Origin of the sequence: Gluconacetobacter tumulicola (assembly GCF_014174215.1) — a bacterium.
Taxonomy (GTDB): Bacteria; Pseudomonadota; Alphaproteobacteria; order Acetobacterales; family Acetobacteraceae; genus Gluconacetobacter; species Gluconacetobacter tumulicola.
In genome coordinates, this window is record NZ_JABEQL010000024.1 from 1 (window position 1) to 57,671 (window position 57,671).

Sequence of the window (57,671 nt, forward strand, 5' to 3'; positions counted from 1 at the left end):
CTCCTGCCGCATCCTCACCTCCCAAACAACGTCAATAACGACGTCGTTAACGACGTGAACTTACCAATCACCCAATCCGATCATAAGGCGGCCATGAGCGGCCGGTTACGACATACCAGAGGGCCACCGGCCGCGCGTGCTGCATATCCAGGCACTGGTTCCGCTGAAAATTGATGGTACGCACACGATCATCGATGACTGGATCACGCAGGCCGGGGGGGGCGGAATGCGGCTGATATTCCAGGCAACATGCATCCGGTTTCGGTGGAACAGATTGCCGCTTGGGACCCTGACATCATCATTCTGGGCGGCGATGCGGGGGTGTTCGATCCTGCTGCAGTCCAATGGGCGGGGCTGCGTGCCGTGCGCGCGGGGCGGATCTATCGCAATCCGGCGGGCGTGTTTCCGTGGGACCGGTATGGGATCGAATATCCGCTCCAGCTTCTGTGGACGGCGCAGATACTGTATCCGGACCGCTTCGCGAGGGTCGACATGAAAGAGGAAACAATAAGGTTTTATAAGGATTTTTTCGAATATGATCTGTCTGCCTCCGATGCCGCGCGCATCCTGGCGGCCAAGGGGCCCGGTGGCGCGCCATGACTGCGTGGCGCGAGCGCGCGCTGTGGGCCGTGGCGCTGGGAGGCCTGCTGCTCCTGATGGTGGTGTCACTTGGGCTTGGCTGGTATCGGGTGCCGCTCGGGGATCTGGTGGGGGTGCTGGTGGGGCGTGACGGGGGGATGCCTGAGGGACGACGTGCCCTGCTGCATTCCATTGTGCTGGGCACGCGCCTACCGCGCATTGCCGGTGCGGTGGTTGTAGGGGGGGCGCTGTCGGTTTCGGGGGCTGGCTTCCAGGCCGTGTTCCGCAATCCGCTGGTGTCGCCCGGATTACTGGGGGTGTTGGCCGGTGCCGGGTTCGGTGCCGCGCTGGGGATCGTGGCCGGGGCGTCGCCTATGGGCATGCATCTTCTGTCCTTTGCGGGCGGGGCAGTTGCGGTGGCAGTGGCGGTCGGTGTGGCGCGGCTGTTCGATGCGGCGTCGATGCTGATGCTGGTCTTCAGTGGGCTGGTCAGCACCGCCCTGTTCACCGCGCTGCTGTCGCTATTGAAATATGTGGCCGATCCCGATCGGCAATTGCCCGATATCGTCTTCTGGCTGCTGGGCAGCCTGACGCAGGTGACGGGGGGCGATCTGGGCATGATGGTGGCCCCGGTGGCAATCGGGATTGTGGCGCTGACGCTTTGTGGGCGCATGTTGGATGCGCTGGCGATGGGCGATGACGAGGCGCGGACGCTGGGCGTGCCGGTTGGCGTGCTGCGTTATGGGGTGATTGCGGTCGCGACCGTGCTGTCGGCGGTGACGGTTTCCGTGGCGGGGATGATCGGCTGGATCGGGTTGATCGTGCCGCATGTCGCGCGGCTGCTGGCGGGGCCGTGCAATGCGCGGGTGCTGCCGCTGAGTGCCTGTCTGGGTGGGGCGTTCCTGCTGGTTTGCGACGATCTGGCGCGGTGCGTGTCGGTTGAGGAAATTCCTGTCGGGTTGATTGCGGATCTGCTGGGGGTTGTCATCTTTCTGGGCGTGTTGCGGCTGATCCGGCGCGGGTGGGCGGAATGACCGGGCTGGTGGTCGATTCCCTGTCGTTCGCGCGGGGCGGCAGGACGGTGCTGGACGGGGTGTCGTTCGGGATGCAGGCGGGCGAAATGGTCGCGCTGCTGGGGCCGAACGGGGCAGGCAAGACGACGCTGCTGCGGTTGGTGCTGCGGCTGTTGCGGCCCCGGTCGGGGCGGGTGCTGCTCGACGGGCGGGCGATCGCGGGCATGACGCGGCGCGTGCTGGCGACCCATCTGGCCTATGTGCCGCAGGGGCATGGGGTGGTCTTTCCCTATCGGGTGCGCGACGTGGTGGCGCTGGGGCGGCTGGCCGGAGGGGCGATGCTGGCGCCTGTCGTGCCGGCGGCCGATCGCGACGCCGCCGAGCAGGCGATGGCGCGGCTTGCGATCGGTCATCTGGCGGACCGGTCCTATGCCGCGCTGTCGGGGGGCGAGCGGCAGGCGGTCCTGATCGCGCGGGCGCTGGCCCAGGGAGCGCGGCTGCTGGTGCTGGACGAGCCGGAGACGGGGCTGGATTACGGCCAGCAACAGCGCCTGTCCGGCCTGCTGCGTGGGCTGGCCGGTGAAGGATATGGCATATTGGCCACGACGCATGACCCGCTGCGTGCCGCGCGGATTTTCAGCCGCGCGATTTTGATGCGCGAGGGCCGGCTCGTTGCTGACGGGCCGGCCGCCGAAATGCTGTCGGCGCAGGCGATTGCCGATCTTTACGGATTTATGGCCGTTTCGGCTCCGCCTGCATGACGAAGCGCAGTTCGCCGCCGTTGAGGATGTCCTGCTGTCGCAGGTGCAGCAGGTCCTGCGGCTTGCCGTTGAGGGTCACGGCCGCGACATAGGGATGGGCGGCATCCAGATGGTCGGCCACCATGGTGAAGGTCCGGCCATTGGGCAGGTGGATCGCGGCCCTGGGCACGAACGGGCGGCCGATCGTGTAGTCGTTGCTGCCGGGTGCGACGGGATAGAAGCCCAGCGCGGTGAACAGGTACCACGCCGATGTCTGCCCCAGATCGTCATTGCCGGCCAGCCCGTCGGGACGGCCGCTATATTGGCTGTCCATGATCTGTTTCAGGCGCTGCTGCGTCTTCCACGGGGCGCCGGCATAGTCGTAGAGATAGGCGATATGGTGGCTGGGTTCGTTGCCGTGGGCGTACCAGCCGATCAGGCCGCTGATATCCTCCACATTCTTGAACTGCGCGGGATCGACCCTGGTATCGAACAGGGTGTCGAGCCTGGCGATAAAGGGCGCATCGCCGCCCATCGCCTCGATCAGGCCGGGGACGTCCTGCGGCACGAACCATAGATATTGCCAGGCATTGCCCTCGGTATAATCGCTGCCATAGGCCGCGGCGGTGGGATCGAAGGGCGTGTGGAATTGGCCGGTGCTGAGGCGCGCGCGCATGAAGCCGGTTTGCGGGTCCCATTCATTGCGCCAGTTGCCGGCGCGTTTTTCGAATTGCTCCGCGATGCGTGTCCGGCCCATCGCGCGCGCCATCCGTGCCAGGGACCAGTCGTCATAGGCGTATTCCAGCGTCTTGGAGCCGGCCTCGGCTTCCTTGTCGATCGGGACATAGCCGAGCCTGATGTAATCCGTCAGGTCGCCATAGACGGGCGAGGTGGCGGAGGCGACCATCGCGTTCAGCGCCGCGTCCGCGTCAAAGCCGCGCACGCCCGCGAGATAGGCGTCCGCGATGATCGGCACGGCGTGATAGCCGGTCATGCACCATGTCTCCAGCCCCTGGTAGGACCAGACTGGCAGCACGCCCACCGGGCTGGCCTGCTGTGCCGCGATCAGCGACCGCACGAATTGCGTGCTCATGTCCGGGCGCAGGAGTGCCATCAGCGGCTGCTGGGCGCGATAGACATCCCATGTGGACCAGGTGGAGTAGAAGCCGAAGCCCTGCGCCTTGTGTATTTCCTGATCCGGGCCGCGATACTCGCCATTGGTATCCATGCTCAGGGTCGGGGCCAGCATCGCGTGATAGAGGGCGGTATAGAATTGCGTCCTCTGGTCCGGCGTGCCGGCGGCGTCGATCACCGACAGGGCCCGGTTCCACATGGCTGTGGCCTCGGCGCGGCGGGCATCGAAATCCCAGCCCGGGCCTTCCTTGTCGAGATTGGCGATGGCGTTCGTCTCGCTGACGGGGGAGATCGCGACCTTTACCCCCAGCGGGCCGTCCAGCATGCCGAAATCGAATACTGCCTGTACCGCGCGGCCGTTTTGTACATTCTGGTCCACCGGTGCGTTGCCGGGTCCGCGAAAGCCGCGATAGAGGACATTGGTTTCCCGGTTGTACAGCGTGCGTGCGGTCATCGGGCGGGAGAAGCGCATTGCGAAGCAGAGTGTGCGCCCTGGAGCCCAGCCGCGCGTGGTGCGGCAGCCTGTGACCGTGCCGTCCTCGCGCACCCGCAGGCGCGTCCAGAGTACCTTGCCCGGATAGTCGTAGATGCTGGGCCGCAGATCCAGCAGCACATGGGCGGGCTTGTCCGCGGGGAAGGTGTAGCGGTGCCAGCCTACGCGCAGCCCGGCCGTGAGTTCGGCGCGGACGGCGTAATCATCCAGCGTGACGGCGTAATAGCCGGGATGTTCGACCTCGGTTGCGTGACTGAAGCGCGATCGGTAGCCGCTTTGCGGTTTGGTGGGGTCGCCGGGTTCCATCCGGACATCGCCGGAGATGGGCATCAGCAGCACATCGCCGAGGTCGGAATGTCCGGCGCCGGAGAAATGCGTGTGCGAAAACCCCATGATGGTGGGGTCGTTGTACTGATAGCCGCCGGCCCAGTCATAGGCGTGGTGGAATTCCGGCATTGCGGTGTCGGGGGAGGGCTGGATCATGCCGAACGGCACCGTCGCCCCCGGAAATGTATGCCCCGGTCCGCCGGTGCCGATGCGCGGGTCCACCATGGCGGCCGGGCCCCCGGTCGTATCCATTGAGGCATGCGCGGGGCCGGGGGGTAGGGCGATTGCGAGCGCCAGTGTGGCGGACAGGCAGTACAGGGGTGGGCGACGCGTCATGAAGGGACCTTGGTTCCGGCGATGGTTCGTTCTGGCGGCGGAGTGTCGCACATCGTGCGGCGTTTCCTAGACCCCCAGCGTCCGGCGCTCGGTCTCGTCGATCCAGCCGAGATCGGACATGTCCTGCGTGATCCATTCGAAATCGGGTTGTGTGACGTCTTCCGCGATGAAGGTGACGGGTTCGGGCGTCGTCTTTTCGTCCAGGGTTGCGAGGGTCGCGCGGGAGGGCAGGGCGAGGCCGCCTTTCTCGGGTGGGCGGGCGAGGTCCTGGGCGATGGCGTGCCGGTTGTCCGGTGCCTGGCAGTAGGACACGGCGTCGCGCAGGGCGGCCTTGAGGGGGGCGGCGCTGTCGGCGATCGTGTCCGAAATGACCAGGAGTTTTTCGAGGTGGGACGGCATGACGGTGGATGAGCCGCCGACCAGGAAGCCGAGGCCGCGCAGGCAGGCCTCGGTGCCCCATGAGGGGCCGACGCAGCCGCCATCGATGGCGCGATCGGCCAATGCGGTGATCATGTCGGCGGGGGGCATGACGACGAGTTCGATCCCGCTGTCCATATCCACGCCGATCATCCCGAGGAAGCGGCGGAGGATGAGCAGGTGGGTGGAATACATATGGACCACTGCGAGGCGCGGACGGCGGCCCAGCGTGTGCCGCCACGCGTCGAAGGCCTGCCGCCCCGCCGCGCCGGGCGGCCAGGCCGTGTCGAGCGGGTTGGTGCCGCGCAGGACCAGCGTGTTGCCGCCGCGACTGAGCGTGCAGAGGGGACGCAGGGCGGCGGCATGGCCGCGCCGCCCGAGTGCGGTCATGATGGCAAGAGGCGGAAAGATGATGGCGGCGTCGAGCGTTTTCCAGGCCAGGCCGTCGGCGATGTTGGACCAGGAAGGGGAGACCACGACCTCCGGCGTGAGGCCGTATTGCGCGAACAGGCCGTGATTGCGGGCGATGATGACCGGTGCACTGTCGGTAAGGCGCAGCAGGCCGATACGCAGGGGGCGGGTCATGGTGCGTCAGCCCGGGCATGGGCCGCAACGTAATCGGCGGCGACGGCGGCGATGCGCTGGGAGGTCTGCATGGCGCGGCGGCGGAACCAGCGATAGGCCTGATCTTCGGTTGTGTTCTCGTTTTTCATGAAGAGTCTCTTCGCCTGGTCGATGATCTTCTGTTCCGCCAGCTTGCGCTGGGCTTCGGTGAGTTCGCCGCGGGTGCGCTGGAAGCGGGTGTAGAGGGCGATCGCGGCGCGCAGCAGGGGTTTGACGTCGTCGGGCGGGGCATCCAGGACATTGTAGGAACAGATGCCGATATCGAAGGCGGTTTCCATCAGTTCGACATCGTCCCGGTCGACGAACAGGGCCACGGGGCGTTCGAGCGCGGGCTGGGACAGGGCGCGGATACTGTCCAGCGCGTCGCGGTCGGCGCGGCCCATATCGACCAGCACGACGTCCGGCTGATATTGGCGCACGGCGTCGATCAGGGCGGTGCCGGCGGGGATGGAGAGCACACACAGCGATGGATCGGCCCGCAGATCGTCCGACAGGGCCCGGGCGCGGCGGGTGTTTTCGTCGGCGACGAGGACGGTCATCGGCGGGCGGGCCGGGCGGCCGGGGCCGTTGGTGGCGTCATCGATCGGCGTCATCAATACACATCGCGCAGATAGCGGTTCTCCCGCGTCAGTCCGGTCATGAAATCGGCGGCGTCCGAGGCCGACAGGCCGCCATGACGGGCGATGATCCTGTGCAGGGCGGCATCGACATCCCGTGCCATGCGGGCGGCGTCTCCACAGACATACACGAAGGCGCCCGCGCGCAGCCAGTCCCAGAGTTCGGCCCCGGCCTGTTCCATGCGGTCCTGCACATAGAGGCGCGCGGGCTGGTCGCGCGAGAAGGCGGTGTCGAGGCGGGTCAGGCAGCCTTCGGCGCGGAAGGCTTCGAGCTCCTGCCGGTAATAGAAGCCCTGTTCGGCGTGGCGTTCGCCGAAGAACAGCCAGTTGCGGCCGGTTGCCTTGCGGGCTGCGCGTTCCTGCAGGAAGGCGCGGAAGGGGGCGATGCCGGTGCCGGGACCGATCATGATGATCGGTGCCGCGTCATCGTGCGGCAGGTGGAAATGGGAGGTCGGCTGGATGAAGACCGGGACTTCCTCGCCGTCTGCCAGGGCGGCGAGCCAGTTGGAGCAGAGGCCGGGCCAGGGTTCGCGATTGACGCCCATGGTCAGTTCCACGACGCGGCCCGAGATGCGGGGTGACGACGCGATGGAATAGAGGCGGGGTTGCATGCGCCGGAACAGGGGCGGGATGTCCTGTGCCGTGACGCGCAGCGCCGCGTCGCGGAGCAGGTCGGGGAGGAAGCCGCCCTCCGTCCGGCCCAGGGCGGCGAGCAGGGCGGGGTTGGGGCGGGACAGGTCGAGATGGCGGCGCAGGGCCTCGCGCAGCCCGACCGGGCCGTGGCCGCGCAGGACGATGGGCGTGTGCTCGGGCAGGCGAAGCGCGGCGAGGGCGGTTTCGACATGGGCCGGTGGATTGCAGGGCCAGATGCCCAGCGCGTCGCCCGGTTGCCAGGTGAGGTCGGTGGCGCCGAGGTCGAGGCCGATGCGGCGGGTGTCCTTGTCCGATCCGGGGCCGCACAGGCTCTGGTTGAGGACCAGGCGGGCGATGGAAGGCGTGTCCCGGGTGCCGATGGCGGGCGCCGGTCGGGGGGCGGGTGGTTCGGCGGCCGTCTGCGGGCCGGCGTGGGGGGCGAGCGCGGTCAGCAGGGTGCCGCGCCAGGTCTCGACCGTGTCGTCGAAATCCGGTTCGCAATCCGTGCGGTCCAGCAGCATGGTGGCGCCGAGCGTACGCAGGCGGTCGTCCAGCGCGCGGCCGAAGCCGCAGAAGCTGGCATAGGAGGAATCGCCCAGGGCGAGGACGGCGCAGGTGAGGTCCGGCAATGGGGCCTGGCGCGCGCGCAGGGTGTTCCAGAACGGGGCGGCGCAGTCTGGCGGGTCGCCGTCGCCGAAGGTGGAGACGATGAAGATGGCCCGGCCGGGGCCCGGATCGGCGGATTCGCAGGTGTCGAGGCAGGCGAGGGTGACAGTGTGGCCGGCCTCGCGCAGCCAGGTGGCGATGGTGGCGGCCAGGGCCTCGGCGCGGCCGGTCTGCGAGGCCCACCAGACGCGGACGGCAGGGGCAGAGGGGGCCGGGACGGGGGCGGGCGTTTCCCGGCTGTAGAGGCCGGCCAGCAGGCCGCCGACATGAGCGCGGACCAGCGGGGCGAGCGGTGCGTGGGCAGGGATCAGCGGCACGGTGCCGGGTTCGGGCGGGGCGAGGCGCAGCGCTTCCAGAAAGCCGGACAGCCACGCTTTGGCGTCTTCATCGAGCGCAGGCGGTTCGGGTGTGGCCAGGCCGAGATGCCGGGCGATCTGTCCGGGGGGCATGTCGTTCTGTCCTTCGGGCTGGGGAGCGGACGCCGGGATGCGCTCCAGCGCGACGGCGCAGAGTTTGAAGCCGGGCTGGAGGGAGATGGGATCGACGGCATCGGAGGTGACGGTGTTGACGGTGATGTCGTCGCCGAACCGGTCGTTCCAGTGGAAGGGGGCGAAGCAGGTGCCGGGGCGGATGCCGGGCGTGATGCGGGCCGGCAGGGTAATGCTGCCCCGGCGGGAGGTGATGCGGACCGCGTCGCCCGGCGTGAGGCCCAGCGTGCTTGCGTCATCGGTGGCGATTTCGACGAAGGGGCCGGGATTGAGGCGGTTGAGGCTTTCGACGCGGCCGGTCTTGGTCAGGGTGTGCCACTGATGTTGCAGGCGGCCGCTGTTGAGCACGAAGGGAAAGGTTTCGTCCGGCCATTCTTCCGGTTGCATCCATGGGCGGGCGTGGAAGAGGGCGCGGCCGTCGGGGGTGGCGAAGACTGGTGGGCTGCCGGGCGTGGAGAGGTAGCGGATGGGGTGGCGGGGCGTGGTGTCGCCCTCGGGGGCGGGCCACTGGACGGGGCCGGTGCGCAGGCGGTCGTGGGTGATGCCGGCGATGTCGTAGCCGGTCTTGGGGTTGGTGAAGCGGGTGGCCTCGGCGAAGATTTCGGCGGCGGAATTGAAGGAGAAGCCGTCGGTGAAGCCCATGGCGCAGGCGACGCGGGCGATGATCTGCCAATCCGCCATGGCCTCGCCGGGTGGGATAACGGCCTTGCGGGCCAGGGTCAGGGTGCGGTCGGAATTGACCTGCACGCCGTCGGCCTCGGCCCATAGGGCGCCGGGGAGCAGGATGTCGGCGTAGCGCGTGGTTTCGCTGTCGGCGAAGGCGTCCTGCACGATCACGCATTCGGCGGCTTGCAGCGCGCGGATGACGTGGCGGCGGTTGGCGATTGTGGCGACGGGGTTGGTGCAGATGACCCAGCAGGCGCGGATGTCGCCGCGTTCCATGGCCTCGAACATCGCGATCGCGCCGTTTCCGCCGGCCTCGCGCACCGTGCCCGGGGGGAGGCCCCATTGCCGTTCGGTGAAGGCGCGGTCGGCGGCGACCAGGGCGCTCCGCTGGCCGGGCAGGCCGGGGCCCATATAGCCCATTTCGCGTCCGCCCATGGCGTTGGGCTGGCCGGTCAGCGAGAAGGGGCCGCAGCCGGGGCGGCAGATCGTGCCGGTGGCCAGGTGCAGGTTGCACAGGGCGTTGGTGTTCCAGGTGCCGGTCAGGCTCTGGTTGAGGCCCATGGTCCACAGGCTCATCCACGCGTCCGCCTCGGCGATCCAGCGTGCGGTGGTCAGGATGTCCGCGACCGGCAGGTCGGTGATGTCCGCCACGGTTTCGGGCGGGTATGCGGCCAGGAAATCGGGCATGCCGTCCCAGCCGGTGGTGGCCTGGGCGATGAAATCGCTGTCGATGGCGCCGTCGCGGACCAGGAGATGCAACAGGCCGTTGAGCAAAGCGAGGTCGGTGCCGGGGCGGATGGGGAGGTACAGATCGGCTTTTTCGGCCGTTGCGGTGCGGCGGGGGTCGACGACGATCAGCTTTGCGCCGGCCCGTTTGCGGTCCATCAGGCGCAGAAAGAGGATGGGGTGGCAATCGGCCATGTTGGCGCCGATGACGAAGAACAGGTTGGTGCTATCGAAATCTTCGTAGCTGCCGGGTGGGGCGTCGGCGCCGAGCGAGAGCTTGTAGCCGCTGCCGGCGGCGGCCATGCAGAGACGGGAATTGGATTCGATATGCTGGCTGCGGATATAGCCCTTCGCCAGCTTGTTGATGAGATATTGCGCTTCCAGCGACATCTGGCCGGAGACGTAGAAGGCGATGGCGTCGGGGCCGTGTGTGTCGAGGATGGTGCGGAGGCGCTGGGCGGTGGCGGTGATGGCTTGGGAGAGCGGGACGGGCGTGGGCTCGGTGCAGCGTTCCGTCCTGAGCGCGGCGTGGGCCAGGCGGTGGGGCGAGGACAGGGGCTGGTCGCAGGAACTGCCCTTGGTACACAGGCGGCCGGCATTCGACGGGTGCGCGGTGTCGCCGCGCACTTTCGCGATTGTGCCGTTTTCCACTTCGAGGATGATCCCGCAGCCGACCCCGCAATAGGGGCAGACCGAGCGGATCTCTTCCTTCGCCATGATGCGTCAGGCGGGGACGAGGTCTGGCGCCGCCGGGAGTTTCGCCCGGATCTGCACCTTGCCGTCCTGTAGGCGGGCGTCCCATGTCCGCAGGCGGATGGAGGGATCTTCCAGGCACGCGCCGTCTTCCAGCCGGAAATGCTGTTTGTAGAGCGGGGAGGCCACGATGCGCTGCCCCTTGAGGTCGCCCATCAGGCCGCGCCCGATGACATTGGCGTTGGAGAAGGGGTCGTGATTGTCGATGGCGTAGACATGGGCGGCTTCGCCGTCTGTTTCCGGCAGGTAGAACAGGGCGATCTGGCTGCCGTCATGCCATGCCACGACGCCGGAGCGGGGGACCAGGTCGGTCTGGGCGCAGAGGTCGGTCCAGTCCGTGGGGCCGGGCTGGATTGTGGCTTCCGGCAGGTTGTCGGCGGGACGGGTCTGGTCGCGTTCCGGCACGGTGCGGACGTTCGGGTCCGGGCGGGTGTCGTTGACGAAGGTGCGGAAGCGCTTGAGCTTGTCGTGGTCGTTCAGTGCGTCGCGCCATTCGCAATGATAATGGTCCACGACCGATTGCATCTGGCGTTCCAGTTCCGTGCAGATGCCCAATGAGTCATGGATGATGACGTCGCGCAGGTAATCCAGCCCGCCTTCGAGATTCTCGCGCCAGACGGAGGTGCGCTGGAGCCTGTCGGCCGTGCGGATATAGAACATCAGGAAACGGTCGATATAGCGGACCAGCGTTTCGGCATCGAGGTCGGTCGCGAACAGTTCGGCGTGCCGGGGGCGCATGCCGCCATTGCCGCAGACATAGAGGTTCCAGCCATTTTCGGTGGCGATGACACCGACATCCTTGCTCTGGGCCTCGGCGCATTCGCGCGTGCAGCCGGAGACCGCGAATTTCAGCTTGTGCGGTGAGCGCAGGCCCTTGTAGCGGTTTTCCAGATCCAGCGCCTTGCCGACACTGTCCTGCACGCCGTAGCGGCACCATGTGCTGCCGACGCAGGATTTGACGGTGCGGGTCGATTTTCCGTAGGCGTGGCCGGTCTCGAATCCCGCGTCGAGCAGTTCGTTCCAGATATCGGGCAATTGGTGAAGCTGGGCGCCGAACAGGTCGATGCGCTGTCCGCCGGTGATCTTGGTGTAGAGACCGTATCTTTTCGCGACCTGGCCCAGTACGATCAGCCTGTCCGGCGTGATTTCGCCGCCGGCGATGCGGGGTACCACCGAGTAGGTGCCGTTTTTCTGCATGTTGGCCATGAACGTGTCGTTCGTGTCCTGCAGGGGGATATAGAGCGGGTCGGTGATCGGCCTGTTCCATGCCGAGGCGAGGATGGAGCCGATGGCGGGCTTGCAGATGTCGCAGCCCAGGCCGCCATTGCCGTATTGCGCCATCAATTCTTCGAAGGTCTGGAGTCCGTGGACGCGGACCAGGGAATAAAGCTCCTGCCGCGTATAGGAGAAATGTTCGCACAGGCTGCGGTCGACGGTGATGCCGCGGGCTTCCAGCCCGGTTTCGAACACGCTTTTCAGCAGCGCCGTGCAGCCGCCGCAGCCGGTGCTGGCCTTGGTGTCGCATTTCAGGGCGGCGAGATCGGTGCAGCCTGCGTCGATGGAGGCGCGGATCGCGCCCTTGGTGACGTTGTGGCAGGAGCAGATGGTGGCCGTGTCGGGCAGGGAGTCGGCGCCCAGCAGCTCGGCGCCGTCGCCGCGCGGCAGGATCAGCGCGGCGGGGTCGGTGGGGGGGCTGATGGCGTTCTGTACGTATTGCAGGATCGTGTCGTAATAGGAATTGTCGCCGACCAGGACCGCGCCGATCACCCGCGCACCGTCGCCGGACAGGACCAGACGACGATAGGAGCCGTCGGCTTCGCCGATGAAGCGGTAGCTGCGGCTGCCTTGCGTGGTGCCGTGGGCGTCGCCGATGGAGCCGACATCGACGCCCAGCAGCTTGAGCTTGGTGGACATGTCCGCGCCGCCGAACGCGGCCTCTTCGCCCGCCAGATGGGCGGCGACGGTGCGGGCCATGGCGTAGCCCGGTGCGACCAGGCCGAAGATCTGCCCGTTCCATGCCGCGCATTCGCCGATGGCGAAGATGGCGGGATCGGAGGTGCGGCAGGAATCGTCGATGACGATGCCGCCGCGCGGGGCGATGGCGAGGTTGCAGTCGCGGGCCAGCCGGTCCTGCGGGCGGATGCCGGCGGAGAAGACGATCAGGTCGGTTTCCAGCACGCTGTGATCGGCAAAGACGAGGCGGTGGCGGCAGGTTTCGCCGGCCACGATCTCCTGCGTGGCGTGGTTGGTCAGAACCGTGATGCCGAGCGCCTCGATCCGCTGCTTCAGGGCCTGGCCGCCGGCATCGTCGAGCTGGACGGGCATGAGGCGCGGGGCGAATTCGACCACCGTGGTGGCCAGCCCCAGCCCGGCCAGTGCGTTGGCGGCTTCCAGCCCGAGCAGGCCGCCGCCGATGACGACGCCACGGGACGCGCCGTCGGCGGCGGCGCGGATCAGGTCCAGATCGTCCAGCGTGCGATAGACCAGCCCGGCAGTGCCGCTATTGCCGGGTACCGTCGGCACGAAGGGGGCGGAGCCGGTCGCGATGATGACTGTGTGGTAAGGCAGCGTGCCTTCGGCGCTTTCGACGATCTGCGCCGCGCGGTCGATGCTGGTGACGCGGACGCCGCGATGCAGGGTGAGGCCGTGGGCGGTGTGGAAATCCTCTTTATGCAGGGCGAGGGCGCTGGCGTCCTGGCCGGTCATGTAGGCGGTGAGGTGTACGCGGTCATAGGCGTCGTGCAGTTCCTCGCCGAAGACGTGGATGGCGTGGCGTTGGTGCAGGCCGTGCATGACCAGCTGTTCGGCGCAGTAATGGCCGACCATGCCGTTGCCGATGATGACGATGTTTCCGGTGCTGGTCATGGTCGTTTCTCGCTCGATATCGTTCGTCGGATCGTGGTCCGGGGCGGGATGCTGATGGATCTGTCGCGCGCCGCGTCAGATGGATGCGGGGATTTCTTCCATGCCGGCTGCCTGTGAGGGCGCCGCTGCTTTCCAGCGCCGGTGGCAGACCGACACGCAGAGGAGGGCGAGCAGCGCGATGCCGCCGAAGGCGAGGAAGCCGGGGCCGTAGGACCCCGTTGCCTGCCGCGCCGCGCCGAGTGACGAGGCGAGATAGAACCCGCCCACGCCGCCGCTCATGCCCACCAGCCCGGTCAGGATGCCGACCTGATGGGGGAAGCGTGTCGGCACGATCTGGAACACGGCGCCATTGCCCAGCCCCAGCACGAGCATGCCGGCGAAGAAGGCCGGAAAGGCCAGCCAGATGGTGGGCAGGCCGCAGCCGATCAGGGCGAAGATCGCGGCGGCGAGGCCGTAGAGGACGCAGAGCGCGCGGTCGCCGCCGACGCGATCGGCCAGGGCGCCCCCCAGCGGGCGGATGAAGGAGCCCGCGAATACCACCAGCGCGGTGCAACTGCCCGCCACGGCGGGTGACAGGCCGTACTGATCGTTGAAATAGATGGTGAGGAAGGAGGCGAGGCCGACGAAGCCGCCGAAGGTGACGCCGTAGAAGAACATCAGCGCCCAGCAATCGGGTTTTTTCAGTACCGGCAACCAGGCGACGAAGCCGGCACTGGGGCGGCGAGGGGGCTCCTTGGCCAGGAACAGGAAGGCGGCAAGCACGGCGGCCAGCGGGAGCGTGGCCAGGCCCAGCACGTTCACCCAGCCATAGAGCACCGCCAGGCCGGGGGCGAACAGGGCGGCGAGCGCGGTGCCGGAATTGCCGGCGCCGGCAATGCCCAGTGCCGTGCCCTGATAGTGCGGCGGATACCATCCGGAGGCGAGGGGAAGGGCGACGGCGAAGGAGGCCCCGGCGACGCCCAGGATCAGGGCGACGGGGAACAGGCCGAGATAGGTATGGGGGGCGATGAGCCAGGTCGCGCCCAGGCCGGCGATGACCAGAAGTTGCAGGGAGATGGCGACGCGGCGGGGGCCGAAATGGTCGACCAGCGCGCCGGCGGCGACGCGGAACAGCGCCCCGGCCAGCACCGGTATGGCGACCAGGAAGCCCTTCTGCCCGGCATTGAGATGCAGGTCGCGCGAGATCGCGATCCCCAATGGGCCGAGCAGCACCCAGACCATGAAGGAAACGTCGAAATAGAGAAATGCGGCAAGCAGCGTGCGCGGATTGCCGGCTTTGAAAAATCCCTTGTCCACGGTGCAGCATCCAGCGCCCACCCTGCATCGGGGGGCGCGCCCTCGGCGGGCATGAAAGCCGTCTTTGACTTCCCGGTGTCTCGTCGTGTCGCTTCGACCGCTCCCGGCCTATCCGCCGCCGTTGGCGGAAACCGATATGGAGTGGGATCTGTCACTCATTGTGCGGCAAGAATGATATGGAGTCAAAATAATATTCCGCCGGAAAGTTCTGCGCCGGATCGCCACCAGCCCACATTGCCAGGCAGGTTCTAGAGGCTCAGCAGGAAGGCGGTGTGCCATTTCGTGTCGGGCCGTGCCGGCTCCAGTGTGAGCGAGCCGCCGTGGGCCAGGGCGATCTGGCGGGCGAGGCTGAGGCCGATGCCGTTGCCGTTGGGTTTCAGCGAGAAGAACGGGCGGAAGATGGCGTCGCGATAGGCGTCTTCGATGCCGCTGCCATTGTCGCGGACGGCGATGACCATGCCGGTCGATGTGGCATGGCCCTGGAGCCAGACGGTGGGGCCGGCGGCATCGCTGGTGGCGAGGGCGGCTTCCGCCGCGTTGTTGAGCAGGTTCAGCAGCGCCTGTTCCATCTGCGCCGCGTCGAGGCGGACGATGACGCGCCTGGAGGGGACGCTCGTCTCCAGATGCACGCGGCCGTTCCAGCGGGCGTGGAACAGCGCGCCGAGCGCGCGCAGCAGGTCGTGCAGGTCGGTCGGGCGCAGGTCGGGGGGCGGCAGGCGGGCCAGGTCGCGATAGCCCTGCACGAAGCGGTCCAGCCCGCGCGTGCGGCGCAGGATGGTGGCCAATGCCTCGCGGATCATGTCCGCCGCCGGCGGGTCCATGGGGTGGTCCGCGACCTCGTGGGCCGTTTCGGCCAGGGAGATGATCGGGGTCAGCGAATTCATGATCTCGTGGCCGAGGATCTGGAGCAGGTCGCGCAGGGTGCGCGCGTCGGCGGCGTTCAGTTCCGCCTCGATATCGGTCAGGGCCAGGAAATGCGTCACCCCGCCCGCGCCGCCGCCCTGCGCGATGGCGAGCGCGAAGGTGCGGGGCGGGGCGTCCGGCATGGTGGGGATGCGCACGATGCGGCGTTCGGGCGTGGGCGTGCCCAGCAGGGATGCCGTGTCGGCGGGCAGGCGGTCCTCGGTGGCGAACAGGCGGCGGGCGGCGCGGTTGGCGGCGTGGAAGGCGCCGTCGCCCGTGCGGTAGAGCAGGGGGATGGGCGCATGGTCCAGCAGGGCCCGGTTGCGCAGCCGCTCGCGGTCCGATGGCCGGACGATGGAGGTTTCCACCCGCACCGGGCGGCGCGACAGGCCGGCCAGCGTGGCCAGGTGGACGGCCGCCGTGCCCAGGGCCGCCAGCGCCAGCAATGCGGTGGTGGCATACAGGCCGGCCGCCAGCGCGCGCGGTGCCAGCAGGCAGGCGCCCGCGACCATGAGGATGCAGACCACGAAACTGCGGATGGCGCGCATCTACAGGCCGTAGCGCGCCATGCGGCGATACAGGGCGGGGCGGGTTAGTCCCAGGTCGCGCGCCGCATGCGAGACGTTGAAGCCGTGCCGGCGCAGCGCGGCCTCGATCAGGGCCTGTTCCGACTGCGCCAGGGTGGGGTTGTCGTGGGCGCGTTCGCCGTCGGTGGACACGGGGGACGTCGCATCGCCCAGCACCACCATCCGCTCCATGGCCGCGCGCAGTTCGCGGACATTCTGCGGCCAGGGGCGCAGGCGGAGGGCATCGATGGACGCCGCATCCAGTGCGGGTTCGGCGAGGCTGTGGCGGATGGCGAAATAATGCAGGAAATGGGCGGCGAGTGCCGGAATATCGTCCGGGCGCTCCGCGAGGGGCGGCAGCGCGATGCGGACGGCCTCGATCGGCAGCCACAGGCGCGGGGACAGGCGGGCGGCGAGTTCCTCCGGCCCCAGGGCGGACAGGGCCAGGACACGGGGTGGGGCGGTGCCGTCCAGCCGGTCGGCCAGGGCGCGCTGGAGCGGGGACGCCAGTGCCTCGATACCGCGCAGGACCCAGGTGCCGTGTCCGGGCGGCAGGGCGGACAGGCCATCCGCGTCGAGCAGGAGCGGTGGTTGCGCATCGCCCGATCGCGCATGGATGCGGCGGGCCAGCAGGGTCTTGCCGCTGCCGGGCGGGCCGGAGAGCAGCATGTGTGCCCGGGTGGGGGCGATGCGGTCGGCCAGGGCGATGGGCGCGCGCATCTGCTGTGACACCGCGATCAGGACCGGTTCGTCCGTTTCGGCCTGCGGTGCTTCGGGGCGGGCTTCGCGCCGCTGGCGGTCCAGCGTGTCGTGCAGCAGGGTGACCAGCCGTTCGTTATGCCATGGCTTCATGACGAAATCGGTGGCGCCCTCGCGCATGGCGGCGACGGCGATGGCAACCCCGCTATGGCCTGTCACCACGATGACCGGCAAAGCGGGGCGCAGCGCGTGCAGGTCGCGCAGCAGGGCCAGCCCTTCCGCCCCGGTGGTGGCGCCGGGGGCGTAGTTCAGGTCCAGCAGCACCAGGTCGATCGGGTCGGCGGCGACGCGGGTGAGGGCCTCTGCCGCGTTGTGTGCCGCGAGTACGCGAAAACCGCGCCGCGTCAGCAGCAGGCGGGCGGCGGACTGGATGTCGGCATCGTCGTCGACGAACAGGACCGATGGCTGGCTGGCCGGGTCCGTCATGGTGTGGTCGCTCCCGATTCGTTTCGCGGTCGTCCGGATACCGTCTTGACATGTCCAGGGGACTGTCCGGTTTCGGACAGTTTGTCCGCTGGCGGACAGGGTGAGGCGGTGATGCGGAAAACATCGTTTTCTTACAATGGGATAAAAATCCGTTCGGGTACCATACACTGTTTGCGAACGAGGGAAACAGAGCATGGACCGACCGATTTCATCCCCCGACGCCGTGCCGTCGCCAACACGTCCGATGCCGGGTGGCGGGATGGATCGGGCGGTGCGCCGTCCGCGCCATCATGTGCTGATGCGGCGTGCGATGCGCTGGGGTGCTGCGGCGGCCGTGGTGGTGGCTGGTGTGGTCGTGTGGCGGATGGTCCCGGCATCGGGCACGCTCTCGGTCCGCAATGACCAGTTGACGATCGAGACAGTCCGCTCGGCGCCGTTTCTGGATTATCTGCCGGTCCGGGCCAGCGTGGCGCCGCTGCATGTGACCTATGTCGGCGCGGTGCAGGGCGGCGAGGTATCGGAGGTCGTGGCGCGGGACGGTGCCCTGGTGGCCAAGGGCGATATTCTCGCGCGGCTGACCAATCCGCAGCTTCAACTGGATGTCACGTCGCGCGAGGCGCAGATTGCCAGCCAGTTGGGTGCGGTCAGCGCGCAGCGTCTGGCGTTGCAGCAGACGCGGACCGGCGAGGAAAGCCAGCTTGGCGAGGCGCGCTACAATCTGCTGAAGGCGCGGCGGGAGCTGGAGATTCACGAACAGCTCCACGGGCAGGGGTTCGAGTCCGACGCCAATCTGCAAAGCTATCGCGACGAGGCGGACTATGACGCGAACCGCGTGGCCCGGCTGGATGCGGCGCGGGCGCAGGACCTGGCGGTGGCGGCGCGGCAGAGCGACGAAATCGACCGTGAGGCGCAGCGGCTGCGCAGCAATCTGGAAGTGGTGGAGGACAGTCTGAACGCGCTGGTGCTGCGCGCGCCGGTGGCGGGGCGGCTGACGAATTTCGACCTTCAGCCGGGGCAGTCGCTGAAGGCGGGCGACCGGATCGGGCAGATCGACAGCGAGGGCCAGTATCGCCTGGATGCCGATATCGACGAATTCTATCTCGGCCGGGTCTCGGTCGGGCAGCGGGCGGATGCCGAAATGGGGGATGCGAAGGTCGCGATGACGGTGGCGCGCGTGCATCCGCAGGTGACCAACGGGCAGTTCCGCGCCGAACTGACCTTTGACGGGGCGATGCCCGCCGGCCTGCGCCGGGGCGAGAGCGTGGATGTACGGATCACGCTGGGCGAGACGCATCTGGCGCTGGTGCTGCCCAACGGCGCGTGGCTGGAAGCCGGCGGCGGATCGGCGGCCTTTGTCATGACGCCGGACGGGCATGGAGCCGACCGGGCGGCGATTACGTCCGGGCGGCGCAATCCGGAACAGGTGGAAATCACGGGCGGGCTGCACGCGGGGGATCGCGTGGTCGTCTCATCCTATAATTCCTACAAGAATTTCAATCATCTCTCGATTCACTGAACCACGGCCACTGAACGGACGGAATGCAACGAACATGCTGATCGACCTTTCTCACATCCAGCGCCTCTATCGCTCCGACGAGGTCGAGACGACGGCGCTGCTCGATATTCACCTTGGCATCGAGGCGGGTGAATTCGTTGCCATCATGGGCCCTTCGGGCTGTGGCAAGTCCACGCTGCTGAACATCCTCGGCACCATCGACCGGCCGACAGGGGGCTCCTACCAGTTCGGCGGGCAGGAGCTGACCGAGCTGGGCGAGGCGGCGCTGGCGGCGTTTCGCCGGGAAAATCTGGGTTATGTCTTCCAGAGTTTCAATCTGATCGACGAGCTGACGATCGAGGAGAATATCGAACTGGCGCTGATCTATCGCCGGATGCCGAAGGCCGAACGGCGGCGCCGGGTGGCCCACGCCATGGACCATGTGGGGATTGCCCACCGGGCGCGCCATTATCCGTCGCAGCTTTCGGGCGGGCAGCAGCAGCGTGCGGCGATTGCCCGCGCCATCGTGGGCGAGCCGCGCCTGATCCTGGCGGATGAGCCGACCGGTAACCTCGATACCGAAAACGGCGCGCAGGTGATGGATATTCTCCAGCGCCTGAACGACGAGGGGGCGACCATCGTGATGGTGACCCATTCGCCCAGCCATGCCGACCTGGCGAAGCGCCGGGTGGACATGCTGGATGGGCAGGTCGTGATCTCGGTCCGTAATGCGATCTGAGAGTTCTCGGGCAGGCTTCAGGGAATTTCGGTGATGCTGACGACCATCCTGCGTGGTGCCCTGCGGCAGGCGCGGCGGCATCCGGTCTATGTCGGGCTCGATCTTCTGGGTCTGGCGTTGGGGATCGGCGTGTTTCTGAGCCTGGCGTTGCTGGTGCGGTATGAATACAGCTTCAATGTCGGCCTGCCGGGTGCCGAGCGGCTGGTGCGGGTGGATGAGCACTGGACCCTGCCGGGCGTTGCGCCGGTCGAGGATGGGGAGGCTACCTATCGTGCCATACCGTTCCTGCGCCAGGATTTTCCGGAAATCGAGGAGACGGCGCCGCTGATGCCGTCGACGTTTCGTACCGAGCGGGACGGGATGTTTACGAAATTCGACGGCTATGAAAGCGACTCGTCATTCTTCCGCGTGTTTCGGACCGGCCTGTCGCGCGGGGTGACGGAGGAGGCCCTGTCGCGGCCGGATGGGCTGGTACTGTCTGAGAAGGCCGCGATGAAGGCGTTCGGCACGCTCGACGTTCTGGGACGGCGCATTGAACTCAACCGGTCGGGGGTACGGTCGGTCCATGTCGTTACCGGAATTATGACGCCGGTGCGCGGGCCGAATGTGCTGGAGGGGGTCGAGATGATCGCCCCCGTTCCGGCCGAGGAAATGCGGACGCGGTCATGCTTCCTGCAATGGGGTTCGTCCTGCGGAGCGCTCTTCCTGCGCCTGAGGAAGGCGGAGGATATTGGTGCCATTCGTGCGCGGTTGCGGGATTTCGTTATCCGCCATGCGTCGGGCGCTGACAATGACCATGTCACCATCGGCCGGCATCCAGAAAAAATCTATGAATTGCTGCTGGTGCCGTTGCTCCAAACGCATTTCCATGATGCGGGCGTCGAGGACACAGATGACGGTGTGGACCGCAATGTGGTCAATGCGATCGGGCTGATCGGGTTCCTTGCCCTGGTGCTGGCCTGCGCCAATACGATCAACCTGGCCACGGCGCGCGCCGGGCTGCGGGCGCGGGAGGTGGCGGTGCGCAAGACGCTTGGCGCTACGCGGCGTCTGCTGTTCGCCCAGTTCATGGGTGAGGCGTTGTTCGTCACCTCCGTTGCCGGGATCGTCGGCCTAGTGTTGTGCGAGATCCTCACACCCGAGATCGCGAGCCTGACGGGCGAGGCCGTGACCGTTTCATACGGGTTTGTACTGACTGCCCTGCCGGTCGTGATCGTGCTGTCAGGTCTTGCCAGCGGGTTTTATCCGGCAACGGTGCTTTCCGGTTATCGCCCGGCGGCCGTGCTGGCGGCGGCGCGCATGCCCTCGGGTGGGCGAGGGGCGGCGCGGCTGCGTAATATCCTGGTCGCGGGGCAGTTTGCCATCGCGGTGGCCATCGTGATCTGCACGCTGGTGATTGACCGGCAGACCGCATTCATGCGCGATGCGGATAGGGGGTATGTCAAATCCGGCCTGCTGATCGGTCAGCCGCTGCGCGGCGACGATCCCGCGCTGGAACGCAGGATGCTGGATGCGCTGCGGTCGGTGCCCGGCGTGGTGGCGGTAGGGTTCGGGGAACTGGAGCCGGCGCCGAATGCCACGTCCCGCTCGGACTATAAATATGCGGGGCCGAACGGGCCGGTCGAAATCCAGATGATGTTCGACCGGGTCGGGCCAGGCTATTTCGAGACCTATCGCCCACGCCTGCTGGCGGGCCGCTGGTTCGACCCCGCCCGTGGCCAGGATGAGGGACCGGATGCCGGTAATCTGCGGAACCTCAGCGGCGATTTCAATATCGTGGTTAATGCCAAGGCGACGGTAGCTCTGGGTTTCGCCACGCCCGGACAGGCGATCGGCCAGATGCTGACGGATGGTGGGATGAGGGCGCGGATTGTCGGCGTGATAGAAGACATGCGCTTCCTCTCGCCACGCGACCAGGTCTTGCCGGAGATCATCTTCTTCGACACGCTGGCCCGGGTACCGTTCGTCGACCCCATTCCGGCCGTCCGCTTCCAGGGCGTGACGCGCGCGGTGATGGCTCAGCGGCTGGACCGGGCCTGGGCTTTGGTCCGGCCGGAGCTTGCCAGCTCTTTCCAGCCGGCTGACGAGCGGATGGCGGATTATTTCACGGGCGATGAACGGCGGGGCCATATCTTTACCGTCGGTGCGGTGGTGGCGCTGCTGATCGCCTGCATGGGGCTGTACAGCCTGGCGGCCTTTTCGGCGATTCGGCGGGTACATGAGATCGGCATTCGCAAGACGCTGGGGGCTTCCGGCGGGCAGATCGCCATTCTGCTGCTGCGCGATTTCCTGCGGCCGGTGGCGCTGGCCTGCGTGCTGGCCTGCCCGGTGGCGTGGGTCGTGATGCGGTCCTGGCTTTCGGGTTTCGACCAGCGCGTGCCACTCAGCCCCCTGCATTTCCTGATTGCCGTCGCGGGGGCGTTCCTGATCGCGACGCTGACGGTGCTGGGACAGACATTCCGTGTCGCGCGCGCCGAACCCGCGCGGGCGCTGCGGGCGCAGTAACGGACATGACGGCATCTGTTTTCATCTTGGCTCTGCTTCCCGCCGTGGCGGGGAGGGTGGCCTGTCGCCCTGGCGCGATCTGAGGAGTATTCCTGTGTTTGCCACCATCCTGAAAAGCGTTCTGCGCCAGATGCGGCGGCATCCGCTCTATGTCGGGCTCAATATCTTCGGGCTTGCGCTGGGGATCGGCGTGTTTCTGACGCTGGCCCTGCTGGTTCGCTACGAATACAGCTTCAACGCCGCATTGCCGAATGTGGACAGGCTGGTCCGGGTGGACACTCGCTGGGCGATGCCAGGCACCCCGCCGTTCGAATTCGCGGGTAGCACGTTTCGCGTCCTGCCATTCCTGCGCGAGGATTTTCCCGAGATCGAAGCGGGCATCCGGTTGGAAAACACAGACCTGCGCACGGAGCGGGACGGGACTTTTTCCTCGTTCGTCTCCGGCCTGACCGATCCTGCCTTCTTCAGTGTTTTCGGACTGAAACTGCTGCATGGGACGCCGGACCAGGCGCTGGCGCGGCCGGATGGGCTGGTGCTCTCGGCTGGTGCCGCGATCCGGCTGTTCGGGACGACGGACGTGATGGGGCGGATGGTGCCGCTCAACCGCGATGGGGTGACGGTGACGCATACCGTTACCGGCGTGCTGGCGCACCGGACGACGCCGGACTTTCTCTCCGGTATCGAGATGCTGGCGCCGTTTTCCTCGGGGGACATGACGACCCGGCTTTGCTTCCTGAGTTGGGGGAGCGATTGCGGCAGTATTTATCTCAAGTTTCGCAGGCCGGGGGATGCCGATGCGGTGAACGCGCGGCTGCGCGATTTCGTCATCCGCCATGCAGCGGGAGCGGATAGCGATTCCAGCGCGCTGGGGCTGCATCCCGAGAAGATCTTCGGGCTGTTGCTGGCGAAGCTGGGGGAGGCGCGGTTCAATGATTTCCACGTCCTATATGCGGAGGACGGGGTGGACCGCACCGTTATCAACAGTATCGGGCTGATGGGTTTGCTGGCTCTGGCGCTCGCCTGTGCCAATGCGGTCAATCTGGCTACCGCACGGGCCGGTCTGCGCGCGCGCGAGGTGGCGATCCGCAAGACGCTTGGCGCTTCGCGGCGGGTGCTGTTCATCCAGTTCACGGGGGAAGCGATGCTGGCGGCCGCCATTGCCGGCGTGCTTGGCCTGGCCCTGTGCGAGATTCTGGTGCCCGAGGTCGCGAGCCTGACGGGGGAAGAGCTTGTGGTGCGCTACGGACTGGTCGCCGTGGTTCTGCCGCTGATCGTGCTGGTCTGCGGATTTGCCAGCGGGATCTATCCTTCCATGGTCCTGTCCGGCTATCGCCCGGCCGCCGTGCTGGCTGCCGCACGGATGCCGTCCGGCGGACGGGGGGCGGCGCGGCTGCGCGATGCGCTGGTGATGGGGCAGTTCGGCATCGCGATCACGATCGTGATCTGCATGCTGGTGATCAACCGTCAGACGGACTTCATGCGCACGGCCGATCCCGGTTATGTACGCTCGGGGTTGCTGATCGGGTCCCCGATGCCGGGCAGCGATCTGGCTGCCCAGCGCAGGATGCTGGATGCGCTGCGTGCCGTGCCGGGAGTGGTCACAGCCGGTTTCGGCGAACTGGCGCCGCGCCCAAACACAAAGAACTTTGGGACATACAGTTATGACGGGCTGGCCGGGCCGATACGCGTCTCTCTGCTACAGGATGTTGTGAGCACCGGCTATTTCGAGGTCTATCGGCCGCGCCTGCTCGCCGGGCGCGGGTTCGATGCTACCCGCGGGCAGGACGACATGCCGTCGCGCGACGAAATGCAGACCCGTACGGCCAACGCCATTCTCAATGCCAGGGCAGTGTCGCGATTCGGCTTTGCCTCGCCGGACCAGGCGATCGGCAAGATCATCAGGAGCGACAGGAGGATGGCGCGGATCGTCGGCGTGATCGACGATGAGCGCTTCGAATCGCCGCGCCAGGCTGTCTATCCTGAGATCGCCTTCTTCGACACGCTTGCGAAGCAGCCATTCAGCGAACCCATTCCCGCCGTCCGGTTCCAGGGGGGCGCGGAATCCGACATGGCGCGGCGGCTGAATCGCGCGTGGGCGGGTATTCTTCCTGACATTGCCAGCGATTTTTCGGCCGCCGATGCGCGGATGGCGGCCTATTACAGCGGCGACGAGCGGCGCGGGCGGATCTTTACGCTGGGGGCCGTTGCGGCGCTGCTGATTGCCTGCATGGGGCTGTATGGGCTGGCGGCCTTCGCCGCCGCGCGGCGGGTGCATGAGATCGGTATCCGCAAGACGCTGGGGGCTTCCGGGCGGCAGATCGTGGCGCTGCTACTGGGGGATTTCCTGCGGCCCGTGGCGGTGGCGTGCCTGCTGGCCTGCCCGGTCGCATGGGTGGTCATGCGGCACTGGCTGGCGGGGTTCGACGAGCGCATCGCGCTGACGCCGGCGCATTTCCTGATTGCGGTGGCCGGCGCCTTTGCCATCGCCATTCTCACCGTCCTTGGACAGACCTTTCATCTTGCGCGCGCCGAGCCGGCGCGGGCCTTGCGGGCGGAGTGATCGCCATGCGTATTCTTTCAGAGCCTGACCGAAAATATGCGCGGGCGGCGATCCGACGTGCGTTTTCGGCCAGGCTTTCAGCGGCGTTCGGGCTTTCCTTTGCCGCTCTATCACCTGCTGCCGCGCAGACGCTTCAGGAATCGCTGGCGATGGCTTATCGCGGCAATCCGACATTGCTGGGCGAGCAGGCGAACCAGCGCGCCGTGACCGAGAATTCGGCGCAGGCGCGCAGCGGGTGGCGGCCGACCGTGTCGGTCAACATGGATGCGAACTATCAGCAGGGGCCCTATACCAGCGCCTTCGCGCTGGGCACCTTCACGTCGAATTATGCGGAAGGCTATGTCGCGGCCAAGCAGACGCTTTATTCCTTCGGGCATGTCGCCAATCAGGTGCGGGCGGCGGATGCGCGGTCGCGGGCCGAGGGTGAAAACCTGCGCCTGACGGAATCGCAGGTCTTCACCGCCGCGGTCAGTGCCTACATGGATGTATTGCGCGACCGGTACGTGCTGGATGTGCGCGTGGCCGATCTGGAGATGCTGGTGCGGCAGGTGCGGCTGATCACCTCGCGCTACAATCTGGGCGGCGCGCCGGGCGAGCAGGTGACGCGCACCGATGTGGAACAGGCCGAGACGCGGCGCCGTTCGGCCGAGGTGGCCTTGACGCAGGCGCGGGCGACGCTGGCGGCGTCGGAGGCGAATTTCCGGGCCGTCATCGGTATCATGCCGGCGCAACTGACCATGCCGGACGGGTTGCCGGGCCTGCCGCCCTCGATCGAGCAGGCTGTGCGGCAGGCGATCGCGGCCAATCCGCAACTGGCGCAGACGCGCGAGATGAAATCGGCCACCGAGGCCGATATCGATACCGCGCGGTCGCAATGGGGGCCGCAGATTCAGGTGCAGGGGCTGCTGGGCACTGTGGGGCCGGCGGCGCCGTTTCGGGGGCATGAATATTCGGAACAGGTCAGCGGTACCGTGTCGCTGGTGCAGCCGCTTTATAACGGGGACCTGTATAATTCGCAGATCCGGCAGGCGCGCGACAAGGACGAGCAGGCGCGGCAGAATCTGGAACAGGCCCGGCGGGCGGCGTTGCAGGATGTGGTGACCAACTGGCGGGCGGTCGAGAACGGCTTGCAGGCGATCCAGGCCGGTACCGCCGAGGTGCGGTCGGGCGAAACGACGCTGAAGGGTTATCAGGTCGAATATGGCTATGGGCTGCGCAGCACGACCGACGTGCTGTACGCCGACCAGAATCTGCGGGCAGCCCAGGTGGATCTGGCGACCAGCCGCCATGACACGATTGTGGCCGAAGCGAAGCTGCTGGCTTCGATCGGACGGCTTCAGGCCCGCGACCTGTTGCCCGGTATCCAGCATTACAACAGCGGGGCCGCGTTGCAGCGTGCGCGGACGCGCGGGTGGGAGCCGCTTCAGACGCCGATTGCCGCCCTTGACCGGGCGGGCTGGTAGACATGGCAGATACGGGAGGGCGAATGATGTTTGCGTCCGGTTTCAGAATCCTGCCCCGGCATGGGCTCTATGGTGCGATCAACCTGCTTGGGCTGGGGCTGGGGGTTGCCGTCTTTCTGACGATGATGCTGATCGTGCGATACGAATATGGGTATGACAGTTACCTGCCCGGTGCGTCGCATATCTATCAGGTCGATGATGATTTTCGTCCGGCCGGGCGGACGCCCTATGAATCGAGCTATATCAGTTTCGTGCCCGTTCCTTTCATGGAGCAGGACTTTCCGGAAATCGCCCAGGCGGTTCGCGTTTTCGAAAGTCCGGTGCCCGTGCGGGCCGGGGAGGTGCTGGGACGCGACGTGGTGACATTGACCGACCGGAATTTCTTCTCCGTCTTCGGCCTGCCTATTCTGGAGGGGAACAAGGCGACGGCGCTCGATGGACCCGGCAAGGTGGTGCTGTCGGCCACGATGGCGCGGAAGTATTTTGGCACCGTCCACGCGGTTGGCCGCCGGATGCGGATCGACAATGGCGGTGACGAGAGTGTGGTGTCGGCGATCGTGGCCGACCCGCCGCCCAATGCCACCAGCGACTTCAGGATCGTCACCGTTTTTCCCAGTTCCTGGATGGATAAATGGCCCTTTCGCAATTGGGGGAGCCAGTGGGGGCATGTGTGGGTAAGGATCGACGATGCCGGGGCCGTGCCGCGCATCGCCGCCGGATTGCGGGGATTTCCGTATCGGCATCCGGGAGACTGGAAGGAGAGCCTGATCCGTTTTACATATGGCGATGGCGGGTTGACGCTGGTGCCGCTGCGCGCGGTGCATTTCCATAGTGCATCCATCGGCGAAGGGGGCGCCAGCCGCAGGCTGATCGATATCCTGGGGCTGGTCGGGCTGGCGGCGCTGGCGACCGCGATCGTGAATTACGTCAATCTCGCCACCGCGCGATCGGGATTGCGGGCGCGTGAGGTGGCGATGCGCAAGGTGCTGGGGGCGACCCGTCCGGCGCTGGTCGTACGCTTCATGGGCGACGCGATCATGCTGGTCGGGGTCTCGGTGCTTGTCGGGCTGGCGTTGACGGAACTGTCGCTGCGCTGGGTCAACATGCTGGGCGGGTGGAATGTCGCCTTCGACTGGGGTTTCGTGCTGCCGGTGTCGGTGTCGATCGTGCTGGTCGTGGGGGTCGTGGCCGGAATCTATCCCGCGCTGGTCCTGTCGTCGTTCCGGCCGGCGGCCGTGCTGGCGGCGAGCCGGATGCCGGCGGGCGGGCGGATCGAGAGCATGTTGCGCAGCGTGCTGGTGGTGCTGCAATTCGGGTTTGCCATCGTGCTGGCGGTCTGCACGATCGTGATGACCGATCAGGCGGCGTTCGTTCGCGTGCTCGATCGCGGGATCAGCAAGGATGGCGTGATCGTCATCGATGCGCTGGCGGATTCGAGCCTGGTGGCGCGGCAGGAGGAGATCGTGCGCCGGCTGGGCGAGGTGCCGGGGGTACGGATTGCCACGCGATCGGACATGTATCCTCACCACACCATCGACAGCGACAATTTTCGTCCTCCGGGTGGCGATAGTATGATCCCCGTCTGGTGGGGATATGCCACGCCCGGATATTTCGAGGCGATCGGGGCGAGGCTGGTCGCGGGGCGCCTGTTCGACGCGCATCAGGGCAATGATTATCACGCTGCCCGGGAGCAGGAGGTGGCGGGTACCAGCATCGTCATTTCGCGCCTGACGGCGGAACGGTTCGGCTTTGCGTCGCCGGAGGCGGCGGTGGGGCAGGAGTTGCGGCAGGATATGGCTGCGCGAACCTATCGTATCATCGGGGTGATCGACGACATCCGGTTCGGCCGCGCGCACGAGCCGATGCGTCCGTTGCTGTATTACGGCCGCTCGGGATCGTTTGACGAGGCAGGCGCGATCATCCGGTATGAGGGGGCGTCGCAGGCCGAGGAAATGGCGCGTCTGCGGTCGGCCTGGGTGGGCATCGCGCCGGATGTTCCGTTCTCGGCCCAGGGTGTAAGCGATATTTTTGCCGACGATTTTCGCAGCGACCAGAATTATGGTGCGCTGTTCGGCATCGGCTCCGCCGTTGCGATCGGCATTGCCTGCCTGGGGCTGTTCGGCCTGTCGTCGTTCAACGTGTCGCGCCGCCGGCATGAGATCGGGGTGCGCAAGGTGCTGGGGGCGGATCGTCGGCAGGTCCTGGCCCTGCTGGCCGGTCAGTTTCTCCGGCCCGTGCTGATCGCGAACCTGATCGCGTGGCCGGTCGCGTGGGTGTTCATGAGCCGGTGGCTGTCGGGATTCGATCAGCGGATTGCGCTGACGCCATGGCCGTTCGTGATTGCGGCCGGCAGCGCGGCGCTGATCGCGCTGCTGACCGTGATTGGACAATCCGCCAAGGCGGCAGCCGATCCGCCGGCTTCCTCGCTGAGGGCAGGGTAGGGGGAACTGCATGGCGGACACGGGGCGCGCCTGATATGATTTGGAAAAACTGACCGCTATCGGGCGCCGATCTGCTATTCTCCTGCCTTCGGGCGGGAACGGCGGGGTGGTCCTTGCGTCTAGATCTCTGGCGGTTGGGACCTGTGGCCGTGGCGGAGAGGGGTGCATGCGGACAGTTTTTCCGGCGGCGGTTCCGGGGATGGGAGCCGGCGTGCTGGCGCTCCTTTTCCTTCTGTGCGCGGCCGATGCCGCTTTGGCCGATCCGATGCCGCTGCTTCCGGAGGCCGTTGTGCCTCCGCCCGCGCCGGTGGGGGCGTCTGCCGATCAGGCCGGTCCTGCCCTAGATGTTTCGCCATTGCCGGCGCTGGATGACGACGCCGCCAGGAGCGAGGCCCGGCATCTGCTCCAGGCCATGCAGCGTGAGGTGCCGCATTTTCAGGTGGCCTCGCCCGAGGATGCGGCCCGCTGGATCATGTTGGCGCATGCGCAACTGGCCCATGCCAATATCACGATCGACCGCGCGCAGGTGCTGATGGTGGTCGATCGCAATCCGCGGGTGCAGCGTGTGTGCTTCGTGCTGGCGCTGCCTGACAATGAGGAATGGCTGGTGCTGGGCGGGACCCGGGTTTCGACCGGGCAGGCCGGGCGCAAATATTATTACCTGACCCCGACGGGCGTGTTCATCAATTCGCCTGACCGCCTGGGCTATCGTGCCGAAGGCACGCGCAACGAGCATGGTATTCGCGGCCTCGGTGCGCGCGGGATGCGGGTGTGGGACATGGGCTGGCAGTGGGCCGTGAAGGGCTGGCGGCCCGACCGCGAGCAGGGGCAGATCCGGCTGGAAATCCATGCCACCGACCCGGATTTTCTGGAGGCCCGGCTGGGGCGCCCGGCCTCGGAGGGTTGTGTGCGCATTCCGGCGGCGCTGAACCGGTTCATGGATCGTCATGGGCTGCTGGACGCGCAATATGAGCAGGCGGCCAGCTATGATGGCCGCTTCCGCGCCCTGCTGCCGCGTGATCGTACGCCCTCGCCCATCGCGGGGGATGCGATGGTGGTGGTGGATTCCTCGCCCGGCGAGGGCATGACCTGACGGCATCCGTTCGCTGCGTATTGCTTTTCAAAGCGTCCGGCTTCGCTCATGATCATGTGATGAGAACATCCGGATTGCTCCCTTGTCTTGCCCTGCCGGCCTTGCTGCTGCTTTCTCCGGCCCGGGCGGCACCGGCGGCTCAGGGGGCGCCGACGCCCGCCGGCGTCGCGGCGGCGATCCAGGCGGATGGGGTGGCGCAGGCGCTGGGGGCGCTGGATGACGCCGATACGTTCGATACGGTGACGGACGGGATCGCGGCGGCCGATCCGGCCTGGCTGGCGCTGGTGCCGGCCATGGGGCCGGGGCTGGATTCCGACAGCGGCCCGGCGGTGGCGGCGGCGCTGGCGCTGGCGTTGCCGCAGAAGCCGCGCCTGGTTCTGCCGCTGCTGGATGAGGCGACGCCGGCACTGGACCCCGCCCGGGTCTGCGCCCATCCTTTCATGCATGACGAAGTGCCGGACCTGAAAGGGTATGTCCGGCGCACCCGCGCTGCCCTTCGCCGCGTGCGTGACGAGGGGTTGCGTGCGGTGCGGGATCGGTGTCTGGCGGCGCTGGGGACGGCGAAACCGGTCCCCTGAGCGCCTGCCGGCATCAGTGCTGGGCGGGTGTTGCGACTGATTTCCAGGCGCGCAGGGCGGCCAGGGTGCCGCTGATATGGCCATCGGGCGCCATGGCGCTGTAGGCATAGAGAATATGGCCGTCCGGCGCGATCACGTATGAGGTCCGGTTGGCGTAATGCAGCAGTGGCATTTTGGAATCGTAGGAACTGGCGATCTTGCCCGCCGGGTCGGATGCGACGGGGAAGCGGCTGCGGCATTCGCTGACGGAAAAACGGTCCAGCGTTTCGATCTTGTCCATCGACACGCCGATGACCGTGGCGCCCAGCGCCTTGAACTGGTCCATCGCGTCGGCGAAATCATGGGCTTCGATCGTGCAGCCACGCGTGAAGGCCGCCGGGTAGAAATACAGGACCACCGGCCCCTTGTGCAGGGCCTCGGCCAGCGAGAAGCTGAACTGCTTGCCGCCCAGGCTGGCCGGTGCGTCGAACAGGGGTGCCGTGCTGCCCAGCGGCAGTGCCGCCCGGGCCGATGAGAAGGACACCAGCGTCACCCCCGCCAGGGTTGCGGCTACCGGCAGCACCATGCTCAGCCTGGTGAAGCGACGAAGGATATTGGAACGGAGCATTGGCGAACCTTTCGACCGGAAGCGCGCGATCAGGACCGCGAGTCAGGTGAAATGATGACGCAATTGTCCGATCCCGTCGACAGGCGATGGCAGGCCTCGACCGCCGCGTCATGCGACAGGCCGGTCAGCCGGGCGCGATAGAGCATGCCGTGGGGTGCATGCACTCCGGCGACCAGCGGGCGGGCGCTGCCCAGCACGGCGACGGCGCGGCTGCGCGCATGGCCGGCCGCCTGCGATGCCAGCGATGCCGTGCCGAAGGCCCCCACCTGGATAGCCCAATCATGCTGGGCCGGGGCGAGGCTGCCGCGTCGCAGCAGAGGCGCGGGCTCGGCCATGGCAGGGGGAACGAGCTGGAAGCCGTGGCCGGCTGCCGGCGCGGGTGGTGGAGGCGGGGCCGCGGACGCGACGGCGACGGGCGCTGAAGGCCGGGTGCTGTCGGCGCCGTCCGGCCGCGTGCGGGCGGCCCAGGCGGCGCGGACCGCGTCGGCCGACGTGCCCTGGCCGGCGGGGGCGACATTCTTCCATGCCGTATAGGCCGGCGCCGGGGTTGGGCTGGCTTCCGCCGGGGCTTCGGCCACCTGGATCGGCTGGCTGTCGTTGCTGTCCTGATGGTCGGTGCGGTGGGCCCAGGCCGCCCGCACGGAACGGGTTTCGGTGCTGCTCTGTGCGGCGGCGTAGACGCGTCCGCGCGCGACGTCATGGGCTTCGACCATCAGGTCGGTCTGCGAGCGGACATTGGGGGTGATGCCGGCGATCTGCGGCCCGATCGCGGCGACGTAATTACGGGTTTCGCGCGGCAGCGACCGGTTGTGCAGCAGGAAATCGTCCAGCCGCCCGGGCCCCGTATTGTAGGCGGCCAGGAAGCCGGGGGAGCCGTAGATATCGTACATCTGCCGGATATAGGCGGTGCCGGCCATGATGTTGTCGCGGGGGTTGAACGGATCGTCGCCGAGCCCGTATTCGCCCTTCATTTCGTCATAGGTCGGCGGCATGAGCTGCATCAGGCCCATCGCGCCGGGAGCCGACGTGACGAACTGACCGTTGCGGAAGAGCTGGCCGCCGGATTCGCGCTGCATGACCGAGCGAATCCATGTATCGGGCACGTCGAAGCGCTTCGAGGCTTCCATGATATAGGGGCCCCAGGGATCGTCAGGCGGCCCGGGCGGGGCGTAGAAGGATTTGGCGTGGGCCCGGTATTCCGCGGCTTCCTGCATCACCGGGGCATGTTGGCCGGGCTCGGTGGCGCAGGCTGCCAGCAGGCTGGCCAGTCCGACTGCGCCGGCGACGCGGGCCGCGATCCGGCCGGATGGCGATTGCGGCAGATCGCATGCGCGCTCCGTCGTGCGTCGGGACGGACGAGGGGGGCGGGCCTGCTTCTGTCGGGTCATCGGGCGTTCATCCGGGACGGGCGCCCGACCCGTGAGGGAGGCGCCGGGGCAAAGGCAGAAATTTGGCGCCGATTATGGCGAAAATAGGGATCGGGCCCGGTTTCGTACGGCGGATTGGCCTTCGGCATCATGATCGCATCCCGGTCCTGGGCGGAAGTTCAGGTCAGAGAGGAGGAATCTGCCGTAAATCTTTATAGAACGACGTACTTCCATGCAACATGATCACGCTGTCGCAGCGATTGCGCCCGCAGGATGCGGGCGCGCCGTCGCGGGTGGGTGTCAGTTGGTGATCTGGACCTGGATGGACTGGGTGCGCTGGACGACGTTGATTGCCACCTCGTCCTCCACGCGCACCAGGCGCACCGTCACCTTGTCGCCGCCGACTTCCAGATTGTACAGCGTCATCTGGTCCAGGAAATCGGGCAGGCGCGGACGCTGGAAATGCACGGCCACTTCCGCCGGATCGAAGCTCAGCCCCAGGGTGGACTGAATCAGCGCCGGCAGCGTCGCCGCCGCCCAGGCCTGCGGCGAACAGGCGACCGGGTAGCGCACCGGCCCTTCCGCACGGTTGCGGGTGAAGCCGCAGAACAGTTCCGGCAGCCGCCGCAGGTCGGTATGGAACGCGGCGTCGAACATGCCGCGGAACAGGCGCGCGGCCTCGTCGCGATAGCCGTGGTGGGCCAGGCCCAGTCCGATCAGGGCGTTGTCGTGCGGCCAGACCGAGCCGTTGTGATAGGCCATGGGGTTGTAGCGGGCCTCCCCCTCGGGGATGGTGCGGATGCCCCAGCCCGAGAAGGACGAACGGTGCATCAGCCCGGCGACCAGCCGGGGCACGCGGTCCGGCGTCGCGATGTCGGTCAGCAGGATATGGCCCGCGTTCGACGAGCGGACGCGGCAGGGCTTCTTCTGGCCGTCCAGCGCCAGGGCGAAGGTGCCCAGTTCCTCGATCCAGAACCGGGCGTTGAAGGCGACGCGCAATGTTTCGGCCAGATGGTCCTGGCGGTCGGCATAGGCGGTCCTGCCCAGGCGGCGGCCGATGGTCGCGGCGGCGCGGCGCGCGGCATAGACATAGGCCTGGACCTCGCACAGTGCGATCGGCCCTTCGGCCAGGGTGCCGTCGGCGTGGAAGATGCTGTCGTAACTGTCCTTCCAGCCCTGGTTGATCAGCCCGTCCTTGTTGCGGCGGCCATATTCGACGAATCCGTCGCCGTCGCGATCGCCATAGCGGTCGATCCATTCGACGGCGCGTTCGATGTTCGGCCAGATCGTGGTCATCAGCGCCACGTCGCCGGTGCGCTCCAGATACTGGCCCGCCAGCATGACGAACAGCGGCGTGGAATCGATCGAGCCGTAATAATGGCGGAACGGGACCTCGCCCAGTTCGGCCATTTCGCCGTGGCGGACCTCATGGAGGATCTTGCCGGGTTCGGCATCGGCGGTCGGGTCCTCGGTCTGGGCCTGGTGGCGGGCCAGATAGGCCAGCACGCCGCGCGCGATCTCGGGGTCCAGCCACAGGGTCAGCATGGCGGTGATCAGCGCATCTCGGCCGAAGGCGGTGCTGAACCAGGGGACGCCGGCATAGGGGTAGGGGCCGGTCTTCTTGTCCGTCAGCAGCATGTAGATGTCGCAGACGCAGCGGCGGATGGCCTCGTTGAAAATCTCGTTGGAGGTGGCGATCGCCGCGGCGCGGGAGGAGGACAGGCGCAGCGCCCGCCTTGCCTCGACCGCGCCGCGCAGGAAGCGGCGGTTGGGCTGGGTCTCGTGTGGTTCGGTGGGGTCGCATTCGACCTCGTAATGGAGCAGCACCCGCTGGCCCGGCGGCAGATCGAAGCGGTAGGCGGCATGCTGGGCCGTCAGTTCGGCCGGCGGTGGCCAGAAGCGTAGCTGGGTGGTGCGCCGGCGGGCGTCCAGCCCGTCATAGGACAATTTCACCTCGGCATCGCTGATTTCGGGCGCGCGCATCGTGCCGCGGCGGGGGCGGGTGGAACCGCGTGCCTCGAACAGGTCGGCGAAATCGGCCAGGAAACGGATGTCGAGCACCGCGGTACGGGGCTCGACATCGAAATTGCGGATCTCGACCCGTTCGTAGCACACCCGGTTCCACAAGAAGCGCGACCGCCGCACATGCAGCAGGTCGTGGATCATGCGCTGGCCCTCGGGCCCTTCGATGTCGGTGTTGGTCAGGTCGACCGACAGCATCACGTTGTTCTCGCGCACCGTCGAGGACAGCAGGATGGGCCGGGTGCCCTGGAGGCTCATGGAGAGGCCGGACAGGTAGCGTGTGTCGTGGAAATACAGCCCGTCCGCGATGCCGTCGCCGTACAGGATATCGCCCGTCTGGTCGAAGACCCCGAACATGTCACCCTGCTTGAGCGTATGGAGGCGGCGTTCCGACAGCAGGGATTTCGCGGCGACGGGGAAGCCGTCCGGTTCCCCGGCGTGCGTCTGGGTTTCGGCTTGGCTGTCCATGACGGGGGTCCTTCGCTTGAATTGGCGCTTGAATGGATTGTCGGTGTCCGGCGGCGGACGGGTCAGAGCAGCCTGGTGAATTTCAGTAGCAGCCAGGCGATGGCCATGAACAGGAAGCATACGCCGCCGGCTTCGACGGTGCCCAGAGGGCCGGTGGCCAGGAACATGCCGCCGGTATTCATGCCGAAGAATCCGGTCACGAAGGTCGCCGGCAGCATCAGGGTGGTCAGGACCGAAACCGTGTACAGGCGCCGGTTGGTTTCTTCCGCCTGGCCCGAGGCCAGCTCATCCTGCAACGATCGCGCGCGATCCTGCAATGCCATCAGATCGTCCAGCGACGCGTGGATCTGGCGCTGCGAGCGGTCGCGGATATCGTCCTCAGCCCATTCCGGCAGTTCCAGATCCTCGTTGTGGAAGATCCGGTCCACCGGCGAGATCACGCGGCGCAGTTCGGTCGAACGGCGCCGCACCTTGCCGATCAGGCCGCTGATGCGGCCGAAATCGGTATGCTGGTCCAGGGTCAGCAGCAGGTCCTCGGCCCGGTCGAGCTGGTCGTCCAGCATGGCGATGTTCCGCCGGACGCTGTCGGCGAATTCCAGCAGCGTCCGGTCCACGATTTCGGCCGGGGTGAGCGGGACCTCGTCGCGCTGCAGCCAGCGATAGGCGGCGCCCAGCGCGGGCACCGGGTGGCGGCGGGTGGTGATCAGCAGGTCGGGCAGCACCGCGAAACGCCAGGCCGAGACGCTGGTATCGTCGTCGGTCATGCCGTCGTCGAAGCCGGGCAGGGCGCCGTAGACGATGTCGCCTTCGGCTTCCAGCCTGGTGCCCCGGTCGGTGCCGGACAGGGTGGTGCGGGCTTCCTCGGGCAGGCAGGCGATTGCCTCGACCCGAGCCCGGCTGGCGGTATGCACCACGTCGTAATGGAGCCAGACCCAGCCGGCGGGCCGTTCCTCGGCCGTGGCGGGGAGCGCCTCGGTATCCTCGGAATGCGCGGGGCGGCTGTTCAGATACTCGGCCGCCTGCTGGGGCGAGAGCTGGACCGGCCGCTGGCCGGGCATGCACGAGACCGCCCAGACCAGGCCATCCGCCGTATCGCTCTGCGGCGTATCGGCAAGAGACATTTCGGTCTGGGTTATCGTATCGGGCATCGTGATATCCGGGACCGCTCGGAATTCAAGCGCACACTTGGCATGGGTGCCCGTTCGTTGCAATCCCACGCGTGCCAATGAGAGGCAGCGGATTCAGCCGGCCGGCGTGGCGTCGCACCAGAAGCCGAGATGCGGCCCGGCGGCCTCGTCCTCCAGCAGCGGGCCCAGAACCGTGACAGTGTGCTGCCCGCGCGCGAAGACCTCGCGGCAGGGCAGGGAGAAGGTGGGGTTTTCCGGGTGCGCGCCTGTCAGGCCCAGCAGGGCGTGCTCCGACAATCCGTACACCACGCGGCGGATGTTGGTCCAGTAGACGGCCCCGGCGCACATGCAGCAGGGTTCGGCGCTGGTATAGAGCGTGCAGTCGGCCAGCGTTTCGGGCGGGAGGATGCGGGCTGCCTCGGCCACCGCCCGCAGCTCGGCATGCTGGGTCGGGTCGCCCTCGGGCGGCATGGAATTGTTGATGGCCCGGCTGACGACCCGTCCGTCCGCATCGGCGACGAGTGCCGCGAACGGGTGCCGGCCGGTTGCCCGGGCTTCCGCCGACAGCGCGATGGCCTGGCGCAGCATGTCGAGGTCCATCGGTGTGGCGTTCTGGGGGAAGGGGGCGTCATGCATTGTCGTACCCTGCCGGAAAAGCGTGGACGGGGCGGGATCGCCCCGTGCCGTGGATCATTTCAGATCGTCGGGGACCTTGCCGCCGTTTTCGGCCAGTTTCTGCATGACCTGCCGGTGCAGCCAGACATTCATCGACGCGCTGTCGCTGGTGTCGCCGGTATAATGCAGTTCCTCGGCCAGTTGCTTGCGCGCGGCCAGCGAACTGTCCAGGCCCAGCAGCTTCATCAGATCGACGATCGACTGTTGCCAGTTGAGCTTCTGCTGTGCCTTGGCGGCCAGGTCGGTCAGGATGGCGGCGACATCCACCGGGGCGGGCGGCGCGGAGGGCGCGACCGGTGCCGGCGTCTGTCCCGCCGGGGGCGCGGCCGGTGTCGTGGTGGCGGGAGCGGCCGCCGGGGTGGTGGCTTCAGCATGGCCGAAGATCGTGGACAGGATGGTGCCGAGGATGCTCATGCGCGGACTCTCCTTGCGGCGGCGCCGCCCGGGGCACGTCGTGTCCCCCGGGCGGCGCTGCGCCTTAGTAGCGGTACAGGTCGTTCTTGAACGGCCCGTTGACCGGAACGCCGATATAGTCGGCCTGTTTCGCCGACATCTTCGACAGTTCGGCGCCGACCTTGGCCAGGTGCAGGGCCGCCACCTTCTCGTCGAGCTGCTTGGGCAGGGTGTAGACCTGACGCTCGTACTTGCCCTCGGGGGCGGTCCACAGCTCGATCTGCGCCAGCGTCTGGTTGGTGAAGGACGCCGACATGACGAAGGACGGGTGGCCCGTGGCGTTGCCCAGGTTCACCAGACGGCCCTCGGACAGCAGGATCAGGCGCTTGCCGTCGGGGAAGATGACCTCGTCGACCTGCGGCTTGATGTTGTCCCACTGGAAGTTGCGCAGCGCCTCGACCTGGATCTCGGAATCGAAATGCCCGATATTGCAGACGATGGCGCGGTGCTTCATCGCGCGCATGTGGTCGACGGTGATGATGTCGACATTGCCGGTGCAGGTGACGAAGATGTCGCCGCGCGGGGCGGCGGCTTCCATCGTCACGACCTCGTAGCCTTCCATGGCGGCCTGCAGGGCGCAGATCGGGTCGACCTCGGTCACCAGCACGCGGCAGCCGGCATTGCGCAGCGAGGCGGCGGAGCCCTTGCCGACATCGCCGTAGCCGGCGACGACCGCGACCTTGCCGGCCATCATGACGTCGGTGCCGCGACGGATCGCGTCGACCAGGCTTTCGCGGCAGCCGTACAGATTGTCGAACTTGGACTTGGTGACGCTGTCATTGACGTTGATCGCCGGCACGGCCAGCGTGCCCTTCTTCGCCATTTCCCACAGGCGATGCACGCCGGTGGTCGTCTCCTCGGACAGGCCGCGCACGTCCTTCAGCATCTCGGGATACTTGTCGTGCATCAGCACGGTCAGGTCGCCGCCATCGTCGAGGATCATGTTCGGCGTCCAGCCGTCCGGACCGGTGATGGTCTGCTCGATGCACCACCAGAATTCTTCCTCGGTCAGGCCCTTCCATGCGAAGACCGGCACGCCGGTCGCGGCGATCGCGGCGGCGGCGTGGTCCTGGGTCGAGAAGATGTTGCACGAGGACCAGCGGACCGTGGCGCCCAGCGCGGTCAGGGTCTCGATCAGCACGGCGGTCTGGATCGTCATGTGCAGGCAGCCGGCGATACGCGCGCCTTTCAACGGCTGGCTGGCCCCGAATTCCTCGCGCAGCGCCATCAGGCCTGGCATTTCGCCCTCGGCGATCGCGATTTCCTTGCGGCCCCATTCCGCGAGAGCGATGTCGCGTACCTTGTAGTCCGTGCTGGCGGTCATGTTCCGTCCTGTTTCGGTTGATGCAGAATCCCGGCGGGTATAGACGCTCGGGCGCGCCAGGGCTAGCGCGGGCTCCGACCCCGGAGCCCTCAGGCCGTGGCGATGGCCTCGGCCGCGCGGAGCAGGCGCAGGAAATTGCCGCCCCAGATCGCGGCGATCTGGTCGTGGTCGTAGCCGCGACGGTGCAGCTCTGCCGTCAGTGACTGGCTCTGGGCGGCGTCGCGCCAGCCCTCGATGGTGCCGCCGCCGTCGAAATCGGACGAGATGCCGACATGGCGCACGCCGATCCGGGCTGCCACATAGTCGATATGGTCGACATAATCGGCCACGCTGACCGGGCGCTGGGCCCGGACCTCGCGCGGGCGGAGGAAGGCATCGACGGCCGTGATGTGGACCACGCCGTCGCAGTCGCGCAGGGCGTCGAGCTGTTCGTCATCCAGGTTGCGCGGATGGTCGCAGAGCGCGCGGACGCAGGAATGGGTGGCCAGGACCGGGCTGCGCGACAGGCGCACCGCCTGCATCATGGTGCTGCGCGCGGTGTGGGAGATGTCCACCATCAGGCCCAGCCGGTTCATTTCGGCGATGGCCTCGCGCCCCAGGCCGGACAGGCCGCCATGGCGGGATTCGGGATCGTTCAGCGCGGGCATCGGGCGGGCGGAATCGGCCAGCGCGTTGTGGCCGTTATGGGTCAGCGTCATGTAGCGCGCACCGCGCGCGCGGAACTGTGCCAGCAGCGACAGATCCTCGCCCATCGCATAGCCGTTCTCGACCGCCGGGACGATGGCGGTGATGCCCTCGTGGAACGCGGCCTCGATATCCGCCGCGAGGGGGCAGATCCGTGCCGGGCCGCCTTCGACCCCCCGGTTGATCGCATCCAGCATCGCCAGGGCCTGGCGGGAGATGGCGGCGTGGGCGGTCGGGTCGGTGGCGCCCTGTCCGACATAGGCCACCAGGCAGGCGGCGGCGATTCCGCCCCGGCGCAGCTTGGTCAGGTCGACATGGCGATAATCGGTGTCCTGCGTGAAATCGCCCCGGTCGGGCCAGGGGATGTCGATATGCGTATCGACGGTGAGCAGGGCGCTGTGCGGTCGGTCGGTCATGATGAGGCAGTGTAGGCCGGAAACGGCCGGTCCGTAAGGGACTCACCTGCTCTGTCTGTCCGAATGAAAGGACCCTGCGCCCCTCGGGAAGGGCGCAGGGCAGGGATAGTCACAGGTCCGTTCAGGCACAGGTCCGTTCAGGCGGGAACGCCCGTGACGTGCCGGGGCGCCTGCGGGGCGGGAAGGCCGGCCGGCAGGATGGGATGGCCGAACTGGGCCTCGATCACTTCCGCCATGGCGAGATACAGGGCGGAGGCGCCGCAGAGCAGCCCCTCATACCCCGCGATGCGGGTGATCATGAGATTGCCTGTCCACTCGCCCAGCGCGAGCAGGAAGAACAGGAGCGTCAGTGAGGAGAACACGAACTGCAGCACGCGGTTGCTGCGCAGCGTGCCGATGAACATGAAGCCCGTGAAAACGCCCCAGAGCGCGAGATAGGCCCCCATGGCCGGGGCGGTCGCCGCCGGGATCAGGCCGAATTTCGGCAGGATGACGAGCAGGACGAGGGAGATCCAGAACGCGCCATAGGCCGTGAAGGCCGTCAGCCCGAACGTGTTGCCCTTGGGATATTCAAGCAGCCCGGCCAGGATCTGGGCCCATCCGCCGAAGATGATCCCCATGGCCAGGACCGACGAATTGAGCGGCAGGAAACCGGCATTGCAGAGATTGAGCAGGATCGTCGTCATCCCGAAGCCGGCGAGACCGAGGGGCGCTGGATTGGCGAGAGGTTTCATGACGGGAAACTCCATCGGCCACAGGGGCTGTCCGATCAGCCCGAAACGCTGTGACCGTCGGGATTTTTCTCGTCCTTTTTATAGAAAGGAACAATAACAAATATATGTTAGGTGAATAGGTCGCGGTCACAAGGCGGTTATCCTCCGCAGGCTCATGATCGTGCGGGAGCGACCCGATCTTACGACCGATGGTCGGTGCGACAGGACCGGGTCGGGCGTTATTCTTCGTCCGTCGTCAGTTTTTCCCGGGGCGTGGCGTTACATTTCTGTTCCTCGATGATCGCGATGATGGCCTCGCTCACGGTCTGCCAGCGTGCGGCACGGACCTCGTCGCCGGCATCCCGCGCCTGGGCAAGATGGGTGCGCGCGATCAGCAGGGCGTGGGAGCCGTGATGGTCCACCAGTTCGATCGCCTCGACCGGGATCAGTTTGTGCAGGGTCCGCATGTCCGCCTCCTGTATCGGACGGATGTCGGAACTTGACGTGGCGCGTGCCGGGTCGCCGTGCAAGCGGGTATCGGGGATGTGATCGGGCTGTCGAAGCGATTTTTAAAAGAGTGTGACATTAAAAGGAAAGAACGGGTTTAGACGGATGGTCTCGCCGCTGGGTGGGCGGCGGCCCTCGCGCCGCCGGGGGGGAGCTGGTATACGGGCGGGCCGTCATTCCGTGGCAAGCAGGCCTGTCGCGGATCGACCATCACAGCGTGAAGAGCGGCTGCCTTGCCCCAGGAAAATGGATTGTCCCGTCAGAAGACCGTCATCGTCAGCGGAGCGACCGGTGGAATCGGGCAGTTTCTGTGCCGTCGGCTGCGCCAGGACGGTTATCGGATCGTCATCCTGTCGCGTCGCGCGGACGTGCCGCCCGGTATCGAGGCCGATCTGGCCGTGCGCTGCGACCTGATGGATGCGGGCGCGATCGCGGCGGCGGGGCGGACCGTTCGTGACGCCTGCCCGACGATCGACCTGTTCATTTCCTGTGCGGGCACGATCTCTCCCCAGCCCGTTGGCGCCCTGGATGGCGAGGATGTCCGACGGCAGGTGGACACCAATCTGACCGGCGTGATCCTGCTGACCAATGAAATGCTGCCGAACATCGTGGCCGGTGGGCGGGTGCTGTTCGTCAACTCGATGGCGGGCGTGTTTCCGCTGGCGGGCAGTGCCGTCTATACCGCGTCGAAATTCGGGTTGCGCGGTTTCGCGCGGGCCCTGGCGCTGGAACTGAGGCCCCGGCGCATCCGTGTCACGTCGGTGTTTCCCGGGAGCGTGGATACGGCCATGTTCCGCGAGGAAATGGAGCAGGGCGGGTCGCTGCTGAACTTCATGTCCTGGCCGCAGGCGCCCGAGCGGGCGGCGGACTGGATTCTGGGGGCGGCGCGGGGCGGGAAGGAGGAGCATTTCCCGTCGCTCGTCGACAGGATCTTTCCTCCGCTGTTCTTATGGTCGCCGGTTTTCCTGCGCCTGTGCCTGCCGGTCATGATCGTGTGGTCGCATCTGACCCGATGGTACTATCTGCGGCGGCAGGCGCGCGGCTAGGCGGGGCGTCAGTTTTCCTCGACGGGCAGTTCCTGCACCCGCACGGCCTTGCCGGTACGGTCGTAATAGAAGATCGCGTTGCCGCGCCGTTCGGCATAGCCGTCCGGCGTGCCCTGCGGCGTCCAGAACAGCAGGCGGTTGGCGTCGGACTGTTCGACCACCCTGTCGCCGGCGGGGCGAAAATGGAACTGGCTGAAATCCTTGTGCGCGCTGGGCACCGGCGGGCGGATGGCCAGCTGATGCATCGACGGGCCCTTGGCCTCGTCATCTTCCTGCGCGAGCGCCAGCGCCGGCGCGCCCGTGGCGGCGAGGCAGAGGGATACCGCCAGAATACGCAGTGTTCTGTCCTGCATGACCGTATCCTCCTTCGTCCTGTGGTCCGGCGTCCTGTGGTCCGGTCGGCGGGAACATCCTCCGTTTTTCTCTCCGGCGCAACCGGCCGTGTTAACCGGCAGTGTTACTGGAAGGGCAGGTAGCGGAAATCGAAGAAGATCTGGCTGACGCTGGTGGAGGGGGCGCCGCCGATGCCTTTCCAGGTCTGCAGGCGCGAATAGGCGAGCTGGGTTCCGACCTCGACCGTGCCATACCGGCCCTGGAGGAAGCGCCACCAGGCGCCGACGGTGAATTCCTGCACCGAGCGGATGCTGGCCGTGCAGGCCAGCGGCGACATTTCCACCTCGCACCCTGCGTTGGAAGACATGGGGTTGCCGTAACCGTAGGCTGAGCCGCCGGAGGAGAAATAGCTCCGGCCCGAACGCTGCATGCCGTAATAGCCATAGACGTCGATCCGCTGATCCGGATGGGCGACGATGCCTGCTGTTGCCTGCGCATCGGGCAGGGGTTTCGGCTTGCCCTGGGCATTCAGCGTGACGTCCGGCAGCAGGACCGACCCGTAGCGGCCGACGCCGACTCCCGCGAGCCCGGACAGGTGGATTTCGACCCTGTGGGGGATGACCGGCAGCACCGCCGACGCGCCGCCGCCGCCGGCGATGGCTGTGTTGTTATGGCCCGTGCCGTTCGCGAAGACGCGATCATGGGGGAAGCGGACGATTCCTTCGGCCTCGTAATGGCCCCAGGCCGGGTCCCACGCGACCTTGCCGATGACGTCGGGCGCGATTTCGTCGGAATAATTGGTGGTGAATTCGGTCAGGCCGGTGCCGTTGGCGCCGATGGTGGCCGTGCCGCCATTGGGCAGCGCGACCGTGCCGTTATCATTGTCGAAGCCCGTGGTGTCGTAGATCGTCGCGGGATTTTCGATCGACAGGCCGAGCCACAGCCGGTGGTGCAGCATGTCATGGACGAAGCGGGCCTGCCATTGCCGGGTCCAGGTCTGGCCGGCCAGCATGGAGGATTCGATGGTCTCGGGCAGGCTTTCCTGCCGGGCGACGATGCCGACGCGGCCGGGGGTCATCAGGCTCCAGGCCTGACCGATCAGCAGGTGGTTGCCGTCGCGCGTGTCGTCATAGCTCAGATAGGCCTGGCGCAGGCGCGGTACATAGGCGTTGCTTTCGTACGGGTTTGTGGTTTCCGCACCGGCGCCGAAATCGGTTTCGACGAAACCGGACACGGTCGTATACGAGTCGATATTGGCGCGGGCCATGAGCGAGAATCGGCTGTAGCGCGGGCTGCCTTCGAAGCTGTTCTCGTGATAATTGGCGCTGTGGGGGAACGGCATGGCCGTCCAGTAATTGAACGTGCCCGATGCGATATGGCGATTTTCCAGAACAGCCGAAGTGTCGAAGAAGCCGCCGAGGATGACCGTGACCGGCCCGACATGGAACACGCCATGATCGCCCAGCGCACCGGCGGCCTGCGCGCCGGCGGTTTCGCGCGGGTGGGGGCCGACATTATTGTCGGCGACGCGGTTGACCATGTCTTCGTCGCGGTGGCGGACCACGGCGGCGTAGGTTGGCGTGTCTTCGCCGATCGTGGGCGTGGGGGCTTCGCCGGGATACAGATGGGCATGGTTTGCCTGGCCGGGGGCGGGTTTTTCGGTCGTGCGGGCCAGTTGGCGTGACCCCGCCGCGCCGTGCCCGGAAGAGGGATGGTCGTGCGTGACTGATTCGTTGGCGGTGGCCGTGTGGGCCAGGTGCAGATGGGCCCGATGCTGCGCCAGTTCGCGGCGCATCGCCATCAGGTCCCTCTGCAGTTCGAGCTGCTGCTCCTGGATGCGGGAGATCTGGTTCTCCATCGCCTCGATCGCTTCGGCTTCCTCCGGCCCCTGGCCCTGGGCATGGGCGGCGGCCGGTACGAGCGTGGAGCAGCAGAGCAGGAACAGCGGGAAGGGCCGCTTTATGGGCAGGGAGGGCAATGGCATTCGGGGACAATCGCATGAAGGCTGATGAAGTTTCTGCGAGTATGTCAAAAGATTTCTCAGAAAAGGTAAATAATAATTTCTTTTAGTTTTGTTTCATTATGAAATATATTGAATTTAACATATTCAAATTTAGAATTAATTGATGTCAGATGCCCGTTTCCGCGCGGCCGGTGGCCTGCATCGGAGACTCAAAGCCTGTCTGGAAATGCGGGCTGGACCGTATGCCGCCGGGGCCGATATGTCGCTCATGGAAAGACATGCGGGGAAGGAGCCCGAAACGATGGCGAAGCTGATCCATTCCATGATCCGGGTGCGGGACGAGGCGGCGTCGCTGGCCTTCTACGAGCGGGCCTTCGGCCTGACCGTGGCCGACCGGCTGGTGTTCGACGGGTTCACCCTGATCTATCTGTCCAACGCCGAGCAGACTTTCGAGCTGGAACTGACGGTCAATCACGATCGCGACCGGCCCTATGAACTGGGGGACGGGTATGGGCATCTGGCGGTGTCGGTCGAGGATGTCGAGGCCGAACATGCCCGTTTCGTCAGCGAGGGGCTATCGCCGCTGCCGGTGAAGCAACTGGCGCTGGGGGATCGGGTGGTCGGCCGCTTCTTCTTCGTCGTCGATCCGGACGGGTACAGGATCGAGGTGCTGCAGCGCGGCGCGCCCGGTCGTTTCCTTTGATATGAGCGGGGCGCGTGGCCTATAAGGCGCGCATGATGATCCCCTTCAGCAAGATGCACGGTCTGGGCAACGATTTCGTCGTGGTGGACGAGCGTGTGGAACGCCACGGGCTGACGCCTGCGCGCATTGCCGCCCTGGCCGACCGCCATCGCGGGATCGGGTGCGACCAGTTTGTGGTGCTGCGCCCGGCCTGCCGCGATGGGGCGGATGTTTTCGTGCGCTTTTTCAATGCCGATGGCAGCGAGTCCGGCGCCTGCGGCAACGCGTCGCGCTGCGTGGCCGACCTGCTGTGGCGGGGCGATGGGCGGCGGGAGAGCGTGTTGCAGACCCGGGCCGGGCTGCTGCCGGCCCGGGTGGGTGAGACCGGGCTGGTGACGGTCGATATGGGCGCGCCAGCGCTGGAGTGGCGCGACGTGCCGCTGGCGGAGCCGGTCGATACGCTGCATCTGCCGCTGGCGGGCGATCCGGCGGCGGCCTCGATGGGCAATCCGCATGCCACCTTCTTTCTGGACGATATTCTGGACCTCGACCCGCTCGTGGCCGGGCCGCTGCTGGAGCATGATCCGCTGTTTCCCGAACGGGCCAATATCGGCTTTGCGCAGATCCTCTCACGCGAGGCCATGCGGCTGCGCGTGTGGGAGCGGGGCAGCGGGCTGACGCTAGCCTGCGGGTCGGGCGCCTGTGCGGCGGTGGTGAATGCCGTGCGGCGTGGGCTGGTGGAGCGCACCTGCCGGGTGGAGATGGATGGCGGCGCCTTGTCGATCACCTGGCGGGAAGCGGACGGGCACGTGCTGATGACGGGGCCGGCGACCACCAGTTTTGTCGGGACCTTCGACCCCGAGGCCTATCCGTCATGAGCAGGCTGCCCGAGATCCTGACCTTCGGCTGCCGGCTGAACACCTATGAGAGCGAGGTGATGCGCGGCCATGCGGCGGGGCTGGACGATGTGATCATCGTCAATACCTGTGCCGTGACCGCCGAGGCCGAGCGCCAGGCGCGGCAGGCGATCCGCCGGGCGCACCGGGACCGGCCGGACGCGCGCATCGTCGTGACCGGCTGCGCGGCGCAGATCGACCCCGGCCGTTGGGAGGCGCTGCCCGGCGTGGCCCGCGTGCTGGGCAATCGCGAGAAGCTGGACGCCGCGAGCTGGACCCCGGCGGCGCTGGGGGAAGGGCGCGCGGTATCGGACATCATGGCGGCGACCGAGACGGTGCCGCATCTGGTGACGGAATTCGCCGGCCGGACCCGCGCCTTCGTCGAGGTGCAGCAGGGATGCGACCATCGCTGCACCTTCTGCATCATCCCGTTCGGGCGGGGGCCGTCGCGCTCGGTGCCGGTGGGCGCGGTGGTGGAGCAGGTGCGCGCGCTGGTCGCCTCGGGTTATCGCGAGGTGGTGCTGACGGGGGTGGATATTACCTCGTGGGGTGGCGATCTGCCGGGGCAGCCCGCGTTGGGGCAGCTCTGTCGCCGGCTGCTGGTGCTGGTGCCGGAACTGGAGCGGCTGCGCCTGTCGTCGGTCGATCCGGTGGAGATCGACGAGGATCTGTGGCGCCTGCTGGAAAGCGAGCGGCGTTTCATGCCCTATCTGCACCTGTCGCTGCAGGCCGGGTCGGACATGGTGCTGAAGCGGATGAAGCGGCGGCATCTGGTGGCCGATGTGGCCGGGGTGATCGCGCGGGCGCGGGCCTGCCGGCCGGATCTGGGCATTGGCGCGGATGTGATCGCGGGCTTTCCGACCGAAAGCGATGCATTGTTCGACGAGACGCTGGAGTTCGTGCGCGGGCAGGGGCTGCCGTACCTGCATGTGTTTCCCTATAGCGAGAGGCCGGGGACGCCGGCGGCAAAGATGCCCGCCGTGCCGGTGGCGACCCGGCGCGAGCGCGCGGCGCGGCTGCGCGCGGCGGGGCAGGAGGCGGCGCGGGCCTATCATACCAGGTTGCTGGGGCGGACGCTGAACGTGCTGCTGGAGACCGCGACCAGCGGGCATTCCGAGGAATTCGCGCCTGTCCGCCTGGCGGGGGGCGAGGCCGAAGCCGGGCGCATCGTGGCCGTGCGGGCCACGGCGGTTGACGAAAACGGTCTGGTGGCGGAAATCCTCTGACATGGCACTTGGCTTCTTTTCCCGCCTGAAGGCGGGCCTGTCCCGATCGACCCAGAAACTGGGTGGCGGGATCGCCGCGGTCTTTACCCGCCGCAAGCTGGACGACGCCGCGCTGGAGGAACTGGAGGATCTGCTGATCGCAGCCGATCTCGGCCCCAATGTCGCGGCACGGGTGATCGAATCCTTCCGCAGTTCGCGTTTCGGCACCGAGGTGACGGACGAGGAGATCCGGAATGCGCTGGCGACGGAAATCGCCCAGGTGCTGGAGCCGGTGGCGGTGCCGTTCGTGCCCGACCCGACCCTGAAGCCGCATGTGGCGCTGGTGGTCGGTGTGAACGGCAACGGCAAGACCACGACCATCGGCAAGATGGCGCGCTTCTATGGCGAGCAGGGGCTGAAGGTGATGATGGTGGCGGGGGATACGTTCCGCGCCGCCGCCGTCGAGCAGCTTCAGGTCTGGGGCCAGCGGGTCGGTGCGCCGGTGATTTCCGGGCCGCCCAATGCCGATGCCGCGGGGCTGGCGTTCGATGCGCTGAAGCGCGCGCGGGCTGAAGGCGCGGACCTGCTGCTGATCGATACCGCCGGCCGCCTGCACAACAAGGGCGCGCTGATGGAGGAACTGGCCAAGATCATCCGCGTGATGCGCAAGTTCGATGAAACCGCGCCGCATTCCGTGCTGCTGGTGCTGGACGCGACCACCGGCCAGAATGCGATCGAGCAGGTGCGGGTGTTCAAGGAACTGGTGAACGTCACCGGGCTGATCGTGACCAAGCTGGACGGCTCGGCACGGGGCGGCATCGTGGTCGCGCTGGCCGATACGTTCGGCCTGCCGGTGCATGCGGTGGGTGTGGGCGAGCAGGCCGAGGATCTGCGGCCGTTCTCGGCCGAAGCCTTTGCCAACGGGCTGGTCGGGCCGTCGATCAAGCTGTCCTCGCCGGAAGGCGGAGAGAAGAAGGACGGCGAGGGCGACCCGGCCTGAGGCCGGGCCGCCGCCCCATGATCAGAGCGGGAGAATCCGCTCGGACAGTTCGCTGAGCGCCTGGATGCCGGGAAGGGTCTTGCCCTCCAGCCATTCCAGGAATGCGCCGCCGGCGGTCGAAGTATAGGACATCTCGTCCGCGACGCCGGCATGGCGCAGGGCCGAGACCGTGTCGCCGCCGCCGGCCACGCTGGTCAGCTGGCCGGCCTGGGTGCGCCGCGCCACTTCCGCCGCGACCAGGTTGGTGGCGGTATCGAACGGGTGCAGTTCGAACGCGCCCAGCGGGCCGTTCCACACCAGCGTCTTCAGCCCGACGATCTTTTCCGTCAGCAGGCGCACCGTTTCCGGCCCCGCATCCAGGATCATCGCGTCGGCGGGGACGGCATCGACCGGCACCGTCTTGGTCGGCGGGTCGGCACGGAATTCCGTGGCCGTCACCGCGTCGACGGGCAGGATGATCTCGCAGTTCTGGCTGGCGGCCTTTGCCATGATGGCGCGGGCCGTGTCGTGCATGTCGGCTTCCTGCAGCGACTTGCCGACGGCGACGCCCTTGGCGGCCAGGAAGGTGTTGGCCATCGCGCCGCCGATGATCAGCACATCCACCCGGTCCAGCAGGTTGCCGATCAGGTCCAGCTTGGTCGAGATCTTGGCGCCGCCGACGATCGCGCCGACCGGGCGGACCGGGTTTTCCAGCGCGACGTTCAGGGCGTTCAGCTCCGCTTCCATCAGCCTTCCGGCGAAGGAGGGCAGGAAGCGGGCTACGCCTTCGGTCGAGGCGTGGGCGCGATGGGCGGCGGAGAACGCGTCATTGACGTAATCGTCGGCCAGCGCGGCCAGCGCCTTCGACAATTCGGGGTCGTTCTTTTCCTCGCCCGCGTGGAAGCGCGTGTTCTCCAGCACCAGCACGTCGCCGTCCTGCAGGCTGGCCACGGCCTGTTCGGCCACCGGGCCGATGCAGTCCTCGGCGAAGCGCACCGGACGGCCCAGGATGGTGCCCAGGGCGGTCGCGATCGGTTCCAGCGACATGGCGGGCACGCGCTGGCCCTTGGGACGGTCGAAATGGCTGACCACGATCACCCGCGCGCCCTTGTCCGCGAGTTCGCGGATGGTGGGCGCCAGGCGCTCGATACGGGTGAGGTCGGTGATCTGACCGTCGCGCACCGGGACGTTCAGATCGGCGCGCAGGAGCACCTTGCGCCCTTTGGGCTGCAAGGCGTCCAGCGTCTTGAAGGACAGCGCGGCCATCAGAGCGCGCCGAAGACCGCTGCCGTGTCGGACATGCGGTTCGAGAAGCCCCACTCATTGTCGTACCAGCTGCAGATCCGCACCAGCTTGCCGCCGTCGATCAGCGCGGTTTCGGTCGCGTCGAAGGTCGAGGAGGCGATGGAGTGGTTGAAGTCGGAGCTGACCAGCGGCGCGGTGTTGTAGGCCAGGATGCCCTTCAGCGGTCCTTCCGACGCGGCCTTCAGCATCGCCTCGTTCACCGCCTCGACCGAGGCGGGGATGCGCGTCGGCACGAAATCCAGCGACACCAGTGAGACGTTGGGCGTGGGCACGCGGATGGCGGTGCCGTCCAGCTTGCCCTTGAGGTGCGGCAGCACCAGGCCGACCGCGCGGGCGGCGCCGGTCGAGGTCGGGATGATGTTCATCGCCGCCGCGCGGGCGCGGCGTGGGTCGCTGTGCAGCGTGTCCACCGTGCGCTGGTCGCCGGTGTAGGAGTGGATGGTGACCATGTAGCCGCGCTCGATGCCGAACGCCTCGTCCAGCACCTTGGCGACCGGCGCCAGGCAGTTGGTGGTGCACGAGGCGTTGGAGATCACCGTCATGTCGCTGGTCAGCGTATCCTGGTTCACGCCGAAGACGATGGTGGCATCCACATGGCTGGCGGGGGCGGAGATGATGACCTTGCGCGCGCCGGCCTCGATCAGGTGGGCGGCCTTCTCCTTGTTGGTGAAGCGGCCGGTGCATTCCATCGCCACGTCCACGCCTTCGAAGGGCACCTTGGTCGGGTTGGCTTCGGCCGAGACGGCGATGGGCGCGTAGGTGCGGCCATTGGCCGTGATGACGATAGTGTTGCCTTCGACGCGGACTTCGCCGGGGAAGCGGCCGTGAATGCTGTCATAGGTCAGCAGGTGGGCGTTGTCGGCCACGCTGCCCAGATCGTTGATCGCCACCGGCACGACGTCGGTGCGTCCGCTTTCGATGATGCCGCGGAGAACGAGGCGACCGATGCGCCCGAAGCCATTGATTGCGACTTTGACAGCCATTCTATTTCTCTCCCGAATATCAGCCTCTGGCCGAAATATCGGCCCAGGCTACGTGGTGCCTCCGGCAACGGACCGTGCACGATGGCCATCCGCTTTCTGCCCGGAAGGCGATTGAAAGTCACGTCCCGTCTCGTTGACAAGGCGGATCGCCATTTCGTGTATGCGTTCGGCTGTAATGCCCAGGCGGCGATACAGTTCGCCCGATGGTGCGGCTTCGCCGAAATCCTCCATGCCGATGAAGGCGCCGTGCGGGCCGAGCCACCGGTCCCAGCCGAAACCCGAGGCGGCTTCGATGCCGATGCGCGGCGCATCCCCCAGCACCTGCGCGCGATAGGCGGCGTCCTGCCGGGCGAACAGCTCCCAGCAGGGCAGCGACACCAGGGCGGCGCTGATGCCGTCGCGCACCAGCAGGTGCTGGGCCTGCCGGGCGATGACCATTTCGCTGCCGGTGGCGATCAGCGTGACCTGGCGCGGGCCGCGAGCCTCTTCCATCACATAGCCGCCGCGCGCGCTGCCGTCGCGCGGGCGGCGCTGGCGGAGGTCGGACGGGGCGTTGGCGTCGGTCGCCATCGGGGACAGGGTGATCAGGCTGGGGCCGTCGGCGCGGCGCAGGGCCAGTTCCCAGCATTCCATCGTCTCCCGCCGGTCGGCGGGACGGAAGACCAGGACGTTGGGCATGGCGCGCAGGCTGGCAAGCTGTTCGACCGGCAGCCAGCCCGCCCCGTCTTCGCTGAGGGCCAGCCCGTCATCGGTGAGCAGGTAGATCACCTGCTGGCGCATCATGGCCGCGAAACGCAGGGCCGGGCGCATGCGATCGATGGCGACGAAGGTGATCGCCCCGCACGGCACCATTCCGCCATGCACCGCAATCCCGTTCAGCAGGGCGGCCAGCCCGTGGACCAGCGTGCCGCAATCGGGCAGCGTCTGGTCGGCCGGCATGGCCTCGGTCCGCTCGCGCCCGCGACGGGAGGACAGGCAGAGCATTTCCGGCACCAGGTCGCGCAGGATGTCCAGCCCCTGGCGGCCGTAGCCCAGGGTTGTATCACCGGGCGTCGTATCGGCCTGAATCGTGTCGGGGTCCGGCAGGATCGCGGACAGTGAGGCCGTGTGCCATGCGCGGAGCCAGTCCTCGCGCCAGAAGGAGGGGAGGCGCCGTGCCGCGATGCGTTCGAATTCCGCGCGGAGCCGGTGCTTGACCAGCCGGCGCAGCCAGGAGCGCCGGGCCGATGCCCCACGGCGGGCCGTCCGGGCCCATAGCAGCGTCGAATGATCGGGCACCGGCCCGGTGGTGGATGCGACGGGGCGGGGCGGGGCGGATCGGGGCGTGATGGCGCAGGCGAGGACCGAGGGCTTGCGCGAGCGGATCGCCGCCGACAGCGCGGCCTGCACGGCGTCGTGGTCGTCGGCGGCGACCTTGCGCACCATCCATCCGGTCGCGGCGTAGCGGGCCAGCGTGTCCTCGGCCTCATCCTCCTCGTGCGGGGCGATCTCGAACAGGACGGTGACACGGTCCAGCCGCATCCGCGCCGCCAGGGACGCGGCTTCCATCGCCACGCCGGTGGCCAGTTCGGTACTGCAGGACAGGGCCCATATGCGGTGATTGACGATCGAACGCCCGAAGCGTGCCGCGAGTTGCCGTTCGGCCAGCGCCATGCCGATCGCGGCCCCCAGCCCCTGGCCGCTGGGGCCGAAGGCCATTTCCACCGCCGGATGGACGCCATATTCGACCGCGCCGTCGGGTGCCACAGTCTGGCCGGCCAGGCGCATCAGCGCATCCAGCAGCGGCCGGTGCCGGGTGGACGAGACGATGAAGCGGTCACGGTCGGGCCAGTCGGGGCTTGCGGGGTCGAAGCGCAGGAACTGGTTCCACAGCACGCAGGCGGGGACCGCCATGGCCCCGGCCTGGGCGGCGTCCGCCGGGTTGCCCAGCCGGGCCTCGATGAAGGTGCTGACCGCGTCGCGCAGGGCGTGGATCGTCTCGCCCGACGCCGGTTCGGCCAGGGCGTCGGAGGGCGGGGCCTGGTCGAGGGGCGCGTCCAGCTCGGGGGCGATAGCGGTCTGCGCGCAGAACATGGGGGCAGGGCGTCCTGAAGGCCGGTCGGTTGTGCCGGCAGCGGCAAAACTATTGCTGTTGGCTATAGGATCGTGCCGGATGCTCCGCAAGCGCGATGCGATCGGCGGGCGGGAGCAGCGGCTGTTCGGGGCCGGTACTCTTGCTCCATGGCGTGGATGCTGTAACCGTGGCGGGCCATGCTGCATCGTATTCGTTCCGTTTCGACCCTGATGGCCGTGTCCGCCCTGTGCGTGACCGGGCTGGCCGGCTGCAACCTGGTGGACCAGCGGACCTTCGATCCGCGCGCCAGCCGGCCGCCGGTGCCGCATTATCCGCCCGCCCCCCCCGCGCCGCGCCCGGTGCCGCCGCTGGTGGATATCCGTGCCGGCACGCCGGACAGTGCGTGGCGGCCGGCGCTGGAAGGCGCCGTCAGGCGGGCGCTGGCGCGCAAGCCGAACGTGCTGTTCGTGGTCCGGGTCGTGGTGCCGGCCGGCCCGACGCCGGAGCAGGAGGCCCTGGCCATGCGGCATGCCGTGACCACGGATGGCCAGGCGGTGGCGGCAGCCATCGTCGCGGCCGGCGCGCGACCCGAACAGGTGGAAATGGCGGCTATGTCGGATTCGTCGATGACCGCCAGCGCCGTGCGGGTGTATGTGCGATGAAACAGGATCGTGGTCCCCGTGCTGTCGGAGGCCCGTGCTGTAGGTGGACAGACCGTAACGGCGACGGCCGTACGGGCCGGCGGGCCCGCATCGGCGTCGCGGGAGAATGACAGAGTGCCCAGTATCGACGTGGATCGGCATCCTTTCTACCGTTTTTGCCGGGAATCTCTGGACGGTATCCGCGAGCAGGGACGATATCGCCGCTTCACGCCGCTGGCGCGCCAGGCCGATCGGTATCCCGTCTATGACCATGTGACCGCTCCTGCCGCCGAGCCGCCCGTGGGGCGCGAGGTGGTGGTGTGGTCGGCCAACGATTATCTGGGCATGGGCGTGGAGCCGGCGGTGGCCGAGGCCGCGATCGCCGCGATCCGCGAACATGGGGCCGGCGCGGGCGGCACCCGCAACATTGCCGGCACCAGCCCGCTGCACGCGGAGCTGGAGGCCGAACTGGCCGACCTGCATGGCAAGGAGGCCGGGCTGCTGTTCGTGTCCGGCTATGTCTCGAACCAGGCCAGCCTGCAGACGATCCTGACCAGCATGCCGGGCTGGATCTGCTTCTCCGACCGGCAGAACCATGCCTCGATGATCGCCGGCATCAAGGGCGCGCGGGGTTCGTCCTGCGTGATCTACGAGCATAACGATCTGGCGGATCTGGAGGCCAAGCTGGCGGCGGCGCCGAAGGATGCGCCCAAGCTGGTGGCGTTCGAGAGCGTCTATTCGATGGATGGCGATGTTGCCGATATCGGCGCCACCTGCGCCCTGGCGCGCAAATATGGGGCCATGACCTATCTGGACGAGGTGCATGCCGTGGGCCTGTACGGCCAGCAGGGTGGCGGGGTGGCCGAGCGTGACGGGGTGGCCGACCAGGTGGACGTCATCGAGGGCACGCTGGCCAAGGGGTTCGGCGTCCATGGCGGTTACGTCACCGGGTCGGCGGAACTGATCGACTACCTGCGCTGTGCCGCGTCGGGCTTCATCTTCACCACCGCGCTGCCGCCGTCGGTGGTGGCGGCCGCGCTGGCCAGTGTCCGCATGGTGCGGCGCGAGGGCTGGCGGCGCGAGAAGATGTTCGAGCGGGTGGCGACGTTCCGCGCCAAGCTGACCAAGGCTGGAATCCCGTTCATGTCCACGCCCAGCCATATCGTGCCGATCCCGGTCGGGGATGCCGATCGCTGCAACGAGATCAGTCGGCGTCTGCTGTCGGATTTCGGGCTGTATGCCACGCCGATCAACTATCCCACCGTTGCGCGCGGGACCGAGCGGCTGCGCCTGACGCCGGGGCCGCACCATACGGACGAGATGATGGACGAGATGGTCTCGGCCTTGACGGCGCTGCTGCGGATCAATGCCCGTCACGAGGAAGAGGCGGCCTGATCCGGCCGCCCGTTCGCGGGCGGGTCAAAGGCCGAGGAAGCGCCGTGTATCGGGGTCGATCGGTATGCCTTTAGTGGCCCGGTGCCGGGCCGTCGTCCATTCGCGGTCGCCCGGCGCCATGACGGGGTGTTCGGCATCCGTGGGCGGGACGGCGCGGAGTCGGCGCAGATAGTCGGCCATCGCCCGGTCGTAGGCGGCGCGACCCACGAAGCGCGCGGGGTCGATCGCCAGGCAGAACTGCCCCACGTTGCGCGCCGTCGTCCGGTCGTCCGTGTCCGTCATCGGGATCATGGCGGGATCGGTCGCGGCCCCGGTCAGAACGGCCGACAGGATGGTGACCATTCCGGCCAGTGCCGCGCCCTTGAACCCGTAATCCGGGCCGCCCAGCGGCAGCAGCATGTGCGCGTCATGCGCGCTGGTCGTCTCATGGCCGTGCATGTCGGCTGCCACGCCGGCGGGCAGGGGGCGGTTCAGCGACCGGTAGAGCCGAACGCGATTGAAGGGGATGGACGAGGTCGCGATGTCTAGCAGCCACGGAGCCTGCCCGGCGACGGGGGCGGCCATGGCGATCGGGTTGGTGCCGTGGAACGGCAGGCTGCCGCCGAAGAGCGTGACATTCGCGTCGGAATTGCTGGTCACGATGCCGATCATGCCGGCTTGGGCAGCCTTCAGGGCATAGGCGCCGGCGGCCCCGCAATGCGATGAGCGGACGATGCCGACCGCGCCCACCCCGGTTTCGGCTGCGATCTCGACGGCCAGGTCCATCGCACGGTAGCAGCCGTAATGGCCCAGCCCGTCATCGGCATCCAGCATGGCCGTGGCCGGGGCGGTGCGCCGGATCGTCAGGCGCGGTGTGCGATTCAGCCGTCCATGCCGCAGCATGGTGGCGTAATGTGCGGCCAGTCTGACCCCGTGGCTGTCGATGCCGGTCCGTGAGGCATGCATCAGCGCCTCGGTCGTCGCGGCGGCGGAGTCGGGCGAGGTGCCGGCGGTCAGCAATGCGGCCGTGACGCGGGATGCCAGCGTTTCGGCGTCGACGAGGATGGTGTCGGTCATGGCCGCCCCAGGATCTCGGTCGCGCGTTTGCGGTCCAGCTTGCCTTCCCAGGCACCGATCACGACCGGCGCCACGCAGTTGCCCGCCAGATTGCCCACCGCGCGTGCGATGCCGACGAACCAGTCCACCGCCAGCAGCATGACCAGGCTGGCGACGGGGATCGAAGGGATGGCGGACAAGGTGGCGGCCAGCACGACAATGGCGATGCCGGGTACGCCATGTGCGCCCTTGGAGGTCACCAACGCGGTTGCCAGCATGATCAGGATCTGCCACGCGCTCAAGACCGTGCCCGTCGCCTGGGCCAGGAAGATGACGGCGAGGCCCAGATAGATCGACAGGGCGTCGAGGTTGAAGGAATAGCCTGCCGGTACCACCAGCCCTACTACCTGACGGTCCACGCCCATCTGTTCCAGCTTGGTCATGACGCTGGGCAGCACTGCATCCGAGGCGGTGGTTGCGAAGGTGATTGCGAATTCCGTGCGGAAATAGCGGAAGAACCGTATCGGGCTGACCCCCGACAGGCGCAGGCAGAGCCCCAGCCCGCCGACGACGAACAGGGTGATGACCACGAAATACAGGAGAACGAAGGCGGCTAGATGTCCGATCGCGTTGAGGCCATAGCGTGCGGTGGTGGTGGCCATGGCGCCGAACACGCCGAGCGGTGCCAGCGCGATGATGAAGCGCATCATGCGCGAGAACAGGGCGGACAGCGCGTCGATCAGGCGGACGATCGGTGCGCCGGTCTCGCCGATCTGGCTGAGGCAGCAGCCGAACAGGATGGCGAAGAAGAGAATCTGCAGCACATTGCCCTGCGCGAAGGCATCGGCCGGGGTGCGGGGGATCAATGCCAGCAGGAAGTCCGTGATGCCGCCCTCATGCATCACATGGGCGTTGTGGGCGTAGGACGCGATCATGCGGGTATCGTCGGACGTGGGGGCGAACACGATGCCCCGGCCCGGCTGGAGGAGCAGCGCGATGCCGACGGCGAAGAGGAGGACCAGCGTGGTCATCGCCTCGAAATAGAGAAGCGCCTTGGCGCCCAGCCGCCCGACGGTGCGCAAGGACCCGGCGCCGACGATCCCCGTTACCACGATGCAGAACAGCAGGGGGCCGACCGCCATCACGATCAGGTGGAGGAAGAGGTCGGTCGCCCAGCGTGTCTGCGCTGCGAGGTCGGGTGCGAAGACGCCCAGCGCCAGGCCCAGCAGGGTGGCGATGACGACCTGGAGGAACATGCCGGGGCATCCGGTCCGGCCGGCATGTGTCGCGGGAAGGGTCGTCTCGCTCATCCGATGGGTCCTTGGCTGGTTTGGGGGGATGTGGGCCCGGCTCAGTAGGTCAGGTTGATGCGCGCGCCGACGAAGCGCGGCATGCCCGGGATCACGCCGTAGAATGTGGCCTGCGTGCCGGCCGAGAGCCAATAGCGGCGGTCGGCCAGGTTCTGGCCGTAGACGGTGACCGACCAATGCTGCTTGGGCGCCGCAAAGGTCAGGAACGAATTGACCAGGAAATAGGCCGGCGAGCGGTAGATGCCCGTCTGGCCGATATATTGCGGCTGGGTCTGGCGGCCGCGATAGGAATAATCGACATCGAACGTCATCCGATAGTCGCGGAAGACATTCCATGTGTAGGTCGCGGCACCCGACAGGGTCAGGTTGGCCAGCCCCATATTCACGTTGTCATAATTCGTGTTGATGGCCTGCCAGCGGCCGGTCGCGGCGAAATTGGCTGTGGTGGCCGAGCGGTTGAGACTCTGGAACTGCGTGTAGACACCGTTCTGGTAGCCGAAATTCTGTGTCAGGACCATGCCGTGGAACGGATGGGCCTCGGCGTCGAATTCCGCGCCGTAGATATAGGAGCGCGGGGCGTTCACGTAGCCGCCCAGGACGCCGTAGGGCGGGACCAGGACCGTGCCCAGAAGCTGCTGGTCGCGGTAATCATAATAGAACCCGGCGGCATTGAGGCGCAGGCGGCGGTCGAACAGCATGGTCTTGAAGCCGCCTTCATAGGTCAGGATCTGTTCGGGCTTGAAGGGGCGGAGCTGGGCTGCCTGCTGCGTGATGTTGGCCGAGAACCCACCCGGCTTGAAGCCGCGGCTGAACATGACATAGCCCATGATGTCGTGCGTGAACTGATATTGCGCGCCCACACGGCCGCCGAACTGGTTGCTCAGCGCGCCGCTATTGCCGAAATTCGTCGGTGTGCCGACGACGGCACCTGTATTCAGATTGTAGTTCGTGCTGGTGACGTTGAGCATCTGGCGGTCGTCGGATTCATGCAGGATCGCGCCGATCAGGCGCAGCCTGGGCAGAACGCGGTAGGAAAGCTGCACGTACTGATTGAAATTCTGCTGATCCTGCCGATAGTTCGTCTCGTTCAGCGGCGTGGTGCCGGGGCGATCCGATGAATCGTACCAGAAATTCTGCGCCATGCGCGATCGGCTGTAATACATGCCGGTTTCCCAATGGAAGCGCGCGTTGGGGTCGATCGATTCCAGTTTCACTTCCTGCGAGAACACGTTCGTCCGGTTGTTGCGGAACATGTTGCCGTAAGAGAGGATGGAGTCCGTCTGGTTCGTCAGTTCGTGCTCGTCGGCCATTTCATAGGCGCTGATGCTCGACAGCCGCCCCCAGGAGAAATTCTTCGTATAGCGCACGTTCGCGCCCCAGAAGATATTGTCTTCGCGGGGCTTGGTGTTGCTGCCGTCGATGCCGATGATCTTGGCGAAACGCGGGTCAAGGCCCCATTCCGTCTCGTAGATGTCCTGTGTCACCGGGACATGGTAGGAATTGTAGAGATTGTGGCCCGATGCGTATTCCGACTGGTCGGTCGTCCAGTGGCCGCCGATGATCAGGTTCGACGTGTCGTCG

Annotated in this window: 44 protein-coding genes (1 of these 44 running past the window's edge); 18 read left to right on the plus strand and 26 right to left on the minus strand. The window is 67.2% G+C overall.

What is annotated here, in order from left to right:
- Positions 1 to 249 precede the first annotated feature (249 nt).
- Genes HLH29_RS14910 through HLH29_RS14920 form a run of 3 tightly spaced genes read left to right on the plus strand, consistent with a single transcriptional unit; the run spans position 250 to position 2,353 of the window.
- Positions 250 to 600, plus strand: a complete 351-nt coding sequence (locus HLH29_RS14910) for a TroA family protein (RefSeq protein WP_182968173.1) — start codon at positions 250 to 252, stop codon at positions 598 to 600.
- Complete coding sequence (locus HLH29_RS14915; protein WP_246374282.1) at positions 597 to 1,613, plus strand: FecCD family ABC transporter permease; 1,017 nt, start codon at positions 597 to 599, stop codon at positions 1,611 to 1,613. The genes HLH29_RS14910 and HLH29_RS14915 overlap by 4 nt, the downstream gene beginning before the upstream one ends.
- Positions 1,610 to 2,353, plus strand: coding sequence for an ABC transporter ATP-binding protein (locus tag HLH29_RS14920; RefSeq protein ID WP_182968174.1), 744 nt, complete (start codon positions 1,610 to 1,612; stop codon positions 2,351 to 2,353). Before HLH29_RS14915 ends, HLH29_RS14920 begins: the two co-directional genes overlap by 4 nt.
- Here the strand turns inward: HLH29_RS14920 and HLH29_RS14925 are convergent.
- The 8 genes from HLH29_RS14925 to HLH29_RS14960 all read right to left on the minus strand — a co-directional run bounded on the left by HLH29_RS14925 (position 2,325) and on the right by HLH29_RS14960 (position 17,027).
- Complete coding sequence (locus HLH29_RS14925; protein ID WP_182968175.1) at positions 2,325 to 4,622, minus strand: GH92 family glycosyl hydrolase; 2,298 nt, start codon at positions 4,620 to 4,622, stop codon at positions 2,325 to 2,327. The genes HLH29_RS14920 and HLH29_RS14925 overlap by 29 nt on opposite strands.
- 66 nt (positions 4,623 to 4,688) lie before the next feature.
- Positions 4,689 to 5,624 (minus strand): ABC transporter substrate-binding protein, encoded by a 936-nt coding sequence (locus HLH29_RS14930; protein WP_182968176.1) that lies wholly within the window; start codon positions 5,622 to 5,624, stop codon positions 4,689 to 4,691.
- Entirely contained in the window at positions 5,621 to 6,256 is a 636-nt protein-coding gene (locus HLH29_RS14935) for an ANTAR domain-containing response regulator (RefSeq protein WP_246374283.1), read from the minus strand. Before HLH29_RS14935 ends, HLH29_RS14930 begins: the two co-directional genes overlap by 4 nt.
- Positions 6,256 to 10,176 carry a bifunctional nitrate reductase/sulfite reductase flavoprotein subunit alpha gene (locus HLH29_RS14940; RefSeq protein ID WP_182968177.1) on the minus strand — a complete coding sequence of 1,307 codons (3,921 nt, stop codon included), beginning with the start codon at positions 10,174 to 10,176 and terminating at the stop codon, positions 6,256 to 6,258. Before HLH29_RS14940 ends, HLH29_RS14935 begins: the two co-directional genes overlap by 1 nt.
- A gap of 6 nt (positions 10,177 to 10,182) precedes the next feature.
- Complete coding sequence (gene nirB, locus HLH29_RS14945) at positions 10,183 to 13,077, minus strand: nitrite reductase large subunit NirB (protein ID WP_182968178.1); 2,895 nt, start codon at positions 13,075 to 13,077, stop codon at positions 10,183 to 10,185.
- A gap of 75 nt (positions 13,078 to 13,152) precedes the next feature.
- Positions 13,153 to 14,373: an MFS transporter gene (locus HLH29_RS14950; protein ID WP_182968179.1), complete on the minus strand. Its 1,221-nt coding sequence runs from the start codon at positions 14,371 to 14,373 to the stop codon at positions 13,153 to 13,155.
- Between the two features lie 248 nt (positions 14,374 to 14,621).
- The gene (locus tag HLH29_RS14955) at positions 14,622 to 15,824 is read right to left on the minus strand and encodes a sensor histidine kinase (RefSeq protein ID WP_246374284.1); all 1,203 of its coding nucleotides are present in this window, start codon (positions 15,822 to 15,824) and stop codon (positions 14,622 to 14,624) included.
- On the minus strand, positions 15,825 to 17,027 hold the full coding sequence (locus HLH29_RS14960; protein ID WP_182968180.1) for a sigma-54-dependent transcriptional regulator: 1,203 nt from the start codon (positions 17,025 to 17,027) through the stop codon (positions 15,825 to 15,827).
- 193 nt (positions 17,028 to 17,220) lie between these two features.
- Here HLH29_RS14960 and HLH29_RS14965 point away from each other — a divergent pair, with 193 nt between their 5' ends.
- The 8 genes from HLH29_RS14965 (at position 17,221) to HLH29_RS15000 (ending at position 29,901) form a co-directional block, all read left to right on the plus strand.
- On the plus strand, positions 17,221 to 18,543 hold the full coding sequence (locus tag HLH29_RS14965) for an efflux RND transporter periplasmic adaptor subunit (RefSeq protein ID WP_246374285.1): 1,323 nt from the start codon (positions 17,221 to 17,223) through the stop codon (positions 18,541 to 18,543).
- A gap of 34 nt (positions 18,544 to 18,577) precedes the next feature.
- Positions 18,578 to 19,261, plus strand: coding sequence for an ABC transporter ATP-binding protein (locus HLH29_RS14970; protein ID WP_182968181.1), 684 nt, complete (start codon positions 18,578 to 18,580; stop codon positions 19,259 to 19,261).
- Between the two features lie 33 nt (positions 19,262 to 19,294).
- Positions 19,295 to 21,766 carry an ABC transporter permease gene (locus tag HLH29_RS14975; RefSeq protein WP_182968182.1) on the plus strand — a complete coding sequence of 824 codons (2,472 nt, stop codon included), beginning with the start codon at positions 19,295 to 19,297 and terminating at the stop codon, positions 21,764 to 21,766.
- 94 nt (positions 21,767 to 21,860) lie between these two features.
- Positions 21,861 to 24,326 (plus strand): ABC transporter permease, encoded by a 2,466-nt coding sequence (locus HLH29_RS14980; RefSeq protein ID WP_182968183.1) that lies wholly within the window; start codon positions 21,861 to 21,863, stop codon positions 24,324 to 24,326.
- A 5-nt stretch (positions 24,327 to 24,331) separates the two neighbouring features.
- Complete coding sequence (locus HLH29_RS14985) at positions 24,332 to 25,789, plus strand: TolC family outer membrane protein (protein WP_182968184.1); 1,458 nt, start codon at positions 24,332 to 24,334, stop codon at positions 25,787 to 25,789.
- 23 nt (positions 25,790 to 25,812) lie between these two features.
- Positions 25,813 to 28,230, plus strand: a complete 2,418-nt coding sequence (locus tag HLH29_RS14990) for an ABC transporter permease (RefSeq protein WP_246374286.1) — start codon at positions 25,813 to 25,815, stop codon at positions 28,228 to 28,230.
- Positions 28,231 to 28,396: 166 nt separating this feature from the next.
- Positions 28,397 to 29,323 carry a L,D-transpeptidase gene (locus HLH29_RS14995; RefSeq protein WP_182968185.1) on the plus strand — a complete coding sequence of 309 codons (927 nt, stop codon included), beginning with the start codon at positions 28,397 to 28,399 and terminating at the stop codon, positions 29,321 to 29,323.
- 74 nt (positions 29,324 to 29,397) lie between these two features.
- Positions 29,398 to 29,901: a hypothetical protein gene (locus tag HLH29_RS15000; RefSeq protein WP_182968186.1), complete on the plus strand. Its 504-nt coding sequence runs from the start codon at positions 29,398 to 29,400 to the stop codon at positions 29,899 to 29,901.
- A gap of 13 nt (positions 29,902 to 29,914) precedes the next feature.
- On the opposite strand, the gene HLH29_RS15005 is transcribed toward HLH29_RS15000, so the two are convergent.
- The 10 genes from HLH29_RS15005 to HLH29_RS15050 all read right to left on the minus strand — a co-directional run bounded on the left by HLH29_RS15005 (position 29,915) and on the right by HLH29_RS15050 (position 40,224).
- Positions 29,915 to 30,508, minus strand: a complete 594-nt coding sequence (locus HLH29_RS15005) for a peroxiredoxin (protein ID WP_182968187.1) — start codon at positions 30,506 to 30,508, stop codon at positions 29,915 to 29,917.
- Positions 30,509 to 30,537: 29 nt separating this feature from the next.
- The gene (locus tag HLH29_RS15010) at positions 30,538 to 31,896 is read right to left on the minus strand and encodes a lytic transglycosylase domain-containing protein (protein WP_182968188.1); all 1,359 of its coding nucleotides are present in this window, start codon (positions 31,894 to 31,896) and stop codon (positions 30,538 to 30,540) included.
- Between the two features lie 279 nt (positions 31,897 to 32,175).
- Complete coding sequence (locus tag HLH29_RS15015) at positions 32,176 to 34,365, minus strand: amylo-alpha-1,6-glucosidase (RefSeq protein WP_182968189.1); 2,190 nt, start codon at positions 34,363 to 34,365, stop codon at positions 32,176 to 32,178.
- Between the two features lie 62 nt (positions 34,366 to 34,427).
- Complete coding sequence (locus tag HLH29_RS15020) at positions 34,428 to 35,513, minus strand: CorA family divalent cation transporter (RefSeq protein WP_182968190.1); 1,086 nt, start codon at positions 35,511 to 35,513, stop codon at positions 34,428 to 34,430.
- Between the two features lie 93 nt (positions 35,514 to 35,606).
- Positions 35,607 to 36,128: a nucleoside deaminase gene (locus HLH29_RS15025; protein WP_182968191.1), complete on the minus strand. Its 522-nt coding sequence runs from the start codon at positions 36,126 to 36,128 to the stop codon at positions 35,607 to 35,609.
- A gap of 54 nt (positions 36,129 to 36,182) precedes the next feature.
- Positions 36,183 to 36,581: a DUF3597 domain-containing protein gene (locus tag HLH29_RS15030; protein WP_182968192.1), complete on the minus strand. Its 399-nt coding sequence runs from the start codon at positions 36,579 to 36,581 to the stop codon at positions 36,183 to 36,185.
- A gap of 64 nt (positions 36,582 to 36,645) precedes the next feature.
- Complete coding sequence (gene ahcY / locus HLH29_RS15035; RefSeq protein ID WP_182968193.1) at positions 36,646 to 37,944, minus strand: adenosylhomocysteinase; 1,299 nt, start codon at positions 37,942 to 37,944, stop codon at positions 36,646 to 36,648.
- An 89-nt stretch (positions 37,945 to 38,033) separates the two neighbouring features.
- A complete protein-coding gene (locus HLH29_RS15040; RefSeq protein WP_182968194.1) occupies positions 38,034 to 39,044 on the minus strand; it encodes a dipeptidase in 1,011 nt (336 codons plus the stop codon).
- Positions 39,045 to 39,181: 137 nt separating this feature from the next.
- Positions 39,182 to 39,778: an acetate uptake transporter gene (locus tag HLH29_RS15045; protein ID WP_182968195.1), complete on the minus strand. Its 597-nt coding sequence runs from the start codon at positions 39,776 to 39,778 to the stop codon at positions 39,182 to 39,184.
- 218 nt (positions 39,779 to 39,996) lie between these two features.
- A complete protein-coding gene (locus HLH29_RS15050) occupies positions 39,997 to 40,224 on the minus strand; it encodes a hypothetical protein (RefSeq protein WP_182968196.1) in 228 nt (75 codons plus the stop codon).
- A gap of 291 nt (positions 40,225 to 40,515) precedes the next feature.
- Between HLH29_RS15050 and HLH29_RS15055 the strand changes: the two genes are divergently transcribed.
- Positions 40,516 to 41,310, plus strand: a complete 795-nt coding sequence (locus HLH29_RS15055) for an SDR family NAD(P)-dependent oxidoreductase (RefSeq protein WP_182968197.1) — start codon at positions 40,516 to 40,518, stop codon at positions 41,308 to 41,310.
- A gap of 8 nt (positions 41,311 to 41,318) precedes the next feature.
- Here the strand turns inward: HLH29_RS15055 and HLH29_RS15060 are convergent, their stop codons facing one another.
- Together HLH29_RS15060 and HLH29_RS15065 are read right to left on the minus strand one after the other, a co-directional pair.
- Positions 41,319 to 41,663 carry a hypothetical protein gene (locus HLH29_RS15060; RefSeq protein ID WP_182968198.1) on the minus strand — a complete coding sequence of 115 codons (345 nt, stop codon included), beginning with the start codon at positions 41,661 to 41,663 and terminating at the stop codon, positions 41,319 to 41,321.
- 104 nt (positions 41,664 to 41,767) lie between these two features.
- Positions 41,768 to 43,627 carry a hypothetical protein gene (locus HLH29_RS15065; RefSeq protein ID WP_182968199.1) on the minus strand — a complete coding sequence of 620 codons (1,860 nt, stop codon included), beginning with the start codon at positions 43,625 to 43,627 and terminating at the stop codon, positions 41,768 to 41,770.
- A gap of 280 nt (positions 43,628 to 43,907) precedes the next feature.
- Between HLH29_RS15065 and HLH29_RS15070 the strand changes: the two genes are divergently transcribed.
- From HLH29_RS15070 to ftsY, 4 genes are read left to right on the plus strand one after another with little or no spacing between them, the layout of a single operon-like run.
- Positions 43,908 to 44,309 (plus strand): VOC family protein, encoded by a 402-nt coding sequence (locus tag HLH29_RS15070; RefSeq protein WP_182968200.1) that lies wholly within the window; start codon positions 43,908 to 43,910, stop codon positions 44,307 to 44,309.
- Positions 44,310 to 44,341: 32 nt separating this feature from the next.
- Positions 44,342 to 45,166 carry a diaminopimelate epimerase gene (gene dapF / locus HLH29_RS15075; RefSeq protein WP_182968201.1) on the plus strand — a complete coding sequence of 275 codons (825 nt, stop codon included), beginning with the start codon at positions 44,342 to 44,344 and terminating at the stop codon, positions 45,164 to 45,166.
- The gene (mtaB, locus tag HLH29_RS15080) at positions 45,163 to 46,410 is read left to right on the plus strand and encodes a tRNA (N(6)-L-threonylcarbamoyladenosine(37)-C(2))-methylthiotransferase MtaB (protein WP_182968202.1); all 1,248 of its coding nucleotides are present in this window, start codon (positions 45,163 to 45,165) and stop codon (positions 46,408 to 46,410) included. The genes dapF and mtaB overlap by 4 nt, the downstream gene beginning before the upstream one ends.
- Position 46,411: 1 nt before the next feature.
- Positions 46,412 to 47,389 (plus strand): signal recognition particle-docking protein FtsY, encoded by a 978-nt coding sequence (ftsY, locus tag HLH29_RS15085; protein WP_182968203.1) that lies wholly within the window; start codon positions 46,412 to 46,414, stop codon positions 47,387 to 47,389.
- A 21-nt stretch (positions 47,390 to 47,410) separates the two neighbouring features.
- Here the strand turns inward: ftsY and HLH29_RS15090 are convergent, their stop codons facing one another.
- From HLH29_RS15090 to HLH29_RS15100, 3 genes are read right to left on the minus strand one after another with little or no spacing between them, the layout of a single operon-like run.
- Positions 47,411 to 48,634 (minus strand): phosphoglycerate kinase, encoded by a 1,224-nt coding sequence (locus HLH29_RS15090; RefSeq protein ID WP_182968204.1) that lies wholly within the window; start codon positions 48,632 to 48,634, stop codon positions 47,411 to 47,413.
- On the minus strand, positions 48,634 to 49,656 hold the full coding sequence (gene gap / locus HLH29_RS15095) for a type I glyceraldehyde-3-phosphate dehydrogenase (protein ID WP_182968205.1): 1,023 nt from the start codon (positions 49,654 to 49,656) through the stop codon (positions 48,634 to 48,636). The genes HLH29_RS15090 and gap overlap by 1 nt, the downstream gene beginning before the upstream one ends.
- Before the next feature lie 48 nt (positions 49,657 to 49,704).
- Positions 49,705 to 51,729: a transketolase-like TK C-terminal-containing protein gene (locus HLH29_RS15100; RefSeq protein WP_182968206.1), complete on the minus strand. Its 2,025-nt coding sequence runs from the start codon at positions 51,727 to 51,729 to the stop codon at positions 49,705 to 49,707.
- Positions 51,730 to 51,906: 177 nt separating this feature from the next.
- Here HLH29_RS15100 and HLH29_RS15105 point away from each other — a divergent pair, with 177 nt between their 5' ends.
- Together HLH29_RS15105 and hemA are read left to right on the plus strand one after the other, a co-directional pair.
- A complete protein-coding gene (locus HLH29_RS15105; protein ID WP_182968207.1) occupies positions 51,907 to 52,371 on the plus strand; it encodes a hypothetical protein in 465 nt (154 codons plus the stop codon).
- 114 nt (positions 52,372 to 52,485) lie between these two features.
- On the plus strand, positions 52,486 to 53,745 hold the full coding sequence (hemA, locus tag HLH29_RS15110; protein WP_338030257.1) for a 5-aminolevulinate synthase: 1,260 nt from the start codon (positions 52,486 to 52,488) through the stop codon (positions 53,743 to 53,745).
- Positions 53,746 to 53,769: 24 nt separating this feature from the next.
- On the opposite strand, the gene HLH29_RS15115 is transcribed toward hemA, so the two are convergent.
- The 3 genes in view from HLH29_RS15115 to HLH29_RS15125 are tightly spaced (at most 41 nt apart) and all read right to left on the minus strand, a layout consistent with a single transcriptional unit that may run on beyond the window.
- Entirely contained in the window at positions 53,770 to 54,801 is a 1,032-nt protein-coding gene (locus HLH29_RS15115) for an Ldh family oxidoreductase (RefSeq protein WP_182968208.1), read from the minus strand.
- A complete protein-coding gene (locus HLH29_RS15120) occupies positions 54,798 to 56,090 on the minus strand; it encodes a cation:dicarboxylate symporter family transporter (RefSeq protein WP_246374287.1) in 1,293 nt (430 codons plus the stop codon). Before HLH29_RS15120 ends, HLH29_RS15115 begins: the two co-directional genes overlap by 4 nt.
- A gap of 41 nt (positions 56,091 to 56,131) precedes the next feature.
- Positions 56,132 to 57,671, minus strand: partial view of a TonB-dependent receptor gene (locus HLH29_RS15125; protein ID WP_182968209.1) — the 3' portion only. The gene runs 782 nt beyond the window's last position; only the last 1,540 of its 2,322 coding nucleotides appear in the window; its start codon lies off the right edge, out of view; it ends in the stop codon at positions 56,132 to 56,134.

Excerpts from the sequence above, each read along its gene's own strand:
- HLH29_RS14910 (WP_182968173.1), top strand. The coding sequence starts at position 250 with ATGCATCCGGTTTCGGTGGAACAGATTGCCGCTTGGGACCCTGACATC.
- HLH29_RS14915 (WP_246374282.1), top strand. The coding sequence starts at position 597 with ATGACTGCGTGGCGCGAGCGCGCGCTGTGGGCCGTGGCGCTGGGAGGC.
- HLH29_RS14920 (WP_182968174.1), top strand. The coding sequence starts at position 1,610 with ATGACCGGGCTGGTGGTCGATTCCCTGTCGTTCGCGCGGGGCGGCAGG.
- HLH29_RS14925 (WP_182968175.1), bottom strand. The coding sequence starts at position 4,622 with ATGACGCGTCGCCCACCCCTGTACTGCCTGTCCGCCACACTGGCGCTC.
- HLH29_RS14930 (WP_182968176.1), bottom strand. The coding sequence starts at position 5,624 with ATGACCCGCCCCCTGCGTATCGGCCTGCTGCGCCTTACCGACAGTGCA.
- HLH29_RS14935 (WP_246374283.1), bottom strand. The coding sequence starts at position 6,256 with ATGACGCCGATCGATGACGCCACCAACGGCCCCGGCCGCCCGGCCCGC.
- HLH29_RS14940 (WP_182968177.1), bottom strand. The coding sequence starts at position 10,176 with ATGGCGAAGGAAGAGATCCGCTCGGTCTGCCCCTATTGCGGGGTCGGC.
- nirB (WP_182968178.1), bottom strand. The coding sequence starts at position 13,077 with ATGACCAGCACCGGAAACATCGTCATCATCGGCAACGGCATGGTCGGC.
- HLH29_RS14955 (WP_246374284.1), bottom strand. The coding sequence starts at position 15,824 with ATGCGCGCCATCCGCAGTTTCGTGGTCTGCATCCTCATGGTCGCGGGC.
- HLH29_RS14960 (WP_182968180.1), bottom strand. The coding sequence starts at position 17,027 with ATGACGGACCCGGCCAGCCAGCCATCGGTCCTGTTCGTCGACGACGAT.
- HLH29_RS14965 (WP_246374285.1), top strand. The coding sequence starts at position 17,221 with ATGGACCGACCGATTTCATCCCCCGACGCCGTGCCGTCGCCAACACGT.
- HLH29_RS14970 (WP_182968181.1), top strand. The coding sequence starts at position 18,578 with ATGCTGATCGACCTTTCTCACATCCAGCGCCTCTATCGCTCCGACGAG.
- HLH29_RS14975 (WP_182968182.1), top strand. The coding sequence starts at position 19,295 with ATGCTGACGACCATCCTGCGTGGTGCCCTGCGGCAGGCGCGGCGGCAT.
- HLH29_RS14985 (WP_182968184.1), top strand. The coding sequence starts at position 24,332 with ATGCGTATTCTTTCAGAGCCTGACCGAAAATATGCGCGGGCGGCGATC.
- HLH29_RS14990 (WP_246374286.1), top strand. The coding sequence starts at position 25,813 with ATGATGTTTGCGTCCGGTTTCAGAATCCTGCCCCGGCATGGGCTCTAT.
- HLH29_RS14995 (WP_182968185.1), top strand. The coding sequence starts at position 28,397 with ATGCGGACAGTTTTTCCGGCGGCGGTTCCGGGGATGGGAGCCGGCGTG.
- HLH29_RS15005 (WP_182968187.1), bottom strand. The coding sequence starts at position 30,508 with ATGCTCCGTTCCAATATCCTTCGTCGCTTCACCAGGCTGAGCATGGTG.
- HLH29_RS15010 (WP_182968188.1), bottom strand. The coding sequence starts at position 31,896 with ATGACCCGACAGAAGCAGGCCCGCCCCCCTCGTCCGTCCCGACGCACG.
- HLH29_RS15015 (WP_182968189.1), bottom strand. The coding sequence starts at position 34,365 with ATGGACAGCCAAGCCGAAACCCAGACGCACGCCGGGGAACCGGACGGC.
- HLH29_RS15020 (WP_182968190.1), bottom strand. The coding sequence starts at position 35,513 with ATGCCCGATACGATAACCCAGACCGAAATGTCTCTTGCCGATACGCCG.
- HLH29_RS15025 (WP_182968191.1), bottom strand. The coding sequence starts at position 36,128 with ATGCATGACGCCCCCTTCCCCCAGAACGCCACACCGATGGACCTCGAC.
- HLH29_RS15030 (WP_182968192.1), bottom strand. The coding sequence starts at position 36,581 with ATGAGCATCCTCGGCACCATCCTGTCCACGATCTTCGGCCATGCTGAA.
- ahcY (WP_182968193.1), bottom strand. The coding sequence starts at position 37,944 with ATGACCGCCAGCACGGACTACAAGGTACGCGACATCGCTCTCGCGGAA.
- HLH29_RS15040 (WP_182968194.1), bottom strand. The coding sequence starts at position 39,044 with ATGACCGACCGACCGCACAGCGCCCTGCTCACCGTCGATACGCATATC.
- HLH29_RS15045 (WP_182968195.1), bottom strand. The coding sequence starts at position 39,778 with ATGAAACCTCTCGCCAATCCAGCGCCCCTCGGTCTCGCCGGCTTCGGG.
- HLH29_RS15050 (WP_182968196.1), bottom strand. The coding sequence starts at position 40,224 with ATGCGGACCCTGCACAAACTGATCCCGGTCGAGGCGATCGAACTGGTG.
- HLH29_RS15060 (WP_182968198.1), bottom strand. The coding sequence starts at position 41,663 with ATGCAGGACAGAACACTGCGTATTCTGGCGGTATCCCTCTGCCTCGCC.
- HLH29_RS15065 (WP_182968199.1), bottom strand. The coding sequence starts at position 43,627 with ATGCCATTGCCCTCCCTGCCCATAAAGCGGCCCTTCCCGCTGTTCCTG.
- HLH29_RS15070 (WP_182968200.1), top strand. The coding sequence starts at position 43,908 with ATGGCGAAGCTGATCCATTCCATGATCCGGGTGCGGGACGAGGCGGCG.
- dapF (WP_182968201.1), top strand. The coding sequence starts at position 44,342 with ATGATGATCCCCTTCAGCAAGATGCACGGTCTGGGCAACGATTTCGTC.
- mtaB (WP_182968202.1), top strand. The coding sequence starts at position 45,163 with ATGAGCAGGCTGCCCGAGATCCTGACCTTCGGCTGCCGGCTGAACACC.
- ftsY (WP_182968203.1), top strand. The coding sequence starts at position 46,412 with ATGGCACTTGGCTTCTTTTCCCGCCTGAAGGCGGGCCTGTCCCGATCG.
- HLH29_RS15090 (WP_182968204.1), bottom strand. The coding sequence starts at position 48,634 with ATGGCCGCGCTGTCCTTCAAGACGCTGGACGCCTTGCAGCCCAAAGGG.
- gap (WP_182968205.1), bottom strand. The coding sequence starts at position 49,656 with ATGGCTGTCAAAGTCGCAATCAATGGCTTCGGGCGCATCGGTCGCCTC.
- HLH29_RS15100 (WP_182968206.1), bottom strand. The coding sequence starts at position 51,729 with ATGTTCTGCGCGCAGACCGCTATCGCCCCCGAGCTGGACGCGCCCCTC.
- HLH29_RS15105 (WP_182968207.1), top strand. The coding sequence starts at position 51,907 with ATGCTGCATCGTATTCGTTCCGTTTCGACCCTGATGGCCGTGTCCGCC.
- HLH29_RS15115 (WP_182968208.1), bottom strand. The coding sequence starts at position 54,801 with ATGACCGACACCATCCTCGTCGACGCCGAAACGCTGGCATCCCGCGTC.
- HLH29_RS15120 (WP_246374287.1), bottom strand. The coding sequence starts at position 56,090 with ATGAGCGAGACGACCCTTCCCGCGACACATGCCGGCCGGACCGGATGC.